The sequence below is a fragment of the Arthrobacter sp. ok909 genome (assembly GCF_900104405.1).
In the GTDB taxonomy this organism is placed as follows: domain Bacteria; phylum Actinomycetota; class Actinomycetes; order Actinomycetales; family Micrococcaceae; genus Arthrobacter; species Arthrobacter humicola.
In genome coordinates, this window is the sequence record NZ_FNJS01000030.1 from 1 (window position 1) to 54,698 (window position 54,698).

Genomic DNA, 54,698 nt, shown 5'->3' on the forward strand with positions numbered 1-54,698 from the left:
AAGGCCAACCCGTTCGACCTCGTCTTCCACGGCGGCTCCGGCTCCTCCGAGAAGGAAATCGCCGACGCCGTCTCCTACGGCGTGATCAAGATGAACATCGACACCGACACCCAGTACGCCTACACCCGCCCCGTGGTAGACCACATGTTCCGCAACTACGACGGCGTCCTGAAGGTCGACGGCGAGGTCGGCAACAAGAAGCTCTACGACCCCCGCGTCTGGGGCGCCTCCGCCGAGGCCGGTCTGGCCGCCCGCGTGGTCGAGGCCGCCCAGCAGCTGGGCTCCACCGGCAAGACCTTCTAGTCATGTCCGACGAGTTCCGCAAGAACCTGATGGGTCCCGAGCCCACGCTCCTGCCTGCCGAGACTGAGATCTACCAGCACCTCGCGCTCGGCCAGGAAGCCCTGGACCTCGTGGCGAAGTACCCCACCTCCTCGCTCCTGTGGGCCATCCTGGCCGAGGAGGCGTGGACAGAAGGCCGCACCATCGATTCCTACGCGTACTCGCGGGTCGGCTACCACCGCGGCCTGGATTCGCTGCGCCGCAACGGCTGGCGCGGCGTCGGACCGATCCCGTGGGAGCACGAACCCAACCGCGGCTTCCTGCGCGCCCTCTACTCGCTGGGCCGCGCGTCCGCCGCGATCGGCGAGGCCGAAGAGCCGGAGCGGATCGAAAAGTTCCTCAACGATTCCGATCCCGGCGCCAAGGCGGCCATGGAAGCCCAGGGCTGAGACGGCGCCAAACGACGCAACGCGGGGTGACCTGCCGCCCGTTCCCGTGACCGGGACGGGCGGTAAGTGACCCCGCGTTGCGGTTTAACCGAAGGATTAATGTCTGACGGCGGGCCCCCACCGTGAGGTGAGGACCCGCCGTCGGCGGATCAGCTGGCCTTGGCCAGACCCGTCCGGGCCATGGCATCCGTGTAGGCCGTGTGCATTTCCGCCAGGTACTCCTCCTGGCGGACCGGGGTCCCGGCGAAGGCGCGGCCGCTGAGCGAGCGGACCTTGTAGGTCTTGAGGCCGCGGCGCCAGATCATGGGCACTTCGGTCTTGAGCAGCAGGTTGGCCAGGCGGTTGGCTTCGGTGCCGTGGGCCACGATCACCGAGGCGCGGGGCACGAGGGCCAGGAACTTCAGCAGCGGCTTGAGGCCGGCGGAAATCTGGTCCGGCGTGAACTTGCCGTTGGCCTCGCCGGGAACGTACCAGGGGTGGACGTTCCACGGCATGACGAATTCGGGGCGCAGGCCCAGCTTCCACTGGATGCCGAGCATGCGGGTGGCCGCCTCGTCGTCGCCGGCGGTGATGAAACCCGACGCGTCCGCGGTGCCGATGTTGGAGTAGAGGCTGATGATGCGGCACTCATCGACATCGTGCATGGGGTCCACGTAGGGGACAGAGGTGCCAGCCTTGGCTGCCTGGAGAGCGTCACAGAGCTCATTGACGGGGGCGACGTTAGGTTCGTACCGGCGGCTCAGGAGCTCTTCGCGGAAATTTTCAGTGGCCAGGGCTGTCATATGTTGCTGGGTCTCCTGCGGGATTGGCAAAGCTGCCACACCGGACGCGGGCACGCCGAATACAGGGCATGAAGAGCATTGGTGTGGTTTGAAAATGTGGTGTGGACCGATTCGGGACCGATCCTTATCAGTCTATCAAGCCCCGCGAAATGCAGCACCGGCCCGTGCTCCGGCAGCCCGGCCGCTGCCTTGGCGACGGCGTCACGATGGCCCGGCCAGTGCCTTGGCGGCGTCCGGGCGCTGCTACCAGAGGCGCTTGGTGGCGCGGCGGGCGCCCTCGCCGAGGGCCTCCAGCTTGGCGTAGGCAATTTGCGGATGCACCCTGCCGCCCAGCCCGCAGTCGGTGGATGCGATCACGTTCTCTCGTCCCACGAGCTCCGCGAAGCGCACGATCCGGTCCGCCACGAGGTCCGGGTGTTCCACGACGTTCGTGGCGTGGGAGACGACACCGGGGATGATCACCTTGCCCTCGGGGAGCGTGGTGTCCTCCCACACCCGCCACTCGTGCTCGTGCCGGACATTGGCCGCTTCGAAGGAGTAGCCGCCGGCGTTGACCTGCAGGACCGAGCCGACGATGTCCGCGAAGGGGATGTCCGTGGTGTGCGGGCCGTGCCAGGAACCCCAGCAGACATGCAACCGGATCTTGTCCTGCGGGAGGTCGCGCAGCGCCCAGTTGGTGGCTTCGACCCGGAGCTGAATGAACTTCAGGTAGTCCTCGAGGCTCGGCTCGGGGTTGATCTGGTCCCAGCTCTCGGCCAGCGACGGGTCATCGAGCTGGACCGTCAGGCCGGCGTCGATGATGGCTTTGTATTCCTCGCGCATCGCGTCGGCGCAGGCATAGAGGAGTTCCTCGTCGCTCTTGTAGTACTCGTTGGCCACGCGGGCGCACGAACCGGGGGAGAGCGACGCGACGAATCCCTCGGTGAGGCCGGCCGCGGCCAGGCCCGTCTTGAGGTTGGCGACGTCCGAGGCCACGAGTGCCTGGCCGGTGTACGTCAGCGGCCCCGCGATCTTCGGCTGCGTCACGGCACGGCGGTGCGCCAGGATCCCCGAGGACGGGTCGTTGTAGGCGTCATTGAACTTCTGCCGGTCCCGGCGGTCGGGGAACGAGGTCAGGACGATCTTGCCCGGCGAGGAACGGTGCACCTTCGCGTCGGCCCAGCGGTCCACGTCGGTCGGTTCCAGGCCGCCGAGGCGCGAGAAGGAATAGTTCCACCAGGCGCCGTAGTCCACGGAGCTGGACATCGTGTGCCCGTACTCGCCGTCGTTGGCGATGTCGATGCCGAGATCCTTCTGGCGCTGGACGACGTCAACCACCGAGGTTTTCAGCAGGTCCAGGAACTCGGGCGTGATGCCGTCGGCCTCTTTGGCCTCGTTCGCGGCGATCAGCTCGGGCGTCCGGGGCAAAGAGCCGGCGTGGGTGACGCGGATGTGGTCGATGTTCCGGGAAGTCTTGTTCTGGGGCTCGGTCTTTTCGGACATGGCGCGGTTTCCTTTCCATCGGTCCTGGCGGTAGCACCGGTGCCGGCCACGGCGGCCGCGGTTGGGCAGGCTGTGTCCGGGAGGGTTGCTGCGGCGTCAACGGTCCAGGTCCCTCGGCCGCTCGGGATGGTCACTCTCACTCAATTCCACCCCGGCCCGTCCCGCAAGTCGCGCCCACTATGTGTCGGGCATGGCCCGGTGGATGGTGCAGTTGGCGTTCACCGCAGCCTAGCTGCCGGTCCACGCGAGGACCCAAAGCGATGCCGGTCACCGTTTTCGGCTAAACTTGGGTGGTAAGAGCCCCGGAACTCTGGCGTTGGGTAAGAGCACAGCGGTAGATTCGGGGCATTCTCATGAACGGCGCTGAGCTGCGGTGGCCACCTGGTCAATCGCACGCAGTTTGGCCCGAACGAATGGGGGAGGATCCCATGCCAGCAATCGTGATCGTCGGAGCCCAGTGGGGCGACGAAGGCAAAGGAAAGGCCACCGACCTGCTCGGCGGCCGGGTTGACTACGTCGTCAAGCCCAATGGCGGCAACAACGCCGGGCACACCGTCGTCGTAGGCGGTGAGAAGTATGAGCTCAAGCTCCTTCCTGCCGGCATCCTGAGCCCGAACGCGGTTCCGATCATCGGCAACGGCTGCGTGGTGAACCTGGAAGCCCTGTTCCAGGAAATCGACGGCCTCGAGGCCCGCGGCGCGGACACGTCCCGGCTGCGCGTCTCCGCCAATGCCCACCTCGTGGCGCCGTACCACCAGGTTCTGGACAAGGTCACCGAACGTTTCCTCGGCAGCCGCGCCATCGGCACCACCGGCCGCGGCATCGGCCCGGCGTACATGGACAAGGTGGCCCGACTCGGCATCCGCGTCCAGGACGTCTTCGACGCCTCGATCCTGCGCCAGAAGGTCGAAGGATCGCTGCGCCAGAAGAACGAGCTCCTGGTCAAGGTCTACAACCGCCGCGACATCGAGGTGGACGAGATCGTGGAGTACTTCCTGTCCTTCGCCGAACGCCTTCGCCCGCTGGTCATTGACAGCACTTTCGTCCTGAACACCGCCCTGGATGAGGGCAAGGTGGTCCTCATGGAGGGCGGCCAGGCCACTTTCCTGGACGTCGACCACGGCACCTACCCGTTCGTCACGTCCTCCAACCCGACCGCCGGCGGCGCCTCCGTGGGCTCCGGCATCGGTCCCACCCGCATCTCGCGCTCCATCGGCATCATCAAGGCGTACACCACGCGCGTCGGCGCCGGGCCGTTCCCCACGGAACTGTTCGACGAGATGGGCATGTACCTGCAGAAGACCGGCGGTGAGTTCGGTGTCAACACCGGCCGTCCCCGCCGCTGCGGCTGGTACGACGCAGTCCTGGCCCGCCACGCCTCCCGCGTCAACGGCTTCACGGACTACTTCGTCACGAAGCTGGACGTGCTCACGGGTATCGAGCAGATCCCGGTCTGCGTGGCCTACGATGTCGACGGCGTGCGGCACGACGAAATGCCCATGACCCAGACCGAGTTCCACCACGCCAAGCCGATCTTCGAGTACTTCGAAGGCTGGACCGAGGACATCACCGGCGCCCGAACCCTGGAAGACCTGCCGGAAAACGCCCGGAACTACGTCTTGGCGCTGGAGAAGCTCTCCGGTACCCGGTTCTCCGCGATCGGCGTCGGACCGGACCGCGACCAGACGATCGTCGTCAACGACCTGATCAACGACTAACACTTTAGAAACTGACGCTCGACGGCGGCGGGTCACCCTGGCAGGGGCGGCCCGCCGCCGTCGCTGTTAAGGTCCTTGTTAGGGGGCCGTGCTGAGGCTCGCGCTGAGTCGCGGCTAAGACGGGCTTGCTGCGCGGGCCTACTGCGAGGACGTGAAGCGCAGCGAAAGCCAGTTTTCCCGGCATGCCCTGGCGGTGGCTTCGGCGTCGCGGAGGCCGGCGAGCCGGATGATTTCGGTGTGCTGGGCCACGGATCCCCGGGCGGCAAAGGAGCCGAAGCGCATCCGCTCCACCCGGCGCAGGACCGGGGTGGTTTGTTCCAGGAGGTCCCGGAGCACCGGGTTGCCGCTGACGGCGACAAAGACCGCGTGGAAATCGTCGTCGGCCTTCAGCGCCGACTCGACATCCGCGTTTTGCAGGGCCTGATCGAAGCGCGAGTTGGCCTCGGCCATGGCGGAAATGTGCTCCTCCGTCAGGAGCGGGACGGCCAGGCGTGCGGCCAGCTCGTGAAGCCCGGCCACCACCTGCTGCGTGCTCTCGGTCGAGGCCTGGTCGTAGGGGGCCACGATGGTCGCCTTGCCCGGCAGTGCAATGACCAGGCCGGCGTGTTCCAGCCGGAGCAGCGCCTCCCGGATGGGGGTCCGGCTGACGCCCAGCCACGCTTCCAGTTCCGTGTCCTTCAGCCGTTCGCCGGGCTCGAAAGTGCCGTCGACGATCGCGCTCCGGATCGAGTCGAAGACGTTGTCCCGGAGCAGCGGCCGCTTGTGGACTCCGGAGAGCGAGGGGACGGGCATGCAACATATCGTATATCCCTCTTGTCCTCCCGGAGCCGGTACCGGACAATACAATATATTGCATGTTGGATGTTCGAGATGCCGTTTCCACCGCGAGCGAAGGACCGTCGATGGCCATCACCGATTTTGAGCGCTACCCACTGATGTTTGGACCGAGTCCCATTCATCTGTTGCCACGGCTCACCGCCCATCTGGGCGGTGCCCGGATCTGGGCGAAACGGGAGGACGTCAACAGCGGCCTCGCGTTTGGCGGCAACAAGACCCGCAAGCTGGAATACTTCGTCCCGGAGGCCCTGGCGCAGGGCGCGGACACCTTGGTGTCGATTGGCGGCTACCAGTCCAACCACACCCGCCAGGTCGCGGCGGTGGCAGCGAAACTCGGCCTCAAGGCCCGCCTGGTCCAGGAAAACTGGGTCGACTGGCCGGATCCGTTGTCCGACCGTGTGGGCAACATCCTGCTGTCGCGCATCATGGGGGCAGATGTCCGGCTGGACAGTGCGGGCTTTGACATCGGCATCCGCAGCAGCTGGGAAAACGCCATCGAAGAGGTCAAAGCCGCAGGCGGCAAGCCGTACGCCATCCCGGCCGGCGGGTCCGACCACAGGCTGGGCGGACTGGGCTTCGCCAACTGGGCTTACGAGGTGGAACAGCAAGAGCGCGAGCTCGGCGTCTTCTTCGACACCATCGTCGTCTGCACGGTCACGGGCTCCACTCACGCCGGGATGATCGCGGGCTTTGCCGGCCAGGACAAACCGCGCCGGGTGATCGGCATCGATGCCTCGGCGACCCTGCAGAAGACCCGCGACCAGGTGGAACGCATCGCCCGGAACACCGCCGAGCTGATCGGCCTGGGCCGGGACCTCCGCGACGACGAAATCACCGTCATGGAAGGCTGGGCCGGGGATCTCTATGGCATTCCGGTCGACTCCACCTTGGAGGCCATCCGCCTTGGCGCCTCGCTCGAGGCCATGATCACCGACCCCGTGTACGAGGGCAAGTCCCTTGCCGGGCTGATCGACCTCGTGAAAAGCCGCGAGATTCCGGCCGGAAGCAATGTCCTTTACGCCCACCTGGGCGGGCAGATCGCCCTCAACGCCTACAGCGGGCTCTTCCGGTCCTGAGCCGGCGGCGCCGTCCGGCACAACTGGGCCGCGGCGCTGACGACGACGGCGGGTCCCCTGGCGACGGGACCCGCCGTCGTCGTCATTCCGCCGCTAAAATCCCCGGCTGCGCCCGGTCCGAAAAAAGAAATAATGATTTTCCGATTGGTGCGTAACCTTTCGGGTCACCCCGACGATTACTCCTTTGTAAGCGCCGCCGGAGCCAGGACCCCCATCGGGCACCGGACGGCCTTCCACCGTAAGCGCCGGCCGGCGCCTTCCCCCCATCTGGTCTCCGGTCGGCCCTTTACCGAAAGCGCTTGTCGGCGCCTGCCCCCCAACGGGCGCCGGCAAGCCTTCCACGGCGAGAGCGGGCTGTCGACGGCCCACGAGGCCTCAGCCCGCCTTCCACCAAAAAACAAAGGATGTATGTCTGTTATGAAGAGTGTTAGCAACACCACCAAGATTGCTGTCGGCGCCGCCATCCTCGCAGTCGGAGGATTCTCCGGCATCGGGCTCGCCAACGCGGCCCAGATGTCCAGCACCCAGCAGTCTGAAGTGACCCACGCTACGCCCGCCACCCCGGCGACCCCTGCGGTCCCGGCTACCCCGACCCTCCCGGCAAAGCCTGCCGTCCCGGCCACCCCCGCAGTTCCCGCGGCACCGTCGGCCGATGGCTCGGCCCAAGGCCACACCGCCGCCGACGCCGACGTCAAGGGCACCGAGGGTGCAGGCGAAGGCTCCGTCGACGCCGACCAGGACGGCGCCACCGTCAAGGGCGACGCCAGCGTGACGGGTGCTGGCGCTGAGGCGCGCGCCAACGCCAACGTCAAGGCCGCGGTCCCCGCTGTTCCTGCTGTCCCCGGAGCCAACGGCGTTCCGGCCACCCCGGCCGTTCCCGCCACTCCGTCCGTCGAGCTGCCCCAGCACGACAAGTAATCTCCGGCTCTTGAGCCTGGACCCCGGTGGGGTCCGCAAGCAGGAACCTCTCGCTTTGAGGGGCCCGGGGGTGCGGCCGCTAGACTTTTTGGGGCCGCACCCCAGCAGTAACGGAAGGACAGCCTCTTGGCACAGCAGCTAAGCGACGACGACTTGTCAGCCGCTTTAGCTGGCGACCCATCAGGCTTCAGCGCGGTGTACGTGGCAATTTCCCCCGCCGTGCTGGGATATTTCCGGGCCAGGGGAGTGGACGACGCCGAGGCCCTGACCCAAGATGTGTTCGTGGACGTCCTGCCAAAACTGGCCGGCGTCACGGGCGGCCACACGGGTCTGCGGACGTTTATTTTCTCCGTGGCCCACGCCCGGCTGGTGGACTACCGGCGGCGCGAGCAACGCACGCCGCATCTGGCCGAATACGACCCCCTGAACGACGCGCGGTCCTCGGCATCGGCCGAAGACGAGGCGCTCGGCTCTTTGGGCGGTATCTCTGACACTCTCGCGAGGCTCAACGAGGAGCAGCGGGAAGTTCTGGTCCTGCGCATCGTCGCGGACCTTTCCATCGAACAGGTGGCCGGCATCATGGACAAGACACCGGGTGCCATCAAACAGCTTCAGCGGCGCGGGCTCAGTGCCCTGCGCGAACTCGTAACCGAAAAGGACCACGCAGCATCATGACGGGCACCCGCGACCCCCAGCAGGATGGCAGCATCCACGCGATGCTGAGCGACTCCGGCCTCGAAACCGCCGCCGAACTCCGGAGCGCGCTCGAACAGCTCCACGCCCTGGTCCCGGAGGCGGCGCCCAAACCCCGCGCCGACCTCGTGGCAATGCTCACGTCCGGAACAGCCAGGGCAGCCGGGCCGGACGCCGTCGTCGTCAATCTTGCTGATCGACGCAGGGCAGGGAACCGCCGCCTCGCGATCGTGGGCGGCGCCGTGATCGGTGCCATGAGCCTGGGCGCGGGGGCCGTGGCGGCTTCCAGCGAGGATTTCCGGCACAGCGTCAGCCAAACCGTCGGTGTCATCTTCCAGCCCTCGGGCCACGCGACTCAGGCCCCGGAACATGTCCAGCCGTCGCCGGCTTCTGTCCCGGCCTTCCCCGCGCCTGCCGGCACTGCCCCTGCCGGCACTTCGGGCACTGCACTGCCGTCCAGCGGCGCACCCGCCGGCGCGGCACGGGACGACGGCAAGGAGGCGGCCGAGCAGGCCGGACACACGCCTCCCGTCTCGCCCCCCGCCGTCGGCCGGGACGGCATCCTGCCGGCTCCGGGCCACGGGCCGCAAGCGCCGGGCCTACCCACGATGCCCGGCAATCCCGGTGGTTCCGGCGGCGAGGACCTGCCCCGCGTCCCCGGCTACATCACGCCAACCCTGCCCGCGATTGTTCCGACGAAGGCTCCTGACCACTCCTAAACCGTTAAAGCAGTTGCGCTATCACTTCGGGTCGTTCTCAGCGCTGAGAACGACCCGAAGTGATAGCGCAACGGTGGGGTGGCGGCGGGACGGTGGCTAGGCCAGGATCTGCCGCTTGGCGGAAATGACGCCGGTGTCGAAGCCGGCCAGGTGCAGGCCGCCATGGAAACGGGCATGCTCAATTTTCACGCAGCGGTCCATCACGACGTCGAGCCCGGCGGCCTCGGCCTCCTTCGCTACGTCCTCGTGCCACGAACCCAGCTGCAACCACAGCGTCTTGGCGCCGGCCGCGATGGCCTCCTCCAGGACACCCGGCAGGTCATCGTGCTTGCGGAACACATCCACGATGTCCGGACTCACCGGAAGATCCGCGAGCGAGGGGTACGTCGGCTCGCCCAGGATTTCCTTCACCACGGGGTTCACGAAATAGACCTTGTACCGGGTGGAGGACTGCAGGTAGGTCGCCACGAAATAGCTCGCCCGGGACGGCTTGTCCGAGGCCCCCACAATTGCGATGGATTTCGCCTGCCGCAGCAGCTTCAGGCGTTCCGGCGCCGAGGGCCCGGTCCAGGTTCTGGTTTCTTCCGTGCTCATGCGTTTGCTCCGATCGTGCAGCTGTCCGCCGGCAGGACGTCCGGGGCGGATTGTTCGGACTGTTCCGATGCCGCCGTCAGCGCCTGGTCGAGGTCCCACAGGATGTCCTCGAGATCCTCCAGGCCCACCGAGATGCGGACCAGGTCCTCGGGGACGCCGGCGGCTTCCAGCTGTTCCGGGCTCAACTGCTGGTGCGTGGTGGACCCCGGGTGGATGACGAGGGTCCGGGAATCGCCCACATTGGCCAGGTGCGAGGCCAGCTGCAGGGCCTCGATGAACTTCTGGCCTGCCGCGCGTCCGCCCTTCACCCCGAAGGAGAACACTGAGCCGGGACCCAGCGGCAGGTACTTCCTGGCCCGCTCGAAGTGCGGGTGCGAGGGCAGCCCGGAGAAGTTCACGTAGGCCACGCGCTCGTCGGCCTCAAGCCATTCGGCCACGGCCTGGGCGTTGCTGAGGTGCTCGTCGAGGCGCTGGGGGAGCGTCTCCACGCCCTGCAGGAGCTGGAACGCCGACTGCGGGGACAGTGCCGGGCCGATGTCGCGCAGCTGCTCGCAGCGCAGCTTGGTAAGGAAGCCGTACTCGCCGAAGTTGCCCCACCACGAGACGTTGCCGTAGGAGGCCACGGGCTCGGTCATCGTGGGGAACTTGCCGTTGCCCCAGTTGAAGCGGCCGCTCTCCACAATCACGCCACCCAGGGTGGTGCCGTGGCCGCCGAGGAACTTCGTGGCGGAGTGGATGACGATGTCCGCCCCGTGCTCGATCGGCCGCACGAGATACGGCGTGCTCAAGGTGGCGTCGACGACGAGTGGGATGCCGGCGTCGTGCGCCACCTTCGCCAGGGCCGCAAGGTCCTGGACTTCCGAGGACGGGTTGGCCACCACCTCGACGAAGATCGCCTTGGTGTTCTTCCGGATTGCCGCGGCGTAGTCCGCCGGGTCCGTGCCGGGAACGAAGGTGGTGTCCACGCCGAAGCGGCGCAGGGTGACGTCCAGCTGGGTCACCGTGCCGCCGTAGAGCTGGGAGGCGGCCACGATATGGTCCCCGGCCTGGGTCAGCGCGGCGAAGGTGATGAACTCCGCGGCCATGCCCGAGGACGTGGCCACTGCGCCGATCCCGCCTTCGAGGGACGCGATGCGTTCCTCGAAGGCGGCCACGGTGGGGTTGCCGATCCGCGAGTAGATGTTGCCGTACTTTTGCAGGGCGAAGAGGTTCGCGGCGTCCTGGGTGTCCTTGAAGACGAAGGACGTGGTCTGGTAGATCGGCACGGCGCGGGCGCCGTGCTCGGCGTCGGGAGTGCCGCCGGCGTGCAGGGCGCGGGTGCGGAAGCCGAAGCTGCGCTCCGCCACTACGCGGCCACCTCAACCTGTGCCACGGGCGTGCCGGACAGGTCCAGTTCCGTGCCGTGCTTGCGGGCGAGGTCGGCCTCGAGTTCGCGGACGATCGGCAGGATGTCCTGACCGAACGCGGCCACCTCTTCCTGGAAGTGCAGGTAGCCGGTGAGGAACAGGTTCACGCCGATCTTCTTGTACTCCACGATCCGCTCGGCGATCTGCTCCGGGGTGCCGATCAGCTGGGTCTTGAAGCCGTCGTTGTACTGGACCAGGTCCTCGAAGCTCGAGTCGGCCCACATGCCCTTGCCATCCTTGGTGGACGGTCCGGCTTCCTGGACGGCGTCGCGGAAGCCCTGGACGGCGGGCTTGTGCGCCTTTTCGACGATCTCGCGGAGGGTGTCCCGGGCCTCCTTCTCGGAGTCGCGGGCGATGACGAAGCCGTTGAGGCCGAACTTCGGAGAAGGCAGCCGGCCCTCGGTGCCGCGGCGGGTCTCGCCGGACGCAGCGACCACTCCGGCGATGTTCTCCTTGAACCCCTCAAGGTCCTTGCCGTTGGAGAAGTACCAGTCCGTCACACGGCCGGCGGTGGCCTGCGCGGCAGTCGAATTGCCGCCGAAGAAGATCTCGGGGTGGGCCCGGCCCGGCACGTCCACCGGTGCCGGCTGCAGGGTGAAATCGGTGATGTTGTAGTACTTGCCGGACTGGCTGAAGTTCTTTTCGGTCAGCAGGCCGCGGAGCACGCGGATGAATTCCTCGGTGCGGACGTAGCGCTCGTCGTGTTCGAGCCATTCGAGGCCGAAGTTCTCAAACTCCGCCTTGAGCCAGCCGGAGACGATGTTGACGGCGGCCCGGCCGTTGGAGATGTGGTCCGCGGTGATGAGGTACTTCGCCAGCACGCCGGGGTGCCATATGCCGGGGTGGACGGCGGCGATCACCTTGAGCCGCTCCGTGGCGGCCAGCAGGGCGAGACTGAACGAGGTGGCCTCGTGCTGCTTGTCGGCGCCGTAGGAGGCGGCGTAGCGGGTCTGGGTCAGGGCGTATTCGAAGCCGGAGTTCTCGGCGATCCGGGCCAGCTTCTTGTTGTACTCGAAGTCCCAGCCGGTGCGTTGTTCGATCGTGGAGACCACGAGACCGCCGGAGACGTTCGGGACCCAGTAGGCGAATTTCAGGGGTTCGGAAAGACGGGCGACGCTGCTGATGTCAGTCATGGGGTTTCCTTTACTTCTGGGTGGGGATGGCTGCTACGGGGACGGCCGCGGCGCGTTCGCGCAGCACGTCCTGGATGCCGGCGACGGCCGGCTCGTTCTGGAGGGAGGTGGTGTCGCCCAGCGTGGTTCCTTCGAAGAGCTGGGTCAGCAGCCGGCGCATGATCTTGCCGCTGCGGGTCTTCGGCACATCGGGGATGACGACGACGTCGCGCGGCTTGGCGATCGGGCCGATCGCCTTCGCGACGTGCGCTTTCAGGGCGCCGTGGATGTCGGCGGTGGCCGCCGAATCCTTCAGCACCACGAACGCGATGATCGCGTGTCCGGTCTTCGGGTCCGCGACGGGGCATACCCCGGCCTCCACCACGTCCGGGTGGGAGACGAGGGCCGATTCGATTTCGATGGTGGAGAGCAGGTGGCCGGAGACGTTGAGCGTGTCGTCCACCCGCCCGAGGATCCAGATGTCGCCGTCGTCGTCATATTTGGCGCCGTCACCGGCGAGGAACCAGCCCTGCGCCGCGTACTGGCGCCAGTACGAATCGAAGTAGCGGCGCGGGTTGCCCCAGACCGTCCGCGCGATGGCGGGACCGGGCGCGTCGACCACGATGAAGCCCTGGACGCCCGGCGGCACGGTGGTGCCGGCGTCGTCCACGATCCGGGTGCTGACGCCCGGCAGCGGCCGGGCGGCGCAGCCGGGCTTGAACTCGGTGTCGGTCGGGGCGGGGGAGAGGATGGTGGCGCCGGTTTCGGACTGCCACCAGGTGTCCACCATCGGGGCAGTGCCGGCGCCGAGGTTGGCCCGCAGCCAGCGCCAGGCCTCGGGGTTGACGGCCTCGCCGACGGTGCCGAGGAGCCGGATGGAGGAGAGGTCGTACGTGTCCGGTACGCCGTCCGGGAACCAGCCCATCAGGGAGCGGACCAGGGTGGGCGCGGTGTAGTACTGCGTGACGCCGTAGCGTTCGATGATCTCGAAGTGCCGGCCCGGGTGCGGGGTGTCGGGGGTGCCCTCGAAGATCACCTGGGTGGCGCCGTTGGAGAGCGGGCCGTAGAGCTCGTAGGTGTGCGCGGTGACCCAGGCGAGGTCGGCTGTGCACCAGTGGACGTCCTGGTCCCGCAGCGCGGGGTCCGGGTTGCTGAAGAGGTGCTCGAAACTCCAGGAGGCCTGCGTGAGGTAGCCGCCGGAGGTGTGGACCAGGCCCTTGGGCTTACCGGTGGTGCCGGAGGTGTACATGATGAACAGCGGCGTCTCGGCGTCGAACGCCTCGGCTTCGTGGATCTCGGAGGCGGTCCCGACGGCGTCGTGCCACCAGAGGTCGCGGCCTGCGGTCATCGGGACGGTGTCCAGCAGTTCCGGCGCCGTGGTCCGGTTGACCACCAGGACGTGCTCGATCGCGTTCTTGCCGGCGACGGCGGCATCCGCATTGTCCTTGACCGGCACGGGCACGCCGCGGCGGAACTGGCCGTCCGTGGTGACCAGCAGCTTGGCGCCGGTGTCCTCGACCCGGAAGCGGAGCGCCTCGGCGGAGAACCCGCCGAAAACGAGGGAATGAATGGCTCCGATCCGGGCCGCGGCGAGGGTGATGACCACGGTCTCCGGGATGACCGGAAGGTAGATCACCACACGGTCGCCCTTGGTGATGCCGAGATCCAGCAGGGCATTGGCGGCCTTGGAGACCTCGCGCTGCAGCTCCGCGTACGTGATGGTGCGGCGGTCGCCCGGTTCGCCCTCGAAGTGGAGGGCCACCTTGTCCCCGCGTCCCGCGGCCACGTGGCGGTCCACGCAGTTGTGGGCGACGTTGAGTTTGCCGCCGTCGAACCAGCTGATCTGCGGGCCGAGACCGGCTTCGACGTCGGCAGGAATCATACGGTGGGCCGTGTGCCAGGGCTTGCCGCCGGAGGCATCGCCGCTGGAGGCGTCACCGGCAGGGCCGGCGGCGAAGTCGCCGGAAAGGTCCGCCCAGTCGAGCCGGAGGGCGGCTTCCTCCCAGAAGGCGATCCGCTCCGCCTCGGACATGAGGGCGGGCGTCGTGGTCTCGGGCGTGGACACGGAATTGACAGTCATAGGTGTGCTCCATCGGTCCTGGCGGTAGCACCCTGCTGATGGCCAGGGTTGCTGCGGCTGCATCGATCCAGGTCTCTTGGCCGCTCGGGATGGTTGTACTTCACACTAAAGGGATGCGCGTCCCGATCGTGAAATTGCCGTCTTGTGCCACGTAATATTCGGCTCTGCAGAATTTTGTGGCCTTTCGGCGGTCATTTCTTCGACGCCGGCGCCGCGGCTGCCAGCCGTCCGGTGCGCTCGCGGGTACTGCGCGTAGGCTGTGCTCATGCCCCATGTCAACGATCCTGCAGTCCTCGAACGGCTGATGCGCACCAAGGGGCGGTGGGCCATCGTCGGCCTCTCCACCAACGAATGGCGCGCCGCCTTCGACACCTCTCTGTTCATCCGCGACCGGCTGGGCATGGAGATCATTCCGGTGAACCTGCCGGGCGATCCGGTGCACGGCGAAACGGGTTATGCCAGGCTCGCCGACATCCCGGACAGCAAACGGCCCATCGACGTCGTGGACTGCTTCGTGAATTCGCAGAAGGTGGGCGCCGTCGTGGACCAGGCAATCGCCGTCGGCGCCAAGGCCGTCTGGATGCAACTGGGCGTCATTGACGAGGTGGCCGCCGAGCGCGCGAAAGCCGCCGGCCTCGATGTGATCATGAATGCGTGTCCGGCGCAGGACGCCGTGCGCTTCGGCTTGTAGCCCCCGCAACGGAACCTGAAACAGTAGGCTCGAAGCATGGATGCAGTTGCACTTCGGGTCCTTTGCCTCGGTTTCCCCGGGGCCTTCGAGGACTTTCCGTTCGGTCCTGAGACCTCCGTCTTCAAGGTCCGCGCCGCCGTCTCGGGCGAGCTCCGGGCCAAGATGTTCGCGCTGTCAGCGATGGACGAGGCCGACTTTTCCGTCAGCCTGAAATGCGAGCCGGTGCTCGCGCAGCAGCTGCGTGCTGCCCACCCGGAAATCACCGGCGCCTGGCACCTGAACAAGACGCACTGGAACGGCGTCCGGCTGGACGGCTCGTTGCCCGATTCCATGATCCGCGACATGGTGGAGGACTCCTACGACCTCGTGGTCGCTACGCTCAGCCGGCGCCAGCAGGAGCAGCTCGGCTGGGCCCGGCTCGCGGAGGGAGGGCAGGCGTGAACACGCGGATCGCCGGCGGTGCGCTGAACTATGCGGGCATCGGCGCCACGGAACATGGCCCGCCGCCCGAGGGCGTCGAATGCCTTGTCACGCAGGCCCATGTGGGGGAGGGAATGGCGGCCTACCGGCGTGCGGTCCAGGGCATGCTGACGTGGCAGCTCCAGAAACGGTCAGGGCTGCGGGTCCGGGCGGAGTCCGGCGTCGTGGTCCCCGGAACCCGCGTGGTGAGCGGTTTCGGCGTCGGGCCCTTCCGCATCAACGCCCCCTGCGAAGTGGTCTGGGTGCGACGGCCGGTGACGGGCGACGGCCCGCAGTCCGCCGGATTCGGCTACGGCACCCTGCCGGGACATCCGGTCCGCGGCGAAGAGGCGTTCGAGATCTCGATCGATGCGCAGGGGATGGTGACCATCGCGATCACCGCGTTCGGCGCACCGTCCAACTGGTTCTACGCGGCGGGCGGCGTCGTGACCAGGCGGGCACGGCGGCACGTCACTTCCAGATACATTAGGAGTGCCCAAGAACTGGCCGCAGGTGTGAGCTGAGCAGGAGCCAATGGATGCTTGATCAACAGACCCTTGACCGATTGTGGAATTTCGATGAACCGGCGCTCTCCGAAGCCCGCTTCCGCGAGGCACTTGCCGAGCCCGGCTACGACGCCGATGAACGCGCCGAACTCACCACGCAGCTGGGCCGGGCCATCGGGCTGCAGGGCCGCTTCGAGGAAGCCGACGCGCTCCTGGACGCGGTCGACGGCGACGAGCCCACCGTGGCGGTGCGTGTGCTCCTGGAACGCGGCCGGGTGCTCAATACCAGCGGCCATCCCGAGATGGCCGTGCCGCTCTTTGAACAGGCCGCCGAACTCGCGGACCACCTGGGCGAGGAATTCCTGGCCGTGGATGCGCTGCACATGCTCGCCATAGCCGACTCGGCGCACGCCGTGACGTGGACCCGAAGCGCCCTGGAGTACGCGTCCACGGTCCACGATGAGCGGACCAAGCGATGGATCGTCTCCCTCCACAACAACCTCGGCTGGACGCTGCACGACGCCGGCCGCTGCACCGAGGCCATGGTGGAGTTCCAGCTCGCCGAACAGTGGGCCGGGAGGATCGGGACCCCGCGGCAGCAGGAACTGGCCCGCGAGGCCATCAAGGCCTGCTGACGGCCGAACCCGCCACATTTTGCACCAAATTGAGAGGAATTTTCCGTGATATTCATTGTCGTCAAATTCAAGGTCAAGCCCGAATGGTCCGAGCGCTGGCTCGGCCTCGTGGACGATTTCACCCAGTCCACCCGGAAGGAGCCGGGCAACCTCTGGTTCGACTGGTCCCGCAGCGTGGAGGATCCCAACGAGTTCGTCCTGGTCGAGGCCTTCAAGGACGACGCCGCAGGCGACCACGTCAACAGCGAGCACTTCAAGAAGGCTATGGCGGATATGCCCCAGGCGCTCGTGGAGACGCCCCGCATCATCAGCCGCCAGTTCGACGGCGAAGGCTGGGACCGGATGGGCGAACTCACCATCTAGCCACCCGCCCCCGCATCGATTGCTCCACAAACGCCCTTTTGAAGCCTCAGAATGGCGTTGGGCCCACGCCGGCCGGGTTCCCTGGCCGAGCTTGCGAGGCGAGGGGGCCGTTGGGGAGCAATCGATGGGAAAATTGGGGCATGTGGATCGGCTGGATTGAATTCGACCTCCTCCTCGGCGACGTCCACAGCCTGAAGGAGAAACGCTCCGTGGTGCGGCCGGTACTTGCCGAGCTGAAGCGGCGCTTCGATGTCTCCGTGACCGAGGCGGACCTGCACGACCAGCACCGGCGCACCGTGATTGGCGTGGGCCTCGTCGCGGCCGACCGGGCCCATCTCGTGGAGGTGCTGGCCGGCGTCGAACGCTTCATGGCCGCCCGGCCGGAGATGGAGCTGCTCAGCGCCCGGCAGCGGGAGCTCCGAAGCGACGACTAAACCCTTATCGTTTGCTCCGCAAACGTCCTTTTGAGGCTCCATAACGGCACTTATGGAGCAATCGATTGGACGGTGTGGATAACTTCTGCGGCGTCGACGCGGTTCTGGTCTCATGAACCCATGAAGACCGCTCGCCCGTTGCCAGGCAATTTCCAGGGACGCCCCTTCACCGTTGTCGAAGCAGCGAATGCCGGGGTGTCGCCCAAAAGGCTCCGCCACCGCTCATTGGCCGTGCTGGGCAGGGGGATTCGTACCCTGGGCCCGACGCCGGGGCTTCCCCTGAGCGTGCGAGTGCGGCCCTTCATTGAGGTCAATGAGCGATGCGCCGCGTCGCACCTCACCGCGGCGGAGCTCGGTGGGCTTCCGGCGCGGCAACCAAAGGAGGGACCGGAGATGTACCACGTGATCAGGCCCGAGGGCGCGGCCCACCTCAACCGGCCGCACGTCATCGTTCACCGGATGAAGCTCTACGACGACGAGATCACGCTTCTGGACGGGATTCCCATCACCACCCCGGAGCGAACCTGGCTGGATTTGGCCGAAATGCTGACCGTAGACGAACTCGTTGTGGCCGGCGACAGCTGCGTCCGGATGCCTCGGCCGGAATTCGAGGCCAGGGACGTGCCGCTGTGCACGCCAGGCGATCTGCAGCGGATGATCGACCGCCACAAGGGAAAGCGCGGGATCCGCAAGGCGGGGGAAGCTATTGCGCTCATTCGGGTGGGCTCGGATTCGCCGCAGGAGTCTTTGTTGAGGCTGGCGATTGTGCGGGCCGGTCTGCCCGAACCCGAGCTGAACGTGCCGATCATCGACGACGCAGGAACGCGGCATCATGAACCTGACTTGTCTTACAGAAGATACCGGATCGGCATCGAGTATGAGGGCGAACTCCACGGTGCCGAAGGGCAGATTGTCCGGGACATCGCCCGTTCCGAGCGTTACACGGCCCTCGGCTGGACAGAGGTCCGGATCTCCAAGCGGCATATGGCATATGATGCGAAAGCCGCGGTTGCCAAGGTCCGGACCGCGCTCGTGCAGGCCGGCTGGCGTCCGGGCCGATGAACCAAAACGACTGCTCCGCAACTGCCCTTCTGAGGGTTCAAAAGGGCGGTTGCGGAGCAGTCGATGGAGGGTGGCGGTGGGTGGCGGTGGGGACTAGCCGAAGTACTTCGGCAGGGTCGCCTCGTGGGCTTCGCGGAGCGCGTCAAGGCTCATGGGTTCGACGCCGTTGATCTCCAGCGTGCCGCCCTCGGCGTCCACCACACCGATCCGGAGGTGCGCAAAGCCGCGGGCGGTGCACATGTCCGTGAAGCGGATTTCCTCCGAGCGGGGCACCGAGACGATGGCGCGGCCCTGGGTTTCGGAGAAGAGCGCAGTGAACAGGTCCACGCCGTCGCGGTCCAGGACGTCCTGCAGCGCGATCCGGGCACCCACGCCGTAGCGCAGGGACGATTCCACGAGGGCCGCCGCGAGGCCGCCTTCGGAGAGGTCGTGGGCGGCGTCCACCATGCCGTCGCGGGAGGCGTTGATCAGGATCTCGCCCAGTGCGCGTTCGGCGTCGAGGTCAACCTTGGGCGGCAGGCCGCCGAGGTGTCCGCGCAGGTTGGACCATTCGGAACCGTCCAGCTCGGCAGCCGTCGTGCCCAGCAGGTAGATGGCCTGGCCGTCTTCCTTCCAGCCCGACGGCGTGCGGCGCGCGACGTCGTCGAACTTGCCCAGCACAGCCACCACGGGGGAGGGGTGGATGGGGGTGGTGCCGGTCTGGTTGTACAGCGAGACGTTGCCGCCGGTGACCGGGATGCCGAGCACCATGCAGGCGTCGGACAGGCCGCGGATGGCTTCGGCCAGCTGCCACATGACGTCGGGGTCCTCGGGGGAGCCGAAGTTCAGGCAGTCGCTGACGGCCATCGGCACGGCGCCGGAGGTTGCCACGTTCCGGTACGCCTCGGCCAGGGCCAGCTGCGCGCCGTGGTACGGATCGAGGTAGGTGTAGCGGCCGTTGGCGTCGGTGGCCAGGGCGACGCCCAGACCGGTTTCCTCGTCCACCCGGACCACGCCGGCGTCGTCCGGGAACGCCATGGCAGTGTTGCCGCCGACGTAGCGGTCGTACTGCTTGGTGATCCAGGACTTGTCGCACATGTTCGGCGAGGCCACGAGCTCGGTGATCGCGGCGGCCAGGTCCGCAGGGGCGGAGGGGCGGCCGGCGTCCTGCACGGACCCGGTGAAGGAGTCGGCCTGGACGGCGTCCTGCCATTCGGGGCGGGCATACGGGCGGTCGTAGACCGGGCCGTCGTGCGCGACGGTGCGCGGGTCGACGTCGACGATCACTTCGCCTTCCCACGTGATGATCAGGCGGCCGGTGTCTGTCACCTCGCCCAGCCAGGAGTATTCCACGGCCCACTTGTCCATGACCGCTTCAAACGCGGCGATGTTCTCCGGGGTGACCACGGCCATCATGCGTTCCTGCGACTCGGACATCAGGATTTCGCCCGGGGTCAGGGTGGGATCGCGCAGCAGGACGGAGGTCAGTTCGACTTCCATGCCGCCGTCGCCGTTGGAGGCGAGCTCGGACGTGGCGCAGGAAATGCCCGCGGCGCCCAGGTCCTGGATGCCCTCCACCAGGGAACCCTTGAACAACTCCAGGCAGCACTCGATCAGGACCTTCTCGGCGAAGGGGTCGCCCACCTGGACGGCGGGACGCTTGGACGGCTTGGTGTCGTCGAAGGACTCCGAGGCCAGCACCGAGGCGCCGCCGATGCCGTCACCGCCGGTGCGTGCACCGAATAGGACCACCTTGTTGCCCTTGCCGGAGGCATTGGCGAGGCGGATGTCCTCGTGGCGCATGACGCCGACGGCCAGCGCGTTGACCAGCGGGTTGCCCTGGTACACGGAGTCGAAGACCATTTCGCCGCCGATGTTGGGCAGGCCCAGCGAGTTGCCGTAGCCGCCGATGCCGGCCACGGCGCCGTGCATGACGCGGGCCGTGTCCGGGTGGTCGATGGCGCCAAAGCGCAGCGGATCCATCACGGCCACCGGGCGCGCGCCCATGGAGATGATGTCGCGGACAATGCCGCCGATGCCGGTGGCCGCGCCCTGGTAGGGCTCCACGAACGACGGCGAGTTGTGCGACTCGATCTTGAACGTCACGGCCCAGCCGTCGCCCAGGTTGGTGACACCGGCGTTTTCGCCGATGCCCACGAGCATGTCCTTCTTCATCTCCTCGGTGACCTTTTCGCCGAACTGGCGCAGGTGGTTCTTCGAGGACTTGTAGGAGCAGTGCTCGCTCCACATCACGGAGTACATGGCGAGCTCGGCGCCGGTGGGGCGGCGGCCCAGGACCTTGACGACCTCGTCGAACTCGTTCTGCTTCAGGCCCAGTTCGGCCCAGGGCAGTTCGGTGTCCGGAGTCTTCGCCGCGTTCTCCACGGTGTCGATGTTGAACTTCCGGGTGGTCTCCGCGGGCGCCGCCACTGCGGGTGTCTCCGTCATTTGTTGCCTCCCACGATTTGGTTCAGGACAGAGGTGAAGAAGCCGAGGCCTTCGGTGCCGGAGCCTTCCTCCGGGCCGAAGCCGGCCTCCACGGCGTGCTCGGGGTGCGGCATGAGGCCCACCACGTTGCCTGCGGCGTTGGAGATCCCGGCGATGTCGCGGCGGGAACCGTTCGGGTTGAACCCGACGTAGCGGAACACGACGCGGCCGTCGGCCTCCAGCGCGTCCAGGGTCTTCTCGTCGGCGATGTACTGTCCGTCCTGGTTCTTCAGCGGCACGGTGATTTCCTGGCCGACCGCGTAGTCGCCGGTCCACGCCGTGGAGTTGTTCTCCACGCGGAGGACCTGGTCGCGGCACATGAATTTCAGGTGGTCGTTCTTGATCATGGAGCCGGGCAGCAGGTGCGACTCGGTCAGGATCTGGAAACCGTTGCAGATGCCGAGGACCGGCAGTTTGGCCTCCGCGTTGGCGGCGTCGATGATCTTGGACATCAGCGGCGCGAAACGGGCGATCGCGCCGGCGCGGAGGTAGTCACCGTAAGAGAAACCGCCGGGAATCACGACGGCGTCGACGTCACCCAAGGTGGTGTCGGCATGCCAGAGTTCCACCGGGGTGGCGCCTGCCAGGCGGACCGCACGGGCGGCGTCGCGGTCATCCAGGGTGCCGGGGAAGGTCACGACGCCGATCCGCGCCCCCGCGAGCTGTGGGTTAGCGGCGACGGCAACAGCCTCGCCGATCAGGGGGAGTTCAGTCATCTCAGGCCTCAACGACCTCGACGTTGACGACGTCCTCGATGACCGGGTTGGACAGCAGGGTTTCCGCGGCGTCGCGGGCCTGGGCCAGGATCTCCTCGGTCACCTCGCCGTCGACCGTGAGTTCGAAGCGCTTGCCCTGGCGGACAGAGCTAAAAGCGGTGAAACCCAGCCGGGGCAGCGCACCGACGATGGCCTTCCCCTGCGGGTCCAGAATCTCGGGCTTGGGCATGACGTCGACAACGATCCGGGGCATCCGGTAACTCCTGTGCGTGAGCATTGGGTAAGGGCGCAGCGGAGTGGTGCCGTCTCACGCCGGTCCGCTGTGTGTTGAGGGCAACGTGAAAGGGCGCTCCGCGAGCTTGCATGCCCATTCTACCGGCCGCGGTGCGTCCGGCCGCATTCGGGCGGGCAGTGTGAACATGGCCTCCCCGGGAGGTCCTTGAACTGGACAAACGCCGCCGCGCGACGCGCTTCGGCCTATGGTCCCGCGCGCCCGCGGGTCAGTAGGATGTGCGCATGGCTCCGAAACCGAAATCCGTGCTGTTGCCCGTCGTCGCCGCCGCCGTGTTCGCCGGCCTGGGCCGGATGGTCCTGCAGAAGATCAGGGCCGATCGTGCAGCGAAGCAGACCAAGGTGGCCGGACCGCTGGACGAGAAGACCCGGGCATGGATCAGCGAGGTCGTCCGGACTCCGCGCCAGTAGGCCACCCCGCCCGGGCGGCACATTCCTCTCCACTTCCTATCGACCTCACTATCGACGCAGCTCAGACGCTTCGTCGACTCATCGTGTCGTACTGCGTGACAAATTTTAAATAGCTTCTTGTGGTCTATGTCATATCCGGCTCTCAGTCTGTACTGTATGAATCGGCTGGTATCCGTCGGGGCAGGCCGGGCAATCGCCCGGTGCGGCCCCGCCAGTCTGCTGGGCCCGGTATAGAAGCCGGGCCGTTCCTTTACGAAAGGTTCATCACTCGTGACATCACCAGGAAAGAGCTTCCTTCGAAGCGGGGGACTACGGAGGGTCGCGGCGCTGACCCTGGGATTGCCGGTACTTCTGTCCACCATCGGGATCGCACCTGCCAACGCGGCCCCGGCACAGGGGCCGGCCGCGGCCGGTGTCGCGCAGAAGAATGTTGATCCGAACAACTACAAGGACGGCCGCTACATTGTGGTCCTGGCGGAAAAGCCGTCCGCAACCTACAGCGGCGGGACGCCCGGGCTGCCGGCCACGAAGCCCGCCTCCGGCAAGAAGCTGGATGCCGACAAGGCTGAAGTCAAGCAGTACCGGGCGCACCTGGAACAGAAGCAGGCCCAGGTCGCCGGCCAGCAGGGCGTCAAGATCCAGCGCCAGTTCACGGCAGCCCTCAACGGCTTCAGCGCCAAGCTGACGGCGGACCAGGCCATCAAGCTGGCCAGGGACCCCTCCGTCCTGGTGGTCGCGCCGGACACGGAGAACGCTCCGGACTACTCCAGCACCGACTTCCTCAAGCTCAGCGGGCCCCACGGCACCTGGAACACCCAGTTCGGCGGCCAGGACGGGGCCGGCAAGGGCGTTGTGGTCGGGGTCATCGACACCGGGTACACCCCGTCCAGCGCCTATTTTGCCGGCGACGCGGTTAAACCACTCACGGGAAATCCCGTCGTCGGCGTGCCCTACCGCAGCGCGGACGGCAAGATCGAGATGCTCAAAGCCGACGGCGAGCTCTTCAAGGGCGACTGCCAGGCCGGCACTGACTTCGACGGCACCGCCTGCAACTCCAAGGTCCTGAGCGCCCGCTACTTCGGCGACGAGTTCGCAAGCTATGTCCCGCAGGCGGACTGGGCGCCGGGCGAGCGGCTGTCGCCGGTCGACGCTGCCAGCCACGGAACCCACACGGCCAGCACGGCCGCAGGCAACGCCAATGTCGAAGCCATGGTTGACGGCCGGAGCTTCGGCCAGACCAGCGGCATCGCGCCGGCCGCGAAGCTGTCCATCTACAAGGTCTGCTGGGAAGACACCGATCCCAACACCGGCGGCTGCTATTCGTCGTCGGCCATCGAGGCCATCAACCAGGCCATCGAGGACGGCGTGGACGTCCTGAACTACTCCATCTCGGGCGCCACGGACACCACCACCGACCCCGTGTCCCTGGCCTTCCTGTCGGCTGCCTCGGCCGGGATCTTCGTGGCGGCCTCCGCCGGCAACTCCGGCCCGGCCGCCAGCACCGTCAACCACGGCGCGCCGTGGATGACGACGGTCGCCGCCAGCAGCTTTTCGCAGGAGCTGCAGGGCACGGTCGAGTTCTCCGACGGCAGCAAGTACCGCGGCGCCAGCATCATGAACAGCCGGGTCTCCAACGCCGGCGTCGTGTTGGCAGCCAACGCGGGCGCCGCCGGGAGTACCAACCCGGCCCTGTGCGGCGACGGCTCGCTCGACCCGGCCAAGATCGCCGGCAAGGTTGTGGTCTGTGACCGCGGCGTTGTGGACCGCGTCGCAAAGAGCGCCGAGGTCAAGCGCGGCGGCGGCGTCGGCATGATCCTGGTCAACCTGAGCGTCTCCTCGCTGGACACGGACAAGCACTCGGTCCCCACCGTCCACGTGAACCCGCCCGCCACCGAGGCCATCAAGGGCAAGGTCGCCGCCAATCCGGCGATCACGGTGTCCCTGGTCAACAAGGACACCACGGGTCTGCCCCTTGAGGCGCAGCCGCAGATCGCCGGATTCTCCGCCCGCGGTCCGCTGCTGGCCGCCGGCTCCGATCTCCTCAAGCCGGACGTCGCCGCGCCCGGCGTGGCCGTGCTGGCCGGCGTCTCGCCGATCGGCACCGGCGGGGACAACTTCGGGTTCCTGTCCGGCACTTCCATGGCGTCCCCGCACGTGGCCGGCTTCGCGGCGCTGATCCTGGCCAAGAACCCCTCCTGGTCTCCGGCGGCCGTCAAGTCCGCGATGATGACCACCACGAGCGACGTCAAGAATGCCGACGGGTCGAAAAACACCGATGTCTTCGCCACCGGTGCGGGCGAGGTGGACCCGGCACGTGTGCTGGACCCGGGCCTCGTCTACGACGCCTCCACGGAGGACTACCTGGCATTCATCCAGGGCACGGGCATTAACCTCGGGATTCCGGGCCTCGGCACCACCAAGCCGCGGGACATGAACCTGCCCTCCTTCGCCCTGGGCAACCTGGCCGGGAGGATCGAGGTCACACGCACGGTGACCGCGCTGACACCGGGGGTCTACACGGCCAAGTTTGATGTTCCCGGCATCAAGGTCAGCGTGACCCCGGCCGCCCTGAACTTCAAGGCTGCCGGAGAGAAGCAGACCTTCAAGGTCTCCTTCGAAAACCAGGGAGCGCCGCTGGGCAAGTTCGCCACGGGTTCGCTGACGTGGCAGGGCGCCAACAAGACCGTCACCTCCCCGGTCGCGGTCCGTCCACAGTCGGCAGTGGCTTTGTCCGACGTCGCCTTCACCTCCCAGAGCGGGACGGGATCCGGCGCGATCAAGGTGGTTTCGGGCACGAATGCGCCGATCAGCATGACCCTCGACGGCCTCTCGAAGGCGGATTCCACCGCTGTGCAGCTGGTCCCGGGGCCGTTCACGGGTGACACGAATGCCTCGAACCTCGTCAAGACGGTCACGGTCCCCGCAGGAGCCCCGCTGGCCAAGTTCTCGGTGATTTCCGCCGACCCGAACGCCGACTTCGACATGTACGTCATGACCCCGGCGGGCCCGCTGACGGTCGCGACGTCGTCCGCCAGTGAATCGGTATCCATCCCTAACCCCGCCCCGGGCGAGTACACGATCTACGCGAACCTGTACGCCAGCCCGAACAGCCAGCCCACCAAGGCCTCCGTGGACGCCGCGGTGCTGGGCGCGAACGTCGGCAACGCTTCGCTGACCCCGAACCCGCTGCGTCTGCCCAGCGGCAGGGCTGGCAGCGTCACGATGAACTGGAAGGGCCTGTCCGAAGGCTCTTACATCGGACGCGTCACCTTCGCCGGTGCCAGCGAGCCGACGTTCGTCTCCGTCCTGGTGACTCCGGCCGGGGCCGTCGCGGTACCGCCGACCGCGGAAGACCAGGGCAGCAACCCCGGTCCGGGCGATAGCGCTGACGGCGGCAATGACAAGGGCAGGACGGTACAGCAGGAGAAGGGCAAGATCCAGAACAGCGATCCGTCCTTCGCCCCGGATAACGCCATCTAGGCGCATAACGGCACCAAGGAACGGCGACGGCCGGCGGTTCGCACCGCCGGCCGTCGCTGTTTAAACCGCCGGGTCAGGAATCAGGAGTCGGGCAGCGGACCGCCGGAGGCAGGAGCCCGTCCGCCGGAGGCAGGAGCCCGTCCGCCGGAGGCAGGGGCCGGATTCCTGCCGGGTCAGACGGCGCCCGTGGAACCTGCGCTGCCGCCGAGCAGCGCCGCCATGGCGCGCCAGCGCGCGATCTCGCAGCCGTCAGTCCGGCTGAACCGGCTATTGACCTGCCGTCCCAGATACCAGCCGGTCACGACGGCGGTCTGCGGGCCGCCGTACTGCTGCGTGCACAACTGCGGGGGCCCCGGCTTGGGGAAGAAGATGGCCTCGCCGTGGCGCCGGACCGCCTCAAGTGCGGCGGCCGGAGCGGGGAGGGTCGACGTGGCGGAGGGTTCGCCGTCGGCGGCTTCGAGCCGGAAGGTGTATTCCGGCGCGCCGGGTGCCTCGCTCAGGCGGATGGTCAGATCGATGTCGTGCTGCGGGGTGGCCGTGCCTGTCATGTCGGTCCTTTCAGACTCTTGTCCGGAGCCGGAGCCGGAGCCGGGGCCGCGTGCCGGCCTCCGCTTCCGGGGCGGTCCTGGCCTCGGTGTTGCGCCGCGGCATCGAGCAGGGGCGTCAGCTCCTGCAGCAGCCGCTGCCGGAGTTGTTGCGACTCGGCCGCGAACGTCCGCTGATGGTCAACGTATTCTGCCTTGCCTTCCGGCGTCTCGATGGGAATGGCCGGATAACCCCAGCCGGCGAGATCGTACGGCGAGGCCTGCATGTCCATGGCCCGTATCCGCCATGACAGTTCAAAGCAGTCCATGACGAGCTCGCTGGGCAGCAGCGGGGAGAGTTTGTAGGCCCACTTGTAGAGGTCCATGTTGGCGTGCAGGCAGCCGGGCTGCTCCATGGTCCGCTGGTTCTCCCTGCTGGGAACCAGGCTGTTCAGCGGAACGGCGTCCGGAGTGTAGAAACGGAAGGCGTCGAAGTGCGAGCACCGGATCCGGTTCTCCTCCACCACCTCGTCGGTGCGCCCGGACCCCAGCCGCATCGTCAGGTACTCGTGCCGGACGTCGAACTTGTCCTGCCGGTAGACCATGGCCCACTCGTGCAGTCCGAAGCAGCCGAACTGGGCGGGCCGCGCAGCAGTCCCGGCGAGAATGATTCCGGCGAACTGCAGCGCCTCCCGCCGATCCCGGAGGAAGGCGTCGACGTCGACGGTCACGGCCGGCGAGTCCGCCGGCAGCCCGGCGGCGGCGAGTTCGGCGCCGTCGGCCGCGCGGTAATACTTCCAGCCGGTCCGCGCCGCCGCCTCGGGGCCGGAGAGCACGACGCCGGCGCCCGGGTGCCAGCGCAGCAGCTGGCCGGGTTTTTGGGTGTAATAGGTAAAGAGGAAATCCTCCACGGGGTGCTTCCGGCCCGCGGAACGCCGCTCAAGGTAAGGATCGGCATAGCGGCGGACGCGCTGCTGGTGGGCCGCCTGCCGGGGCAGCCACTCTTCCTGCTCGAGGTGCAAAGGCTCAGCTCGCCCCGCCGGATGAGCCCAGAACGTCCTTGGCGGCGTTCCAGGCAGCGATTTCACAGCCGTCCTTCATGCTGAACGTCACCTGAACCTGCCGGCCGTCCACGACGCCGGTGACGGTCGCCGTTTGCGGCCCGCCGTACTGCTGGGTGCAGGCTTGGACCTTGCCGATAACGGGGCTGAGGATGGACGGGTTGTTCTTGATGGCGATGCACGCTGCCGCGGCGTTGGGGTGCTGGCTCTCGGCCGCCGGAACCCCGTTCTGGCACACGAGCGTGTAGTTGGTCGGGGCGGCGGTTTCGGACGGCTTGATCATGATGGCGAGCTCGGCGTTTCCTTGTCCCGGGCCGGACGGCAGCGGGGCCGCGGAGGGCGAGGGGGCCGGGGAAGTCGTCTCAGTGTCCGGCGACGGGGAGCCGGTCGGGGAGCTGGAGGGCGGTCCCGCCGTCGTGCTGGCTGAGGGAGACGGTGCGGGGCCGCTGTTCGGCGTGCACGCGGCCAGTCCGGCCGCGGCCATCAGGGCGGCCACCAGAACAAGTGCCGGGCGGCCCGATTGAGTGCGCATCAGCAGTCCTCCTCAGTTTTGCCCAGTCTACCGCCGGGGTGCGTCTTCCGGGTCGGGCCGGGTGGCGGCGATCAGGTCCATCATGGACGCGTGCAGCTGTCTCACCTGCTCGCGCGTCAGCCCCAGCCGCGCCATCATGATGCCCGGAACTTCGGTGGCCTGCTCCCGGAGTGACGCCCCGCGGGGCGTCAGGCGGACATCCAGCGTGCGCTCGTTGCCTTCCATCCGCTGGCGGGTGATGAACCCTGCGGTTTCGAGCCGGCGCAGCAGCGGCGAGATAGTGGCCGGCTCCTGGGCCAGGGCGTCGCTGATGTCCCGGACGGACCGGGGGCTGGCCTCCCAGAGGCACAACATGACGAGATACTGCGGGTGGGTCAGGCCGAGCTTGTCCAACACGGGTTTGTAGGCGCCCACCACACTCCGGGAGGCCACCGTTAGGGCGAAGCAGAGCTGTTGTTCCAGGAGGAGGTCATCCTGCGCCGCTTGGGAGTCCGCCGTGCCCTGCGTGACCTGGGCTGCCTGGTTTGCTGGGGTTCCTTCGGTCACACCGACTCCTTCAAATGATTAGTGCACTAATGATTAGCGTACACTGGGAGCATTGTCTTGTTCCCAGGAAAGGATAGCCATGGCCAAGGAAAACGGCGCCCAGAGGTTCATGCGGGCAACCGGAAAGCTTCGGATGATTTTCGGGCCGGCCAACCGCAGTTCCCTCGGCCATGAGATGACCGAGCAGAACAGGCAGCTGTTGGCGATGCGGGAGGCCGAGACCGCGCAGTGGGAGACCATGCACCGGCCCGACGGCAGCACCTATGTGGTGCCCCGCAACCCGGAGGACAAGTCCCTTCGCTAGGCGTGTTTTCCCGGTATCCCACCGGGGCCTTTTGCCGCCGTCGGGCGTAAAATGAGGACACTGACACACCGCTGTGCAGCATCCTGAACCACCCGCGACGAAGAAAGGGGGTGGGACTAGTGACACGTGCGGTCAAAGCTTTTATGGACAAGACCGACAAGCTGAGGCTCCTGTTCGGACCCGCCAACCGGGGCGACACTGCGGCGCCTGTCGTTCACCATCATGATGACTACGAGCACGCCTCGGAAGAAGACCTGGCAGGCTTCGAGGTCGAGACCGACTCGCATGGACACCACTACGCTGTCCGGAAGACGGATCTCTGGAAAGAAGAGGTCTGAGAGCCCGGTCCGGCATCCGTGCGGCCGTGGCCGCCGGGATGCCGGACAGAGGGGTGCGGGAAATGAGGAAGGGAGCGGCGCTGGCCGCTCCCTTCCTCATGCACATGCGGGCAGGAATCCCGCTCCCGGCCACGCAGACGGCTTGTGGTGTCCCTTGGTTGCCGGTTAGCGGCCGGTGCCGCCGTACACCGTGGCTTCGTCCTCGCTGTCGAGGTCAAACGCCCTGTGGATGGCGCGGACGGCGTCGTCGAGCAGGTCCGCGTGGGTGACCACCGAGATACGGATCTCGGAGGTGGAGATCATGTTGATGTTGATTCCGGCCTCGGAGAGGGCCGCGAAGAAGCGCGCGGAGACCCCCGGGTGGGAGCGCATGCCGGCGCCGATCAGCGAAAGCTTGCCGATCTTCTCGTTGTATTCGATGCTCTCGAAGCCGATCCGGTCCTGTGCGGCGTGCAACGCGGCAAGGGCCTCGGCGCCCTCGACGATCGGGAGGGTGAAGGAGATGTCGGTCCGGCCCGTGCCGTGGGTGGAGACGTTCTGGACGATCATGTCGATGTTGGAGTGGGCGTCCGCGATGACCTGGAAGATCGCGGCGGCCTTGCCGGGAATGTCAGGTACGCCGACAACCGTGACTTTGGCTTCGGAACGATCGTGTGCAACACCGGAGATGATTGGCTGCTCCAAGGCAACTCCCTCTTGGGTCGTGATCTTGTCGTCGGCGCCGGGCAGGACCCAGGTGCCTTCGTTCTGGCTGAATGAGGAACGGACGTGCAAGGGTACCCCGAAGCGGCGGGCATATTCGACGCAACGCAGGTGCAGGATCTTGGCGCCCGAGGCGGCCAGCTCCAGCATCTCCTCGCTGGAGATGCGGTCGATCTTGCGGGCCGACGGGACGACGCGCGGGTCGGCCGTGTAGACGCCGTCGACATCGGTGAAGATCTCGCAGACGTCGGCGTCGAGCGCCGCGGCGAGGGCCACCGCCGTCGTGTCGGAACCGCCGCGGCCGAGCGTGGTGATCTCGTTGGTGGTGCGGCTCATGCCCTGGAAGCCGGCAACGATCGCGATGTGCCCCTTGTCCAGGGCGGTGCGGATGCGGTGCGGGTCGACGTCGATGATCCGGGCCTTGCCGTGGATGCCGTCGGTGATCATGCCGGCCTGCGAGCCGGTGAAGGACTGGGCCGAGGCGCCGAACTTGTTGATGGCCATGGCCAGCAGCGCCATGGAGATGCGTTCCCCGGCGGAAAGGAGCATGTCCATTTCGCGGGCCGGGGCGGAATCGGTCACCTGTCCGGCGAGGTCAAGGAGCTCATCGGTGGTGTCTCCCATGGCGGAGACCACGACGACGACCTCGTCGCCGGCGTTGTGGGCGTCCACGACCCGACGGGCGACGCGCTTGATGCCCTCCGCGTCCGCCACCGACGAACCGCCGAACTTCTTCACGACAAGGTGCTTGGTGGTGGCGGCCGAGACGGGCAGCGTCTGCGGCTGCGATCCGGGCTGGACTTCGGTAGTGGGCAAACTCATTCGCGCACCCTCACTGGATCATCGGGGTTCTGGGCCAGGCAACCAAACGGCGCGACGGCGTAACTTCTCCTCCCAGTTTATCGCCGCGCGCCCTGCGCCGCTGAATTGTGACCGAATAGTAGACAACCGGGCCTTTCCGCGGGAGCGATTCCGCCGGACATGCTCAGCGCTGCGGAGCGCAGAGGTGGGCATGCTCTCCGGTCCCCGGGGGACATGCTCATTCTTCGCGGCCAGCGGTGGGCATAAGGGCATTGTGTCCATGTGCAGGAGTGGGCGCGGGACATGTCCGGTGGCCGGGGAGGGGCAGAGCGCCATCGGGAAAGCGAGAGAGAGATTTGCCGGGCCTTCACCGGACATGCTCATTCTTCGCGGCCGGGGGTGGGCATAGGTGCATTGTGCCCATGCCCGGTCCGGCCCGCCGGACACGTCCTGCGGGCCGGGATTGGATATCTAGCTCAGCGCGTTCCGGCGTCCCTCGAAGGCCCTGCCGAGCGTGACTTCGTCGGCGTATTCGAGGTCCCCGCCCACGGGCAGGCCGGACGCAAGCCGGGTGACGGCGATCCCGATCGATTTGAGCATCCGGGCAAGGTATGTCGCCGTGGCCTCGCCCTCAAGGTTGGGGTCGGTGGCGATGATGATTTCCTGGATGGCGCCGTCGTTGAGCCGGGTGAGCAGCTCACGGATCCGGAGCTGTTCCGGGCCGATCCCGGCGATCGGATTTATCGCCCCGCCCAGCACGTGGTACCTGCCGCGGAACGACCGCGTGCGCTCCACCGCCAGGACATCCTTGGACTCTTCGACGACGCAGATCACCGAGGGATCCCGGCGCGGGTCGCGGCAGATATTGCACAGTTCCTGCTCCGTCACGTTCCCGCAGACCGTGCAGAACTTGACCCGTTCCTTCACCGTGGTGATGGCGTCGACAAGCCGCTTCATGTCCTGCGGATCCGCCTCGAGGATGTGAAAGGCCAGCCGCTGGGCAGACTTGGGCCCGACTCCGGGAAGGCGTCCGAGCTCATCGATCAGCTCTTGAACTGCACCTTCGTACACAATGTCCTCGTTCGTTTGGAATGGGGCCGGGGCCAGCCGGCAGGGGGTCTGCTAGAAGCGCGGCGGCAGCGGGCTTCCGTCCAGAGAGCGTTCTTCCACCAGTTTCCCGCCCAGAATACGCTCGACGGCGGCCCGGCCGAAGACGCCGGATTCCTCGATCGTTTCATCGTCGGCGCTCGGAATGTCCTGCACGTACACGGTTGTTTCGGCGGCCGCACGGGCGGGGGCTTTCGCCCTGCCGGCTTCGGCCTCCGGGCTGTTCGACAGCCTCTGGTACAGGCTCTGCCGGCCCGTCGTAGCGGCAGCTTCGGAAACCGCGGCGGTCACCGCAACGGCCGGAGCTCCGGGGGCCGCGACGGCCGCGGATGGCGCGGCAGCCTGAGAGCCGGCCGATGCCGGGACGGGCGCAACTGCAGAAAATTGTTCCGAGGTCAGTCCGGACGGTCCGGACACGACGCCCGCATATTCCGGGATCTGTGCCGCCGCCGGCTCGTAGTACACCGGCGCCGGTGCCGGCTCCGGTGCCGAGGGCTCGGGATCCGGCGTCGCGTGCCGGCCTACGTTGGACTCCGTGCCGATCGCCCAGATGCCGGGCGACTGCTCGACGGCGCGGGCCCACGGGTCGGCCGACTGGTCGGCCGAGGTGTCCGGGGCTCCCGGCATGGCCCCGGCCGCCGTGCCGGCGGCACGGGGCGGCGCCGGGGATTTCCGGACCGGAGCTGGAGCTGGGGACTGGGCGGCACGGGGCGGCGCGGCGGCGGGGGAAGGGTCCCAGTCCATGGGGGGTTCTTCGTCCAGCGGCGGGGCGTCTTCATCCCGGGGCGGTCCCCAGTCGTCGTCAGGGTGGGCATAGGATCCGGAAGGCTCCGAAGGGCCGTCTAGTGCGACGGCTTCGTCGGCGGCGCGAGTCCCAGTCCGGACTGCCGGCGCGGGCGTCCGCGCTTCCGGTGCCGGAGCGGGGCGGCCGGCCGCCGGGGCCGGGGCAGGTTCCGCAGCCGGCGTGGAGGCGGCCGGAACACGTACCGGCGCCGCCGCGGGGACGGCTTCGGCGGACGCCTCGGACGGTGACGCTGACGCAGGGAACTGGGGGGCCGGGCTCAGCCCCCAGGCGACGTCGGCCGATGTCGCCGGGGCCTCCGGGCTAGCGGGCGCTTTTGGGTTTGGCTCAGAGCTCGCTGGGCTGTTGCTGCCGCCGGCGACGGCCCGGATCTGGCAGTCGATACCGATCGTCTTGTGGATCGCCTGCCGGAGGTTCTCGGCGTGGTCGGCGCGGCCGAAGGCGCCTGCCAGCCCCGGCGTGGTGAACGCGAGAGTCAGGACGTGGTCCTCGAAATGGCCGACCTGGGCATTGGGCTCCACCAGCGCCCAGGTGCTGCGCTTGATCTTGGTGAGGGTCTGCAGGATGTCGGGCCAGGCACGGCGCAAGACCTCGACGTCGGCGCCCGGGCCGGACACGGGGCGGCCAACCGCGGCAGGTGCCGCGGCGACCTCGGACCGTGCAGGGGCGGACGGTGCTGCTGCCGCTTCCGGAGCAGCAGCCGCCGGGGCAGCAGCAGGCGCCGGGGCGGGCTCGACGGGCGGGGCTGCAGGCGACGGCGCGGCATGTGACGGGGCCGCAGGCGACGGCGTTGGGGCGGACGCGAGCCGGCTGGCAGCCGCGGGCTCGTCTACGGGCCAGTTGCTGGTGCTGACCCGCGGTGCCGTCAGCGGTTCCCGGACAGGTTCGTCCCACCGGGCCGGCGCGGCGTCGGGGCCAGCGGCCGGCGCCTGTGCGGCATGTGGCTGGCCAACGGGCGCTTGGTCGACTGTTGGCGCGACGGCAGCAGTGGTGGCGGCCGCGTCAGCAGGCGCCCCGGGAGACTGGGCAACGGGCACCTGGGGAGCGGACTGCTGGGAGACCGGGGGCCGCTCAGCCTGCGCAGGCGGGGCCGACGCAACGGCGGGGGCACTGGCGAGGGGAGCCCCGACGTCGTTCCCGGCGTAGTTCAAACGGCGCTCGACGCGGTCGATCCGGGCCGCGATGCCGCGTTCGGTCTGTTCGGAGCTGGGAAGCAGGATGCGGGCGCACAGCAGTTCCAGATGCAGGCGCGGCGAGGTGGCCCCGGTCATGTCCGTCAGCGCCGTGTTGGTGACGTCCGCGGCACGGGAGAGCTCCGCGGCCCCGAGATTATGCGCCTGGTTCTGCATCCGGGCGATCTGGTCCGCCGGTATGCCGCGGAGGATCGACTGGGCGCTTTCGGGCATCGCCTGGACGATGATGAGGTCGCGGAAGCGCTCGAGCAGGTCTTCGACGAAGCGGCGGGGATCGTGACCGGTCTGGATGACCCGGTCCACCGCGCGGAACACCGTGGCGGAGTCGGACGCTGCGACGGCCTCGACGACGTCGTCCAGCAGCGAGGCGTGCGTGTAGCCCAGGAGGGCGACCGCGAGCTCGTAGTCAAGGCCGTTTGGTCCGGCGCCGGCCATGAGTTGGTCCAGCACGGACAGGGAGTCACGGACGGAACCGCCGCCGGCGCGGATAACGAGCGAGAGCACCCCGGGCGCCACGGGGACGTTCTCCTGGGTGCAGAGCAGCTCCAGGTACGCCATGAGGGGCTCCGGGGGTACCAGCCGGAAGGGGTAGTGGTGGGTGCGGGAACGGATGGTGCCGATCACCTTGTCCGGCTCCGTGGTGGCGAAGATGAACTTGATATGTTCCGGCGGCTCTTCGACGATCTTGAGCAGGGCGTTGAAGCCGGCCGAGGTGACCATGTGGGCTTCGTCGATGATGAAGATCTTGTAGCGGTCCCGGACCGGGGCGTACGTGGCCCGCTCGCGGAGGTCGCGGGCGTCGTCGACGCCGCCGTGGCTGGCGGCATCGATCTCGATGACATCCAGGGAGCCGGAGCCGCCGCGGGCGAGCTCGACACAGCTGGGGCACTTGCCGCAGGGGGTGTCCGTGGGGCCTTCGGCGCAGTTCAGGCAACGGGCGAGGATGCGGGCCGAGGTGGTTTTGCCGCAGCCGCGGGGGCCGGAAAAGAGGTAGGCGTGGTTGACGCGGTTCTTGCGCAGGGCCGTCATCAGCGGCTCGGTGACGTGTTCCTGACCGATGACGTCCGCGAATGAATCGGGGCGGTATCGACGGTAGAGCGCGGTAGTAACAGTCACAGATTTAACCCTACCAATCGGCGCAGACATAAAAGACCCCTCATGCACCCGCCAGAGCCCATTTACCCTTGCTACCTTCCGGTCCTGGGGGAGTTCAACAGGATGACGCCACATGAGGGGCCGTCAGCAAGTTTACCTGACGATTGAGTGTGCCCCGAATTGAACTGTTTTCACCCCGTTTTCCCCCGGTATCTCCGGCGGGACATGCTCATTTTTTGCCGGGGGGACTGGGCTGTTTGGCATTCTGCCCAGCCCTTGGCAGGACCGTGGGGCATGTCCTGCGCTGACGGCGTGGACCGTGGGGCATGTCCATATCGTTGCGCGCGGGCCGGAGGGTGGGAGGGGGTGAGCAGGACAGTGCAACTCAGGAGCGGAGGGCTGCGGGCCGGGGTCGATGCGGGGAGGATTACGTCCAGTCATCGCGCTCAGTGCGGGGCATGTCCCTTGGGCGAGGCATGCAGTTCGGGACATGCGCATTTTTCGCGGGGAAAACTGGGCTGTTTGGCATTATGTCCAGCCCTTGGCAGGACCGTGGGGCATGTCCGGCGGTGAGGGCGTGGACCGTGGGACATGTCCCGCGGAAGCGCCCCCGGCCGGGCGGGGGAGGGCTCAATTGGGCGATGCCGGAAAGTTCAGGTATTCTAGTATCTGCTTTTGATTCAGAAGCAACTGGAGAATTCGCCTAGCGGCCTATGGCGCACGCCTGGAACGCGTGTTGGGTTAACGCCCTCGGGGGTTCAAATCCCCCATTCTCCGCGGTTGGCCCCGGTCCATTGGACCGGGGCCTTTTTGCGTCCACAGGCTTGGCTCCTCGTGAGGTCGGGGGCCAGCGGCTTCGTCGGCGGGATTGGGCGCCCGCGCCAGCGGCGACACATCTTCGTCCGTCTCAGGCCGGGTAGCCCAGCCGGCGCAGACGGGTCCGGGCGGCTTGTTCACTCGGGCCCATCCGGCCCAGGGCAAGGTGCACCACGCCCAGGGTGACCCGCGTGGCCAGTTTCACCGGCAGCGGGATCGGGCCCAGCCGCTCGGTCCGGAGGCCCAGCATCTCGCGGTATTTGGGTTCGAGGCTGGCCACGGCGGCCGCGAACAGGACCCGGTAGCCGGGCCTGAGCACCGGGTGGAGGGGCGGATCACGGATGAAGGCCGCCGTCTCGGCGACCCTTTCATCACTGCGGAGCTCGCCGTCGTCGTACCAACGGTCCAGTTGCCGCCGCATTTCCGCCTCGCTCAGAGGCGGGGCCTCCACGCCCATGAGCCTGCCGGCCTGGGCCCACTCACGGACATACGCGTCAGGTCCGCCCGGAATCGGCCGTCCCCACAGCTTGTGGGCCGAGAGGAAGGCGTCGGTGAAGGCAATGTGGACCCAGCGGAGCAGCTCGGGATCGTTGGCCGCGTACGAGCGCCTGACGCCGTGGCCGTCCACGAATTCCCCCCGGACCGTCTGATGGAGCCGGAGCACCCAGTCCGAGGCCGCTCGGGCCGCGCCCGTGGAGCCGTAGGAAACGGTGAAGATCCAGCGGATGGTGCCCGCCAGCCGGCCCAGGGGGTCTTCGCGGAAGCGGGAGTGATCATGGACCCCGGCCAGCGCACCGGGATGGAGGGCCTGCATCAGCAGGGCCCGGATTCCCGCGACGATGGTTGGCATGTCCCCGTGCACGGTCCAGACCGCCGAGCCTGGCAGGTGATAGCCGGCGTCGTCTCCCTCGGCAAGCCGGGGCACCCATTCAGGCACGGTGTCGCGCGTCCCGGTGAACGTTTGTTTGAGTTCCGCCTGCCATTCCCTGAGGACATTGCGCATCCTCCATTCTTACCCGGCTCCGGGGTCCTCGGCACCTGTAACTCCGCGGCGGACTACTGGGCCGCCGTCGGCCCGCTACTCGGGACAGACCCGGTTCCCCGGGTGCGGCCGCAAAAGGGGCCCGCCGACGGTTCACAGACCCGGCGGTCTGTGGTCACATAGTGGGGTAAGTCCGTGAAGATTGGGGTCTGGCGGGCATATAGCGGGAGTCACATCGTGGGAAAACACTGGGGAAACTCATCGAGTGAGCAATCAACCAGGGCACGGACCATTGCCGTGCGCTGCGTTTCCGGAGGCCTCTGCCTGTCCCTGGCCGTTCTGGCATTCGGCGGCTTTCAGGGACTGGGCGCCAGCGTGTCCTACGTTGCGCCCGCCGACGTGCCGGCCGCCGGCGCCGTGGGACCTGAAACGCTCGACCCGGCTACCCAGCGCGCCGCGACCGCGTCATCGGCGACTCCTGGTGCTGTGACCGCGGACCCCCAGGCGCTCGTGGCCTTCAGCAGAAGCACGGTGGAAACGGCGACCAAGGAGGGGGTTGGCGGCGAGCTCAATGTCGCCTCGGCGGGCCTGAGCCGGCCCGCGGCCGGGTTCCTCATGGCCCCCCTGGAAACGCTGGTGCCGACCTCCCCGTACGGACTGCGCACCAGCCCCCTGACGGGGGTTGCCGGCGAATTCCACTGGGGCCAGGACTTCGCCGCCGCCTGCGGAACGCGGGTTTACTCGGCCGACGCCGGTGTGGTGAGGGCCGTCGGGTGGCACCCGTGGGGCGGCGGTAACCGGGTGGAAATTGACCATGGCAACGGTCTTATCACGACGTACAACCACCTCCAGGGGATTGCTGTCAAGAAGGGCGACTCCGTGCGGGTGGGGGAGGTCATTGCCCTGGTCGGCACTACCGGCTCCTCAACCGGCTGCCACCTCCATTTCGAAACCATCCTTAACGGCGCTCACACCGACCCGATGGGCTGGAAGTTCATCCCCATCAAGCAGGTGGACCAGCTCGGCCCGATCGAACTGACCAGTTACGCGCCCGACGCCGGCAATCCAGCCAACGCAGGGCTTGGCTGGGCGATTCCCGTCCGGGAGGACCTGACCCACGTGGTGGCCGGCGGCCTTCAAGAACAGCCCGTCGCTGTGGCGGCCAAGCCGTCCACGAGTCCCCCGACGGCACCCACGGAAGCCGCCACCGGCACGCCGACGGCGAAGCCCTCCGCCACCCCGACGCCCACGAAGACCCCGACGCCCACGAAGACGCCGACGCCGACGCCGACGCCGACGCCGACGAAGACCGCCTCCGCGACGCCGACTCCCACGCCTACCCCGACGCCGACGAAAACCGCCTCCGCAGTACCGTCTGCACCGGCCCCGTCGTCTGTGGCCCCGACAACCGCGTCGGCTTCTCCCAGCGCGACCGAGGCCGCCGCCACGACGTCGGCCCCGCCAGCCAAACCCCTGGCGCCGGCACCGGTCACCGCGCCCACGGGGGACCCTGCGCCGGCCACCACCACGCAGCCCGCCACGACAACCGCCACGACAAAAACCACCACGAAAACCACCGCAACGCCCACGGCAACGCCGACCCGCTAGCCGCCAGCGGGACTTTCCCGGAACACGCCTCCGGGTTCGGGGCAGGCCGCCCGCTTCGGCCCCGGACCTGCGCCCGGGATGCAGACCCATACCCGCACGCTTCGGCTACGAATCGCTGGAGGGACCAGTTCCGGGCCCTGCTTCGGACCACCGACACCGCGAGGACGCACCCATGACCGCTCTGCACTCCATTCCCCTGACCCTCATCGACGGCACCGAGACCGACTTCGGCCGCTTCAAGGGAGAGGTGGTGCTGGTGGTGAACGTGGCATCCCAGTGCGGCTTCACGCCTCAATACGCGGGGCTCGAGGCGCTGCACAACAAGTTCCGCGACCAGGGGTTTCAGGTCCTCGGCGTCCCGTGCAACCAGTTCGCGGGGCAGGAGCCCGGGGCCGACGCCGAGATCGCCGAATTCTGCCAGCGCAACTTCGGCGTGACCTTCCCGCTGACCGCCAAAGCCAACGTCCGGGGCAAGAACCAGCACCCGCTCTACGCCGAGCTCACCAAGTTCAAGAACGGCATTCTGCCGGGCCTGGTGAAGTGGAACTTCGAGAAGTTCCTGGTGAACCGCGACGGCGACATCCTCGCTCGCTTCGCACCCACCGTGGAGCCGGACGCGCCGGAAATCATCGAGGCTGTCCAGTCGGCCCTCGGCTGAATCGAACGGCCCGGATTACAGAGGAAACCGACCTCTATCGCTAAGCATGCTTGGCGCCTAGACTGGCCAGACCCTCCAACATTCCGGGCACCCCCGCGGCACAGTCATCCCTGGCAGCAGCCCGTCGGCAGTGCGGTCACGGTGCCCCTGTGGAGGGCGCATCAAAGAACTTCGTGAATCACACCAGGGCGTCCAGACCGGGGCTCGTGAAAGCAGGAGGAAAATAGATGACAGGGAACAAAGCCGTTGCCTACAAGGGGCCGGGCAAGGTCGAACTGATCGACATTGACTACCCCACCTTTGAACTCAAGGACGGTCCGGGGGTCAACCCCGCCAACGTGGGCCGTTCGGTGCGCCATGGCGTAATCCTCAAAACCGTTGCCACGAATATTTGCGGCTCAGACCAGCACATGGTCCGGGGGCGCACCACAGCTCCCCCCGACCTGGTGCTGGGCCACGAGATCACCGGCGAGGTGGTCGAAGTGGGGCCCGATGTTGAATTCATCAAAGTGGGGGACATCTGTTCCGTCCCCTTCAACATCGCCTGCGGGCGCTGCCGGAACTGCAAAGAGCGCAAGACCGGCATCTGCCTGAACGTCAACCCGGACCGTCCGGGCAGCGCCTACGGCTACGTGGACATGGGCGGCTGGGTAGGCGGCCAGGCCAACTACGTCCTTGTGCCGTATGCCGACTGGAACCTGTTGAAGTTCCCGGACAAGGATCAGGCCCTCGAAAAGATGATGGACCTGACCATGCTCTCGGACATCTTCCCGACCGGATTCCATGGCGCGGTCACCGCAGGCGTCGGCGTCGGGTCCACCGTATACGTGGCCGGCGCAGGGCCTGTGGGACTCGCTGCGGCGACCAGTGCCCAACTCCTGGGTGCCGCCGTCGTGATTGTGGGTGACATGAACGCGGACCGCCTGGCGCAGGCACGCAGCTTCGGCTGCGAGACCATCGACTTGAGCAAGGGCGGCCCGGCCGAGCAAATCGAGCAGCTTCTGGGCGTCCCGGAAGTCGATTGTGGCGTGGACGCGGTGGGATTTGAGGCCAAGGGGCACGGGGCCGGAGCGCACGAGGCCCCCGCTACCGTCCTGAACTCGCTGATGGAAGTGACGGCCGCCGGCGGCGCCCTGGGCATTCCGGGGCTCTACGTCACCGGTGATCCGGGCGGCGTGGACGAGGCCGCGAAGAAGGGCTCGCTTTCGCTCAGCCTCGGAACGGGCTGGGCAAAGTCGCTCAGTTTCACCACGGGACAGTGCCCGGTCATGAAGTACAACCGGCAGCTGATGATGGCCATCCTGCATGACAAGGTGCACATCGCCAAGAACGTCAACGCGAAGGCGATTGCCCTGGAGGATGCTCCGAAGGGTTACGCCGAATTCGATGCCGGCGCGGCGACGAAGTTCGTGCTCAACCCCAACGGGTATCTGAGCTAGCAGGCCCGGAACCCGGCGACACCGCCGTTGCCCCTCTGAGCTGGGGCTTCGGTGTGTCGCCGGGCCGCCGCCCCCTAATATGCCGTCTGGAGCATGTGAGGGGCGGCCATCTGTTAACCTGCGATTTTTGAATATGCGTGACCAAGTTTTTACATTGTTTGCCCAATGTCTGGTTGGATAGTCCTTACTGAGAGGGACACTGGAGGCACCGCTTCCACCCAACCAAGAAGGTAGCAATGGAGCGCATCGAGGCCGAGCACCCCCGGCCACGTCATTTCCTACTTCATCTGAGCGACCCCCACCTGCTGGGGGGTCCGCAACCCCTGTACGGCGTCGTTGACAGCGAAGCCCTGCTCCAGCAACTCTTCGACGAGGTCCACGCCTCAGGTGCACGCCCCGAAGCCGTGATCTTCACCGGCGACCTCGCCGACCTCGGCGAACCGGAAGCCTACGCCAAGCTCCGCGCCATCGTGGAGCCTGCGTGCAGGGCAATGGGAGCGAAGGTCATCTGGGCGATGGGCAATCACGACGACCGGGCTAATTTCCGGGCCGGGCTCCTGGACCAGGCGGACAACGACGCCCCTGTGGATCACAGCTACTTCGTCAACGGGCTGCGCATCATCACCCTGGACACCTCCGTGCCCGGCTTCCACCATGGCGAATTGAGCCAGGACCAGCTGGACTGGCTCGCCGCCGAACTCGCGACCCCGGCCCCGGACGGGACCATCCTCGCCCTGCACCACCCGCCGGTACCGTCCGTGCTGGACCTTGCCGTGCTGGTGGAACTCCGGGGACAGTCGGCGCTTGCCGGAATCCTGCGCAACTCCGATGTCCGTGCCATCCTGGGCGGTCACCTGCACTACTCGACCACCGCAACGTTCGCCGGCATCCCCGTGTCCGTGGCATCAGCGACGTGCTACACACAGGACCTGAACGTTGCTGTGGGCGGCACACGCGGGCGCGACGGCGGGCAGGCGTTCAACCTGGTCCACGTCTACGAGCACACGATTGTGCACTCCGTGGTGCTGCTCGGCGACACCCCGTCAGTCGGTGAACTCGTCTCTCCGGCGGAAGTCCAGCGCCGGCTCGCAGCCGCAGGGATCACCATTCCGGAGCAGGCCCAGCTCGAAGCGCCGTCCCGGACGCCGGCACACCGCAGGTACACCACCCTGAACTGATTCACCGCCCTACTGGTTCACCCGGCACGGGTCACTGGTCGCCGGTTCACCGCCCTACGGGCGTAGCCCGCAACTCTTGCCCGGCGGCTTCGCCCCGGGCCGCTGCTCCCTTGGCTACTTTTCCCAGGGCGCCTTGATGGGGTAGTACTTCTCCAGGAAATCCGTGACCAGTTCGGCGCGCTCTTCCGCCGGGACCTCCGGGAAGCTACCGTCGTTGAGGCAGAAGAAGTCCATGTTCCGCTTAGCCAGGAGCTTGGGCAGGTAGTTCAGTCCGGCCCGGGCCGTGGTATCCACATACTTCACCTTGGCAGCCGTCTGGGTCACGGCGCGGCCCGTGAGCAGGGCGTAGTAATGGTAGAACGAGTTGGTCACGGAGATGTTGTCCGCGGCCCGGAACGTGCTCGCGGCGGTCTTGGCGAACTCTGCCGGGAACTCCTGTTCCATTTGCTCCACTACGCTCCGCCGCAGGGGGGCCGCCGTGTGCTCCAGGTGCCGGGTGGTGATGCGGCCGAAGCGGTCCCAGAGCAGCTTGCGGTTCACCCGGGCGGCGTTCTCAAAGCCGCTGCGTTCGGCGTCGTTATCGCCCAGCCCGATCCGCGTCTCGGCCTCAATGAACTTCGTAATCCCGCCCGGGGTGAAGAACATGTCCGGTCCCACGGCCCGGCCAAAGAACATGTCGTCATTGGAATACAGGAAGTGCTCGGAGAGCCCCTCGATGTGGTGCAGCTGGCACTCCACGGCCTGCGAATTGTGCGTCGGGAGGACCGAGGGGTCGGCGAAAAACTCTTCGCTGCGGACAATCGTGACGCTCGGGTGGTCCGCCAGCCATGCCGGTGCGGGGGAGTCGGTGGCGATGAAGATCCTGCGGATCCACGGCGCAAACATGTAGACCGAGCGCAGGGCGTACTTGAGCTCGTCGATCTGGCGGAAGCGGGCCTCGTGGTCATCGCCTTCGCCCACGACGACGCCGGCCATCCGGGCCCGGCGGGCCGCGATGTACTCGGGGGAACTTCCGTCCACCCAGGAGAACACGAGGTCGATGTCGAAGCTGATGTCGCTGGCGTGGTCCGCGAACATGTTCTCGATGGTTGGCCATGTGTGGCCGTAGCGTTCCACTGTGCCGCGCACGGCGTCCTGGGCGAGCAGGGTGCGGCGCGTCAGGGAGTTCTCGATCGGGAGGATCAGCTGGTCGCCTTCGAAGCTCCAGAGCTCCAGCTGGACGCCGGCGGAAGCGCCGAACTCGAAGCCGCCCTCCGGTTCCACCCGGGGGCGGTACAGCCGGAAGATCCGGGCCTGGCGGTTCGGCGAGAGCTCGCCGTCGGCCACCAGCACGGAAGACTTCTTCTTTGCGTCCACGCTCATGGAGTAGAAGGGCTCGTCGCGGCACGCTTCGACAAGGGCGTCGCGCAACACCTTGCGGTCCTTCCAGTCGACGGCGATCACCGGGCGGTGGTTGTTGCCGCGGACCAGCAGGTAGCCGAGGCCTGCGCCGGCCAGAACTGACCGCAGGAACATGAGGTCTTCGACCATGGCCTGGTACGGGGTGCGGTTCTCGTTGATCAGCGCATAGCGGCCGCGGTGGCGGACGACGTCGGAGCGGGTCCGGAATCTGGCGACTGCGGCCGCCGACGTGACCTCGGCGTGGGCGTCCTCGGATGCCTGGCTGCCATAGTAAATCTCGTCTTGGATCGCTGCGTCGGTGATGTCGGATCTCCCGTTTCTTTGAGTGCGTTGATATCTACTTGCATGATAACGCGGCCCTCAAAATTGCCGCGGAATCCCGCACGCACCGGGCGCGTGTGTGACCGCACAGAAAGCGGCGGCAGCGGACCTCAGCCGGTGACGACGGCCAGCCAGTGGCGCAGGAAGGCGGCACCGGCGTCGTCGTGGATCACGTCTTCGCCGAGCCCGAGGTCGGCAGCGGTGAGCACCTCGTAGGGTTTGACGGGGATGCCGTCCGCCGGCCGGACGTCCACATGCTTGACGGCGTGGTCGTTGTGGTGCAGCCAGTCGGCCATGGCGTAGTCCGTGCGGGAGTCACCCACCGTGCGCCAGGCCTGCGGCGTGATGCCCTGCGCGGCCAGGAACTCCACCGCCCGGCTCGCGCCCAGATCCTTGCCCAGCCGCACCGACTCGATATCGGTGGAGATGATGGTCGGGTCGACGCGGAAGTCGATCTGGTCATCCGAATCGGGGACGTGGTGGTCCAGCCGCACCACGCCGAGCCCGTGCCGGGCCATGAGGTTCATGGCGTCGGCGTCGAAGAGTTCCTGCTCTGCCCGGTAGTCCGGGTTGGCGACGGCGATATGCTGCTCCACGGAGACCATGGCGCGCTTGGTTTCGTCGTAGAACATGTGGGCGGAGTAGTCCTCGGCGACCAGGCGGCGGACGTCGTCGCCGAAGGCCTGCGGGATGGCGAGCTCGCGGTCGACGTGGACGGCGCCGGGCCCTTCGGCGGTGTAGCTGAACCAGACGGCGCCCTTTTCGCAAATGGCGTGGATGACGGTGCCGGCGGGCATGCCGGCGGCGATCATCGGTTCCATGACCTGCTCGCGGATGAACGTGTCCGATCGGCCGGTGTTGAAGATGACCGGCACGCCGGCGGCGGCAAGGGCCAGCAGGTCCGCAATGATTCCGGGCTGCACATCGCGGGTGACCGGGCTCGCGATCGGACCGTCGACGTCGAGCAGCAGCGCCAGCACAGGGGAAGTCTCGGGTGAAGTCATACCGCTATTCTGTCAGCCGTCGGGAACCTTTACGTGAAGTCTGGAGAAGATCGACGGCCGCGCGCCGGATGTGACATTCGCCGGCGCGGCCTGTGACAAATGGTTACCGTTTGGCCACAACCTCACGCCGGTCCGGGACTTTCATTCCTTTGCGCGTACAAGTTCCTTAGGCTGGCATGGTGATATTCAAAGCTGTGGGCGAGGGACGCCCGTACCCCGACCATGGTTACAACACGCCCAAGGACTGGGCGGCCCTGCCGCCGCGTCCGGTCCGGCTTGATGAGCTGGTGACCACCAAGCGCACGCTGGACCTTGAAGCCCTGCTGGCCGAGGACTCCACTTTCTTCGGTGACCTTTTTCCGCACGTCGTGGAGTACCGCGGCGTCCTTTACCTTGAAGACGGCCTGCACCGGGCAGTCCGCACCGCCTTGCACCAGCGCACCGCCATCCATGCGCGGGTCCTCGTGATAAATGGCTAGGAAACGGGCCGACTCCACGGTCCTGCACGGGCACCGCGTCGTCAGTGGCTCCGAGCTGCGGGCCACGTTCGTGGAGGAGGAGGGTGTGGAGCACCATCCTGTCCGGCTGCGCCGCAGGATCCTGCACGGCGTCGTGCTGGTGATGCTGGTCGGCGTGATCGTGGCGGCGATCATGGTGGCGCTCGCCATCATGAACGGCCAGATCAAGATTCCCACGGCGGAACGGAGCAAGGCGGCAGTGTCGGTGTGCCCGGCGGCCACCTTCGACTACACGCCGCCGGAGAAGATCAACCTCAACATTTACAACTCCACGAGCCGGCCCGGACTGGCGCGGAGCGTCGCCGACCAGTTTGCCGCCCGGAAGTTCATCGTGGGCGCCGTGGGGAACACGACGTCGAGCTACCGCGGCGTGGCGCTGATCGTCTCCGGCGCCGCGGGCCAGTCAGCCGCCTTCAGCGTCCAGCGCAACCTGCCGGGCTCGGACTATTTCCAGGACAGCCGCACGGATCCCAGCGTGGATGTCATCCTGACCGGCGACTTCAAGGAACTGGCCAAGCCGGAACTCGTGGACCAGACGCCGGGCCAGCTCAGTTGCCCCCGCGAGGACCGGCGTATCGTGGATGAGACCACCTGGCCGATTGCGCCGACTGCGACGCCGACGGCCGGGTAGGCGCCCCCGTTTAGCTGCTGAGGCGGACCGGCCGGCCGGCGTCGTCGAATCTGGCCCCCGCGCCGAGCTGGATGAACCGCACCGTCCGCGCGAGCCGGGCCTCGGCCTCGGCGTCCTGGCCGGCACCGTCGCCCCGGGCCGCGCTCGAGGAGAGCGTGCCGTGGATGAGCTGGGCCAGCTGGGCGATGTCCGACTCGGGCAGGTAGCGCTGGGCCATGCCGTCGCGCAGGATGCCTTGCAGGAGCACGCTGAGCTCGCCCACGTGGTCGGCGAGTTTGGCGAACGACGACGGCGAGAGCACCGCCGCCATGGCCGGCCCCGGCGGCAGGTGGCGCCGGCTCAGGTCCTCCACCTGGGCCCGGACATAAACAGCCAGCCGCTCCACCGGGTTCTCCAGCGAATCCAGCGACTCGCGCAGGTCGACCAGGAACCGCTCGGTCTCGTCCAGGGCGTACGCGATGAGAAGCTCTTCGATGTCCGCGTAGTAGTTGTAGACGGCCGTCCGGCCGATCCGGGCGTGGCGCGCGACATCGGTCATGGTCAGGCCGGGCAGCCCGTGCGTGAATAGGAGTTCCCCGAATGCGGTCAGGATGCGGCGCTGGGTCTCGGCACGTTGGGCGGCGTTGCTCGCGGCCGAAATCCTAGGCATACGGACACTTTAGCGCGATCTGTCACCAAATCGGGCGGGCGGGTGGCTGCGACACGGCCGGCCACGCTCCGTTCCGCGGAAGTCATCCCGGCCGGCGCACCATTCACGGAGCAGCCAGACGCAAAGTCAGGGGCGAGACTTGCCGGCGGCCGAGCGACGTGCTCACCACCCGGCCGTGCCCGGCCCGCCCTTGAACGGGCCAACGATCTGCCTGGTGATCCAACCGCCGTAGAAGTCACCCTCCTGGAAGGTCACCTGCTCGCCGTCGACCTCGCAGGAGTCCATGCGCTCCGGGTAGAGCGCCACCCGGGTACTGAGCGCCTCGAACCCCCGGGTGGGTGCCGGATAGGTCCACCCGGCACGGGGAACGACGACTCCGCCGGCAACGACGTCGAAGTAGTGCGCTTCTCCCTTGAACTCGCAGAAGCTGGTGCCCTCGACCGGGACGAGAACGCCGGCAGGGAATGAGTCCAACGGCAAGTAGTAGACGGGGGGATGACTCGTCTCCAGGACGCGCGCTGCATCGGTGGTGTCGGCAATCACCTGCCCGCCAAGCCGCACGATGACCCGTTCCGATCGAGGCTCGACCCTTGGTGGCCGCGGATAGTCCCACACCGATTCTTGACCGGCGTTGGGCTTGATGGGCTGGGGACGCCGGAAGAAGCCGGAGAATCCGCGAGCAGAAGTCATGTCCCCATGGTGCCATCTAATGTGGCCGGCGTACGCGGTGGAGGACGAGTAGCCGGACGGGTAGACCTTCGCACTCACCGAGCCAGTGTCCTCCGTTGAGCACGAAAACGCCAACTTGCCCGCGAACGATCAGCGTCGGGCGGTACGCCGAACGCTTCACTCGTAGATGGTCGGGATGGCCGGTTCGCCGGGCTGCAGCCGGTCCACGACCCGGGGCAGCTCCGCCATGGATGCCGTGTGCCGCTCCCGCGCCCGCCCCACTGCGTCCGGCCCGGTCCAGCCGGGCAGGAGTTCGCCGTCCTTCATGAACTGCTGCAGGAGCGGTCGGCCGTTCTTGCCGTCCGCCGGCGGATGACCCACGCCGAGGACCTCATGGGTGGCCGTGCCGCGGTCATCCAGGCGGCGCAGCGCGAACTTGCGGCCGCCCACGTTGATCTTGTCCTTCGAAGTCTTCGCGACGGCAACGAGCCCGCCGGAGTCGCCGGCCCGGCTCACCAGTTTGTAGACCATGCCGGCCGTGGGCGCCCCCGAACCGGTCACCAGCGATGTGCCGATCCCGTAAGAATCGGCCGGCGCTGCCCGGAGCGCGGCGACGGAGAACTCGTCCAGGTCCGAGGTCACCACGATCCTTGTGTGCACATTGCCGAGGCTGTCCAGAAGTTCGCGGACCCAGCGTGCCTGGGCCACGAGGTCCCCAGAGTCCAGCCGGATTGCCCCGAGCTTGTCTCCGGCGAGGTCGACGGCGGTGCGGACCGCCGCTTCGACGTCGTACGTATCCACGAGCAGTGTGGTGCCTGCCCCCAGCGAGGCAAGCTGCGCCGCGAAGGCGTCGCGCTCGGAGTCGTGGACGAGCGTGAAGGAATGGGCCGCGGTGCCGACGGTCCGGAGGCCGTAGCGCCGGCCGGCGGCCAGGTTGGACGTGCCGGAAAAGCCCGCGATCACGGCCGCGCGGGCCGCCGCCGCGGCGGCTTCCTCATGCGTGCGGCGGGATCCCATCTCGATGCAGGGCCTGCCGCCGGCGGCACTGGTCATCCGGGAAGCGGCCGAGGCGATGGCGCTGTCGTGGTTCAGCACCGACAGGACGTAGGTCTCCAGGACGCAGGCCTCAGCGAAGGTCGATTCCACGATCAGCACGGGGGAGTGCGGGAAGTAGGCCTCGCCTTCCGGGTAGCCCCAGATGTCGCCGGAGAACCGGAAGGCGGACAGGTGCTCCAGCGTGTCCTCATTAACCACCCCGGTGCCGGCCAGGAAATCGAGGTCGTCCTGGTTGAAGCGGAAGTCCGCGATGCCTTCAAGGAGCCGGCCGGTGCCGGCCACTATCCCGTACCGGCGCCCGGCCGGGAGCCCGCGGGCAAAGGCCTGGAAGACGGACCGGCGGTGTGCCGCCCCGGAGTGGAGCGCCGCCTGGAACATGGTCAGCTCGTAGTGATCGGTAAACAGGGAGGTCCGGGGTCCGTCCGGTCCGGCCGAAGTGTCCATGGTTCACTCTAGGCCGGGGATCGCAGTGACGGCCTCGAATTCGCCGGAATCCTGCGGGGTCGCCGGAAACTTCCCGCGAACTCGGACGTTTCCGGCGAATTCGGCTTCTGCGCTCAGGCAGGCGCCGGACTTAGACGCTGCAGCCCTCGGGGCCGCAGGCGCCGGACTCCGCAGAAGCATCGCCGTCGGGGGCATCCGCGGCGGCTGCGCCGGCGGCGCCCACCATGACCAGCGGGTGGCTGTCCTGCCAGGCCTGCTCGAGGGCGGCCGTGAATGTGTCCGCAGGCTGGGCGCCGGAGAGCCCGAACTTCCGGTCGATCACGAAGAACGGGACGCCGCTAACGCCCAGTGCCCGGGCCTCCGCGATGTCGTTCCGGACGTCGTCGGCGTAGGCGTCTGTGCTGAACAGTTCCGCGAGGTCACCGGCTCCGAGTCCGACGTCCAGTCCCAGTCCCGTCAGGTACTCCTGGCTGCCGATGTCCTTGCCGTGCTCGAAGTGGTCGCTGAGCAGGCGTTCCTTCGCGGCGTCCTGCTTGCCGTGGGCGGCGGCGAGGTGGAGCAGCCGGTGTGCCGTGAAGCTGTTAGCCACCACGACGGCGTCGAACCGGTAGTTCAATCCCTCGTCCTTGGCCTGGGCCGCCACGTGCTCGAACATCTGCGAGACCTGCGCCGGGGCCATGCCCTTGCGCGTGCTCAGGTAGTCCAGTTCGGTGCCGTCGTAGTGTTCCGGGAGCGTGGGGTCCAGCTGGTAGCTGCGCCACTGCACCTCCACGGAATCGCGGTGCGGGAAGGCCGCGAGGGCGGTTTCGAACCGGCGTTTGCCGATGTAGCACCAGGGGCAGGCAACGTCGGACCAGATTTCAATCTTCATGTCGGCAACAACTCCGGCAGGGGCAGGTCAATTCCCCGGTGGCGTGTCGGCTTCGTCACGGACAGGCCGGCATGAGTACGGCGCCGGCCGTCCCCGCGGTCATGGCGTCACCGGGCGCTCCATGACGAAGTCGTGCTCCACGGTGTCGCCCAGCTGGAAGGACTTGGTGCCGACCTTGCGGAAGCCGGACTTCTCGTAGAACCGGATGGCCCGGGCGTTCTGGCTGTTCACGCCGAGCCACAGTCCGCGGGCGCCGGCACCCGCGGCCGCGGCGATGCTGGCGTGCATCAATTCGGCGGCGGCGCCGAGTCCATGGTGGTCCGGGTGGACGTAGCACTTGCTGAGTTCGGTGCACGGCAGCTCGGCCAGGACCGCGGCCACCTCCGGGTCCCGGGCGGGGCGGGCCACCAGCAGGCTGTAGCCGCGGAGCTCGCCGCCGGCGTCAATCACCAGCACCGTGACCGCCGGATCGGCCAGATAGGCCCGGAAATTGGTCTCGCTCAGGGTGTTGGCCAGGTGGGCCGCGATGTCCTCCGGCCGGGATTCCGGCGGGCACGCGAGCGGGAAAGTGACGGCTGCAAGCGCCGCCAGCCGCCCGGCGTCGTCCGCGGTTGCTGTCCGGATCTGGTGCGTCATAGCTAAAACCCTAGTCCGCGGCGGGGCCCGGGCATCAATGACGACTGGCGTGGTTTGCCGGGCAGAGCTACATATCAGATGGCGTAGCGAAGGATTCCGACGGCCTCCACATTTTCCGGCAGATCGGAGCGGCGCACGGCCAGGACCCGGGCGCCCGCGCCGAGGGCCCGGCGAGCGATTTCCTCGACCACGTCCTGCCCGGTGTCTCCGTCGAGGGTGAGCGCACCGTCGTCTCCGACAGCACCGTTGACTTGTGCATCCATGTCCACGGCGAGCGTCGCAATGGCGCCGAAGGCGGCGGCCCGAGCGAGGTCGCTGAGGTCGCTCGTGCCACGGCCGTTGGAACGACGCTCCTCAAACGTCGTTTGCAGAGCAACAAGATCGGCCGCGTAGATCCGGTCGAGGACACCACGCGCCGCTTCCGCCAGTTGGGCCGGTGTCAGTTCATCGGGGTTTCCCTCGATGACTTCGGACGCAAGGTGTGCGTAGCCTGTGAGGTTGCGGTAGATGCTGGTGAGTGGTTCCGTCGCAGCGATCACCAGCGGGAGGGAATTCCCGTTTAGAAGTGGGCGAAGCGCGTGGTCGACGGAACGGGCATACTGGGTCAGCCGTACCTTTCGTCCCTCGTCGCCCTGCAGCCGGCCAGATGCGGAGCGGCCGCCTATCGATTCGAGCCCGACGGCACTCGCTGCATCCCGGGGCATGCCCGGTACCGTGACCTCCTCTGCCGGCCGGTCCGCCGTGACCTCAATGAGCCGCGCCCCGTTCTGTGAGATTGCGAGCACGAGCGCCGCGTTCGGGAAGGTGAGGGCGCGAAGCAGCGGGGTGATGGCGAATCGGTCGGACACGCTCACGTGGTCCTCGAGATCATTAGGCAAACGGAATTCAAGAATTGATGTCGGGGTCACGAAGATGGCCACGCTCCGCCCCATGTCAAACCAGAACTCCGGGGACCCCAGCAGCTCGTCGAGGAAGGTTTCTATCGCGGCCACTGCGTCATTGTTTCCCCCTTGGCGGAGTTGTTCGACGGCGGAACTGAACAAGGACCGGGCTCTGGACTGGTTGTCCTCCGAATGGGCCGGGACGCTGCTCGTCGAAAGATACACGGTGACGCTGTGTGGATCGCGCGCGGCAGCCAGCCGTTCCACGTCGTCCCGGGTCGGCATATCGATGTGCATGGGGATGCTCCTTTTTGCTATCTCTCCGCTGGGTCGCACGAGGAGGGGGATTTTCCTGCACCCACTCAATGCGCAAAGCCGCACCGAGGGTCAGCAATACCGGATCAGCTCAGCATCGGACCCCGCGGAGTCCCGTGTCAACAGCCGGCGGAACTTGCAGTACGGACGTGTTCAGTGTCGGTAGCCAGTTCGGCCAGCACCCTTGGTGGACCGCAGCGGTGCGGATTGTCTTAGTCACGTGGCACTCCGGGAGTGCGTGCAGGTGGTGGCTGGGGCACATATCTCAGGCCAACACATGGACAGCATTTTCTTGGCCGGCGGCCGCCTGGAGATGACGCCTGATGGCCTCGACCACCAGCCGGTGGTCGTCGTCGGACGAAAGCCCGGACGCCGTCACGGCCGCGACGACGCCGGCGTTCCGAACCCGCACGGGGAAGGATCCGCCTGCCAGCGTGTAGTCCTCCGCGGCGAGCCACCCTCCTTGCGTTGGATCGAAATCTTTGACCGCGAACTCCTCCGAGAGCAGGGCCGTGCTGTGCTCGAAGCGCAAGGTGGTAGCCGACTTGCGGCGGATCCATTCCTCCTGGTCGGCGGTGGCTCCGGGCAGGACACAGCGGAAGAGGATCAGGTTGTGCCGCCGGATGTCGATGGCGATCGCGTGCCCTTCGGCGAGTGCCCGGTTGGCGATGAGCGAGCCGAGGCGCCAGGCATCGTGGTGGTCAAACTGCGGGAAGACCAGTTCTTCCTCGTGCCAGCGCAGTTCGGCGATCCGCGGTGAGTCGGTGTCAGTCATGGAAAGTCTCGTCCGGTGTGGAGTCGGCGTCGTAGCTGAGACCGATCTGGCGTCGGATTTCGTCCATTGCTGCCATGACGGCCACTGATTCGCGGGGCGGCAGGATGGTGCCGGCGGTTACGCCTTCCCTGACCAGTCGTTCCAGTTCGGCGGCCTGGTATTGCATACCGCGGCTGTTGACAGGCTGCTCATAGCGTTCAACAACGCTGCCATCCATGGCATGAACTGTGAAGGGCGTGGGGTTGTACCAAGTGGATTCGATATCGATCCACCCTTCGGTCCCGATGACCATAGCCCGGTTGGCGCTGGCGGCGTCCAGTTCGCAGTCCACAATGGCCTGCTGACCGCCAACATATTCAAAGATGGCTGCAGTCTGCCGGTCTACCCCGGTAGCGGTCATGGACGCACTGGCGCGAATGGTCTCCGGGGTGCCCAGGATGTCGAACGCAAAGGAGACAGGGTAGATGCCGAGGTCCAGCAGCGCTCCGCCGCCCAGTGCAGGATCGTTCAGCCGGTGGGCAGGGTCCTTGGGCAGGCTCTGGTTGTGGCTGGCGACCACCTTCCGGACCTCGCCGATGGTGCCTTCCTCGATGATTGCGCGGATGCGGATCATGTGCGGGAGGAATCGCGACCACATCGCTTCCAGCGCCACGAGCCCTTTGGATTCCGCGAAGTCGACAATGTCCTGGGCTTCGCGGGCGTTCATAGTGAACGACTTCTCCACCAGCACATGCTTGCCGGCATTCAAGGCCAACAAGGCATTGGCGTGGTGGAACGGGTGCGGCGTGGCGATGTAGACCACGTCAACCAGCGGGTCGGCCACCAAGTCCTCGTAGCTGCCATGCGCGGTTGCCACATCGTACTCTTCAGCGAAGGCCTTGCTCGATTCCTGCGTCCGGGAGCCGACGGCCTGGACGGTGAAGCCGTTCTCGATCAGGTCCTGCGTTTGCAGCCCCGCGATGAATCCGGTGCCGAGGATTCCCCAGCGGATGCGGCCGTCAGAGGTGCCGGTGGGTTGATTAGTCACGTGCTTGGTCCTTTGGTGAGTCGGTGGTGGCCAGCGGGTAAGCCACAAACGCAAAGCGCCTGGAATCCGGCGACCAACTATTAACGTTGAGGGTTCCTTGGCCGCCGAAGAGGGGCCAGGTGTGAAGCGGTGCGGTCCAGTCGCTGGTGGAGACCAGCACGACGTCGACCGGCAGGTCCGCGGGGTGGCCCTCCGTGCCTGCGGGGAAACGGATGTAGCCGGCCAGTTGGCCATCGGGGGAGAGATGGGGGAACCAGTCGACGGTTTCGCTCTCCAGGAGGCGCTCGAAATCGCTTCCGTCAACCTGCACTCGGGCAAGCTGGGCGTGGCCGGGGAGAGCGCTGAAGGACTCCGTGTTCAGGTAGAGCCACTTTCCGTCGGGCGAGTATTCCGGTCCGTCGCAATGGCCGGGGCCGACATCGACGCCGGCGGTAGCGCCGCCGTCGGACGGTATGGTCCTGAGACGGCCCGGCTGCGTAAAGTCTCCGGCCTCGATGCCGACGTATGCCAGCTGGGATCCATCCGGGCTGACGCCGTGCAGGAAGTGGAAGGAGCCGTCGGCGTCGGTGATCCGCTCCGCCGGACCTCCACTCAACGCTGCCCGGTAGATGTGGCCGTCGTTCGCCGAGAGGAAGATGCCGGTGCCGTCGGGCGCCAGGACGTGGTCGTTGTTGAGGTCGGGGATGCCGGTCAGCGGGACCTGGCTGATGGCCCGGCCGGGCAACTCAAACCGCCACAGCTTCCCGTCCCCGTTGAGGATGAGGGCCGAGCCGTCAAGGGTCCAGTTGGGCGCTTCGAGGAGGATCTCGTCGGTGCTGTAGACAAGTTCGGATTCGCCTGTGACGGACGCTATCCAGACCTCGCAGCGCTGGCCGGGCTGAAGGGTACGCAGCATGCTCAGAGTTCCTTGATCCGGATGTTCCGCCACCGGCACTGCGCGCCCGTGCCCCAGCGGGCCTCGCCGAACATGGAGTCGTTGTCGTGGACTTCCAAGGCGATGTGCCCGCGCTCTCCGAGAACACCCAGGACATCCGCCGGGTTGTAGTTCGGCGAGTCCAGCGTAGCGGTGTCCAGTTCGGCGATCTTGAGACCGTTGACCCAGGTGGTGATGACCGGCAGGGCGCCGACGCAGCGGATGCGGAGTTGGTTCCAGCCGTTCCAGCGCCAGACGTTGAGGAAGTCCTCGACGTCGGCGGCGTGCTTCAGGCGGGCACGCTTTTCTTCCGTGACAGGCTCCACCGACGTGGCCGGGTTGTCCGCAATCAAACCCGTGGGTCGCCCGTCAGCGTCCATGGCCACGTTGACGGCGAAGGGTACGGCGGAGAAGCTCGCCAGCCCGTTGCCGAAGAACCCGCCGATACCGCCGGAGGGACGGTGGTCCACCAAGACCTGGAAGCCTTCCCACGTATCCGGCCGGCGCCGGATCATCACGCCGGTGTCTGCCGGCCAGTCGGGGCGCATTTCCAGCACGAGTTCGAAGTCGCCGAATGCCTGCTCGCTGACCAGGTAGCCGCCGTAGCCGCTGCCGGGGGAGTCCTGCTCGCCGACCAGGACGCCGTCTTCCACGAACCAGCGGGCCGGGTGCATCTCGGGTTCCACGGGCGGGGTCAAACCCAGGGCGGCAAAGCGTTCCGAGAGGGCCGGACCGCCCGGATACTCGGTGCCATAGACGCGGGGTACCGATCGCCAGCCAGCCAAGGTGGTGCCGTCGAACAGCGGGACAAAACGGTCGCCGCCGTCGGGCGTTTCAATGCCTGACATGAACTTGCCCTTACTGTTTGAAGGCGGCGTCGAAGGAGGTGTTCGAGGCCGGGAAGTCGTATTTCTTGAGTGCGGCGAGGGCTTCGGGGGCGCCGTGGAGGCGGTCCATGCCGGCGTCTTCCCATTCGATGGAGATGGGGCCGTCGTAGCCGATCGCGGTGAGGGCGCGGAACGAGGACTCCCAGGGCACGTCGCCACGACCGGCGGAGACGAAGTCCCAGCCGCGGCGCGGGTCGCCCCAGGGCAGGTGCGAGCCCATCACGGTGTTCCGGCCGGTGGGCCGCAGCTTGGTGTCCTTGCAGTCCACGTGGTAGATCCGGTCCTTGAAGTCCCAGATGAAGGAGACCGGGTCGATGCCCTGCCACATGAAGTGGGACGGGTCCCAGTTCAG

55 protein-coding genes, 1 tRNA gene and 1 other RNA gene are annotated in these 54,698 nt (G+C 67.3%); 25 read left to right on the forward strand and 32 right to left on the reverse strand.

What is annotated here, in order from left to right; translation table 11 throughout:
• Positions 1 to 303 (forward strand): class II fructose-bisphosphate aldolase (locus BLR03_RS18805; RefSeq protein ID WP_175460616.1); only part of this gene is annotated, 303 nt, incomplete at its 5' end.
• Between the two features lie 2 nt (positions 304 to 305).
• On the forward strand, positions 306 to 731 hold the full coding sequence (locus BLR03_RS18810; protein ID WP_091255582.1) for a DUF3151 domain-containing protein: 426 nt from the start codon (positions 306 to 308) through the stop codon (positions 729 to 731).
• A gap of 149 nt (positions 732 to 880) precedes the next feature.
• Here the strand turns inward: BLR03_RS18810 and BLR03_RS18815 are convergent, their stop codons facing one another.
• Both BLR03_RS18815 and BLR03_RS18820 read right to left on the reverse strand, forming a co-directional pair.
• Complete coding sequence (locus BLR03_RS18815) at positions 881 to 1,513, reverse strand: uracil-DNA glycosylase family protein (RefSeq protein WP_091255584.1); 633 nt, start codon at positions 1,511 to 1,513, stop codon at positions 881 to 883.
• Positions 1,514 to 1,756: 243 nt separating this feature from the next.
• Positions 1,757 to 2,995, reverse strand: coding sequence for a cobalamin-independent methionine synthase II family protein (locus tag BLR03_RS18820; protein WP_091255585.1), 1,239 nt, complete (start codon positions 2,993 to 2,995; stop codon positions 1,757 to 1,759).
• Positions 2,996 to 3,423: 428 nt separating this feature from the next.
• Between BLR03_RS18820 and BLR03_RS18825 the strand changes: the two genes are divergently transcribed.
• Positions 3,424 to 4,713: an adenylosuccinate synthase gene (locus BLR03_RS18825; protein ID WP_091255587.1), complete on the forward strand. Its 1,290-nt coding sequence runs from the start codon at positions 3,424 to 3,426 to the stop codon at positions 4,711 to 4,713.
• 138 nt (positions 4,714 to 4,851) lie between these two features.
• On the opposite strand, the gene BLR03_RS18830 is transcribed toward BLR03_RS18825, so the two are convergent.
• Complete coding sequence (locus BLR03_RS18830) at positions 4,852 to 5,505, reverse strand: GntR family transcriptional regulator (protein WP_091255588.1); 654 nt, start codon at positions 5,503 to 5,505, stop codon at positions 4,852 to 4,854.
• 110 nt (positions 5,506 to 5,615) lie between these two features.
• Here BLR03_RS18830 and BLR03_RS18835 point away from each other — a divergent pair, with 110 nt between their 5' ends.
• The 4 genes from BLR03_RS18835 (at position 5,616) to BLR03_RS18850 (ending at position 8,956) form a co-directional block, all read left to right on the forward strand.
• Complete coding sequence (locus BLR03_RS18835; RefSeq protein WP_091255590.1) at positions 5,616 to 6,626, forward strand: 1-aminocyclopropane-1-carboxylate deaminase; 1,011 nt, start codon at positions 5,616 to 5,618, stop codon at positions 6,624 to 6,626.
• Between the two features lie 417 nt (positions 6,627 to 7,043).
• On the forward strand, positions 7,044 to 7,544 hold the full coding sequence (locus BLR03_RS24515; protein ID WP_091255592.1) for a hypothetical protein: 501 nt from the start codon (positions 7,044 to 7,046) through the stop codon (positions 7,542 to 7,544).
• Between the two features lie 126 nt (positions 7,545 to 7,670).
• Complete coding sequence (locus BLR03_RS18845; RefSeq protein ID WP_091255593.1) at positions 7,671 to 8,219, forward strand: RNA polymerase sigma factor; 549 nt, start codon at positions 7,671 to 7,673, stop codon at positions 8,217 to 8,219.
• Positions 8,216 to 8,956 carry a hypothetical protein gene (locus BLR03_RS18850; RefSeq protein ID WP_091255595.1) on the forward strand — a complete coding sequence of 247 codons (741 nt, stop codon included), beginning with the start codon at positions 8,216 to 8,218 and terminating at the stop codon, positions 8,954 to 8,956. The genes BLR03_RS18845 and BLR03_RS18850 overlap by 4 nt, the downstream gene beginning before the upstream one ends.
• 96 nt (positions 8,957 to 9,052) lie before the next feature.
• Here the strand turns inward: BLR03_RS18850 and BLR03_RS18855 are convergent, their stop codons facing one another.
• The 4 genes from BLR03_RS18855 to acs are packed head-to-tail and all read right to left on the reverse strand — an operon-like array spanning position 9,053 to position 14,148.
• Positions 9,053 to 9,550 (reverse strand): CoA-binding protein, encoded by a 498-nt coding sequence (locus BLR03_RS18855; RefSeq protein ID WP_091255596.1) that lies wholly within the window; start codon positions 9,548 to 9,550, stop codon positions 9,053 to 9,055.
• Positions 9,547 to 10,896: an O-acetylhomoserine aminocarboxypropyltransferase/cysteine synthase family protein gene (locus tag BLR03_RS18860; RefSeq protein ID WP_091255598.1), complete on the reverse strand. Its 1,350-nt coding sequence runs from the start codon at positions 10,894 to 10,896 to the stop codon at positions 9,547 to 9,549. The genes BLR03_RS18855 and BLR03_RS18860 overlap by 4 nt, the downstream gene beginning before the upstream one ends.
• Positions 10,896 to 12,089, reverse strand: a complete 1,194-nt coding sequence (sfnG, locus tag BLR03_RS18865) for a dimethylsulfone monooxygenase SfnG (RefSeq protein WP_091255600.1) — start codon at positions 12,087 to 12,089, stop codon at positions 10,896 to 10,898. The genes BLR03_RS18860 and sfnG overlap by 1 nt, the downstream gene beginning before the upstream one ends.
• Before the next feature lie 10 nt (positions 12,090 to 12,099).
• On the reverse strand, positions 12,100 to 14,148 hold the full coding sequence (gene acs, locus BLR03_RS18870; protein WP_091255601.1) for an acetate--CoA ligase: 2,049 nt from the start codon (positions 14,146 to 14,148) through the stop codon (positions 12,100 to 12,102).
• A 265-nt stretch (positions 14,149 to 14,413) separates the two neighbouring features.
• On the opposite strand from acs, the gene BLR03_RS18875 reads away from it, so the two are divergent.
• The 7 genes from BLR03_RS18875 to BLR03_RS18905 all read left to right on the forward strand — a co-directional run bounded on the left by BLR03_RS18875 (position 14,414) and on the right by BLR03_RS18905 (position 18,298).
• Entirely contained in the window at positions 14,414 to 14,839 is a 426-nt protein-coding gene (locus tag BLR03_RS18875) for a CoA-binding protein (RefSeq protein WP_091255603.1), read from the forward strand.
• Positions 14,840 to 14,875: 36 nt separating this feature from the next.
• Positions 14,876 to 15,280, forward strand: coding sequence for an MmcQ/YjbR family DNA-binding protein (locus BLR03_RS18880; RefSeq protein WP_091255605.1), 405 nt, complete (start codon positions 14,876 to 14,878; stop codon positions 15,278 to 15,280).
• Positions 15,277 to 15,822 carry a DUF1990 family protein gene (locus BLR03_RS18885; protein WP_091255607.1) on the forward strand — a complete coding sequence of 182 codons (546 nt, stop codon included), beginning with the start codon at positions 15,277 to 15,279 and terminating at the stop codon, positions 15,820 to 15,822. Before BLR03_RS18880 ends, BLR03_RS18885 begins: the two co-directional genes overlap by 4 nt.
• Positions 15,823 to 15,836: 14 nt before the next feature.
• A complete protein-coding gene (locus tag BLR03_RS18890; protein ID WP_091255609.1) occupies positions 15,837 to 16,439 on the forward strand; it encodes a tetratricopeptide repeat protein in 603 nt (200 codons plus the stop codon).
• A 45-nt stretch (positions 16,440 to 16,484) separates the two neighbouring features.
• Complete coding sequence (locus tag BLR03_RS18895; RefSeq protein ID WP_091255614.1) at positions 16,485 to 16,802, forward strand: putative quinol monooxygenase; 318 nt, start codon at positions 16,485 to 16,487, stop codon at positions 16,800 to 16,802.
• Positions 16,803 to 16,942: 140 nt separating this feature from the next.
• Positions 16,943 to 17,236, forward strand: a complete 294-nt coding sequence (locus tag BLR03_RS18900) for a DUF503 domain-containing protein (RefSeq protein ID WP_091255616.1) — start codon at positions 16,943 to 16,945, stop codon at positions 17,234 to 17,236.
• 393 nt (positions 17,237 to 17,629) lie between these two features.
• Positions 17,630 to 18,298 (forward strand): hypothetical protein, encoded by a 669-nt coding sequence (locus tag BLR03_RS18905; protein WP_091255618.1) that lies wholly within the window; start codon positions 17,630 to 17,632, stop codon positions 18,296 to 18,298.
• Between the two features lie 93 nt (positions 18,299 to 18,391).
• On the opposite strand, the gene purL is transcribed toward BLR03_RS18905, so the two are convergent.
• The 3 genes from purL to purS are packed head-to-tail and all read right to left on the reverse strand — an operon-like array spanning position 18,392 to position 21,733.
• Entirely contained in the window at positions 18,392 to 20,725 is a 2,334-nt protein-coding gene (gene purL, locus BLR03_RS18910; protein ID WP_091255620.1) for a phosphoribosylformylglycinamidine synthase subunit PurL, read from the reverse strand.
• On the reverse strand, positions 20,722 to 21,480 hold the full coding sequence (gene purQ, locus BLR03_RS18915) for a phosphoribosylformylglycinamidine synthase subunit PurQ (RefSeq protein ID WP_091255622.1): 759 nt from the start codon (positions 21,478 to 21,480) through the stop codon (positions 20,722 to 20,724). Before purQ ends, purL begins: the two co-directional genes overlap by 4 nt.
• A gap of 1 nt (position 21,481) precedes the next feature.
• The gene (purS, locus tag BLR03_RS18920) at positions 21,482 to 21,733 is read right to left on the reverse strand and encodes a phosphoribosylformylglycinamidine synthase subunit PurS (protein ID WP_018776110.1); all 252 of its coding nucleotides are present in this window, start codon (positions 21,731 to 21,733) and stop codon (positions 21,482 to 21,484) included.
• Between the two features lie 263 nt (positions 21,734 to 21,996).
• Here purS and BLR03_RS18925 point away from each other — a divergent pair, with 263 nt between their 5' ends.
• Positions 21,997 to 22,182 (forward strand): hypothetical protein, encoded by a 186-nt coding sequence (locus BLR03_RS18925; protein WP_091255625.1) that lies wholly within the window; start codon positions 21,997 to 21,999, stop codon positions 22,180 to 22,182.
• A gap of 270 nt (positions 22,183 to 22,452) precedes the next feature.
• A complete protein-coding gene (locus BLR03_RS18930; RefSeq protein ID WP_254788592.1) occupies positions 22,453 to 25,662 on the forward strand; it encodes a S8 family serine peptidase in 3,210 nt (1,069 codons plus the stop codon).
• 173 nt (positions 25,663 to 25,835) lie between these two features.
• Here the strand turns inward: BLR03_RS18930 and BLR03_RS18935 are convergent, their stop codons facing one another.
• The 4 genes from BLR03_RS18935 to BLR03_RS18950 are packed head-to-tail and all read right to left on the reverse strand — an operon-like array spanning position 25,836 to position 28,241.
• Positions 25,836 to 26,210, reverse strand: coding sequence for a serine protease inhibitor (locus BLR03_RS18935; RefSeq protein ID WP_091255627.1), 375 nt, complete (start codon positions 26,208 to 26,210; stop codon positions 25,836 to 25,838).
• Positions 26,207 to 27,208: a 3-methyladenine DNA glycosylase gene (locus BLR03_RS18940; protein WP_254788593.1), complete on the reverse strand. Its 1,002-nt coding sequence runs from the start codon at positions 27,206 to 27,208 to the stop codon at positions 26,207 to 26,209. Before BLR03_RS18940 ends, BLR03_RS18935 begins: the two co-directional genes overlap by 4 nt.
• 4 nt (positions 27,209 to 27,212) lie before the next feature.
• On the reverse strand, positions 27,213 to 27,779 hold the full coding sequence (locus tag BLR03_RS18945; RefSeq protein WP_091255629.1) for an SSI family serine proteinase inhibitor: 567 nt from the start codon (positions 27,777 to 27,779) through the stop codon (positions 27,213 to 27,215).
• A 27-nt stretch (positions 27,780 to 27,806) separates the two neighbouring features.
• Positions 27,807 to 28,241, reverse strand: coding sequence for a MarR family winged helix-turn-helix transcriptional regulator (locus tag BLR03_RS18950; protein ID WP_254788595.1), 435 nt, complete (start codon positions 28,239 to 28,241; stop codon positions 27,807 to 27,809).
• Between the two features lie 163 nt (positions 28,242 to 28,404).
• Between BLR03_RS18950 and BLR03_RS18955 the strand changes: the two genes are divergently transcribed.
• On the forward strand, positions 28,405 to 28,629 hold the full coding sequence (locus tag BLR03_RS18955; protein ID WP_091255633.1) for a hypothetical protein: 225 nt from the start codon (positions 28,405 to 28,407) through the stop codon (positions 28,627 to 28,629).
• Positions 28,630 to 28,772: 143 nt separating this feature from the next.
• Positions 28,773 to 28,967, forward strand: a complete 195-nt coding sequence (locus BLR03_RS18960; protein ID WP_091255667.1) for a hypothetical protein — start codon at positions 28,773 to 28,775, stop codon at positions 28,965 to 28,967.
• A 165-nt stretch (positions 28,968 to 29,132) separates the two neighbouring features.
• On the opposite strand, the gene BLR03_RS18965 is transcribed toward BLR03_RS18960, so the two are convergent.
• The 4 genes from BLR03_RS18965 to ffs form a co-directional block, all read right to left on the reverse strand.
• The gene (locus tag BLR03_RS18965) at positions 29,133 to 30,491 is read right to left on the reverse strand and encodes an aspartate kinase (RefSeq protein ID WP_091255635.1); all 1,359 of its coding nucleotides are present in this window, start codon (positions 30,489 to 30,491) and stop codon (positions 29,133 to 29,135) included.
• Positions 30,492 to 30,941: 450 nt separating this feature from the next.
• The gene (gene recR / locus BLR03_RS18970; protein WP_090579574.1) at positions 30,942 to 31,541 is read right to left on the reverse strand and encodes a recombination mediator RecR; all 600 of its coding nucleotides are present in this window, start codon (positions 31,539 to 31,541) and stop codon (positions 30,942 to 30,944) included.
• Positions 31,542 to 31,592: 51 nt separating this feature from the next.
• On the reverse strand, positions 31,593 to 34,688 hold the full coding sequence (locus BLR03_RS18975) for a DNA polymerase III subunit gamma and tau (RefSeq protein WP_254788594.1): 3,096 nt from the start codon (positions 34,686 to 34,688) through the stop codon (positions 31,593 to 31,595).
• Between the two features lie 28 nt (positions 34,689 to 34,716).
• Positions 34,717 to 34,813: signal recognition particle sRNA small type (gene ffs, locus BLR03_RS18980), an RNA gene on the reverse strand.
• A gap of 546 nt (positions 34,814 to 35,359) precedes the next feature.
• On the opposite strand from ffs, the gene BLR03_RS18985 reads away from it, so the two are divergent.
• A tRNA-Ser gene (locus BLR03_RS18985) sits at positions 35,360 to 35,444 on the forward strand.
• Positions 35,445 to 35,574: 130 nt separating this feature from the next.
• On the opposite strand, the gene BLR03_RS18990 is transcribed toward BLR03_RS18985, so the two are convergent.
• Complete coding sequence (locus BLR03_RS18990) at positions 35,575 to 36,486, reverse strand: oxygenase MpaB family protein (protein WP_091255639.1); 912 nt, start codon at positions 36,484 to 36,486, stop codon at positions 35,575 to 35,577.
• 276 nt (positions 36,487 to 36,762) lie between these two features.
• On the opposite strand from BLR03_RS18990, the gene BLR03_RS18995 reads away from it, so the two are divergent.
• From BLR03_RS18995 to BLR03_RS19010, 4 genes are all read left to right on the forward strand, one after another.
• The gene (locus tag BLR03_RS18995) at positions 36,763 to 38,073 is read left to right on the forward strand and encodes a M23 family metallopeptidase (RefSeq protein ID WP_091255640.1); all 1,311 of its coding nucleotides are present in this window, start codon (positions 36,763 to 36,765) and stop codon (positions 38,071 to 38,073) included.
• 172 nt (positions 38,074 to 38,245) lie between these two features.
• Positions 38,246 to 38,731: a glutathione peroxidase gene (locus BLR03_RS19000; protein WP_091255642.1), complete on the forward strand. Its 486-nt coding sequence runs from the start codon at positions 38,246 to 38,248 to the stop codon at positions 38,729 to 38,731.
• Positions 38,732 to 38,958: 227 nt separating this feature from the next.
• Positions 38,959 to 40,170, forward strand: a complete 1,212-nt coding sequence (gene fdhA, locus BLR03_RS19005; protein WP_091255643.1) for a formaldehyde dehydrogenase, glutathione-independent — start codon at positions 38,959 to 38,961, stop codon at positions 40,168 to 40,170.
• A gap of 236 nt (positions 40,171 to 40,406) precedes the next feature.
• Positions 40,407 to 41,348 (forward strand): phosphodiesterase, encoded by a 942-nt coding sequence (locus BLR03_RS19010; RefSeq protein ID WP_091255645.1) that lies wholly within the window; start codon positions 40,407 to 40,409, stop codon positions 41,346 to 41,348.
• A 114-nt stretch (positions 41,349 to 41,462) separates the two neighbouring features.
• Here the strand turns inward: BLR03_RS19010 and BLR03_RS19015 are convergent, their stop codons facing one another.
• Together BLR03_RS19015 and BLR03_RS19020 are read right to left on the reverse strand one after the other, a co-directional pair.
• Positions 41,463 to 43,037 carry a stealth family protein gene (locus BLR03_RS19015; RefSeq protein WP_237563433.1) on the reverse strand — a complete coding sequence of 525 codons (1,575 nt, stop codon included), beginning with the start codon at positions 43,035 to 43,037 and terminating at the stop codon, positions 41,463 to 41,465.
• Between the two features lie 143 nt (positions 43,038 to 43,180).
• Complete coding sequence (locus BLR03_RS19020; protein ID WP_091255648.1) at positions 43,181 to 44,074, reverse strand: hypothetical protein; 894 nt, start codon at positions 44,072 to 44,074, stop codon at positions 43,181 to 43,183.
• Positions 44,075 to 44,253: 179 nt separating this feature from the next.
• Between BLR03_RS19020 and BLR03_RS19025 the strand changes: the two genes are divergently transcribed.
• Together BLR03_RS19025 and BLR03_RS19030 are read left to right on the forward strand one after the other, a co-directional pair.
• Positions 44,254 to 44,553, forward strand: coding sequence for a type II toxin-antitoxin system VapB family antitoxin (locus BLR03_RS19025; protein WP_120954228.1), 300 nt, complete (start codon positions 44,254 to 44,256; stop codon positions 44,551 to 44,553).
• Positions 44,546 to 45,223 (forward strand): LytR C-terminal domain-containing protein, encoded by a 678-nt coding sequence (locus BLR03_RS19030; protein ID WP_091255650.1) that lies wholly within the window; start codon positions 44,546 to 44,548, stop codon positions 45,221 to 45,223. Before BLR03_RS19025 ends, BLR03_RS19030 begins: the two co-directional genes overlap by 8 nt.
• Positions 45,224 to 45,233: 10 nt before the next feature.
• Here the strand turns inward: BLR03_RS19030 and BLR03_RS19035 are convergent, their stop codons facing one another.
• The 11 genes from BLR03_RS19035 to BLR03_RS19085 form a co-directional block, all read right to left on the reverse strand.
• Complete coding sequence (locus BLR03_RS19035; protein ID WP_091255651.1) at positions 45,234 to 45,872, reverse strand: TetR/AcrR family transcriptional regulator; 639 nt, start codon at positions 45,870 to 45,872, stop codon at positions 45,234 to 45,236.
• A gap of 162 nt (positions 45,873 to 46,034) precedes the next feature.
• Entirely contained in the window at positions 46,035 to 46,562 is a 528-nt protein-coding gene (locus BLR03_RS19040) for a DUF427 domain-containing protein (RefSeq protein WP_175460617.1), read from the reverse strand.
• Positions 46,563 to 46,718: 156 nt separating this feature from the next.
• Positions 46,719 to 48,041 (reverse strand): nicotinate phosphoribosyltransferase, encoded by a 1,323-nt coding sequence (locus BLR03_RS19045; protein ID WP_091255653.1) that lies wholly within the window; start codon positions 48,039 to 48,041, stop codon positions 46,719 to 46,721.
• A 130-nt stretch (positions 48,042 to 48,171) separates the two neighbouring features.
• A complete protein-coding gene (locus BLR03_RS19050) occupies positions 48,172 to 48,912 on the reverse strand; it encodes a DsbA family oxidoreductase (protein WP_091255654.1) in 741 nt (246 codons plus the stop codon).
• Between the two features lie 99 nt (positions 48,913 to 49,011).
• Entirely contained in the window at positions 49,012 to 49,548 is a 537-nt protein-coding gene (locus BLR03_RS19055; RefSeq protein WP_091255656.1) for a GNAT family N-acetyltransferase, read from the reverse strand.
• A gap of 74 nt (positions 49,549 to 49,622) precedes the next feature.
• Positions 49,623 to 50,726, reverse strand: a complete 1,104-nt coding sequence (locus BLR03_RS19060) for a baeRF11 domain-containing protein (protein WP_091255658.1) — start codon at positions 50,724 to 50,726, stop codon at positions 49,623 to 49,625.
• 283 nt (positions 50,727 to 51,009) lie between these two features.
• Positions 51,010 to 51,519 (reverse strand): heme-degrading domain-containing protein, encoded by a 510-nt coding sequence (locus tag BLR03_RS19065; RefSeq protein ID WP_091255659.1) that lies wholly within the window; start codon positions 51,517 to 51,519, stop codon positions 51,010 to 51,012.
• Positions 51,512 to 52,546 carry a Gfo/Idh/MocA family protein gene (locus BLR03_RS19070; protein ID WP_091255661.1) on the reverse strand — a complete coding sequence of 345 codons (1,035 nt, stop codon included), beginning with the start codon at positions 52,544 to 52,546 and terminating at the stop codon, positions 51,512 to 51,514. The genes BLR03_RS19065 and BLR03_RS19070 overlap by 8 nt, the downstream gene beginning before the upstream one ends.
• On the reverse strand, positions 52,539 to 53,441 hold the full coding sequence (locus BLR03_RS19075) for a TolB family protein (protein ID WP_091255663.1): 903 nt from the start codon (positions 53,439 to 53,441) through the stop codon (positions 52,539 to 52,541). Before BLR03_RS19075 ends, BLR03_RS19070 begins: the two co-directional genes overlap by 8 nt.
• A gap of 2 nt (positions 53,442 to 53,443) precedes the next feature.
• Positions 53,444 to 54,307, reverse strand: coding sequence for a 3-keto-disaccharide hydrolase (locus tag BLR03_RS19080; protein WP_091255664.1), 864 nt, complete (start codon positions 54,305 to 54,307; stop codon positions 53,444 to 53,446).
• A 10-nt stretch (positions 54,308 to 54,317) separates the two neighbouring features.
• Positions 54,318 to 54,698: sugar phosphate isomerase/epimerase family protein (locus BLR03_RS19085; RefSeq protein WP_139184600.1), on the reverse strand; the 381-nt coding region annotated here is incomplete at its 5' end.

What these genes read in the sequence shown, in the direction of transcription:
- BLR03_RS18810 (WP_091255582.1), top strand. Translation starts at nt 306, where the DNA reads ATGTCCGACGAGTTCCGCAAGAACCTGATGGGTCCCGAGCCCACGCTC.
- BLR03_RS18815 (WP_091255584.1), bottom strand. Translation starts at nt 1,513, where the DNA reads ATGACAGCCCTGGCCACTGAAAATTTCCGCGAAGAGCTCCTGAGCCGC.
- BLR03_RS18820 (WP_091255585.1), bottom strand. Translation starts at nt 2,995, where the DNA reads ATGTCCGAAAAGACCGAGCCCCAGAACAAGACTTCCCGGAACATCGAC.
- BLR03_RS18825 (WP_091255587.1), top strand. Translation starts at nt 3,424, where the DNA reads ATGCCAGCAATCGTGATCGTCGGAGCCCAGTGGGGCGACGAAGGCAAA.
- BLR03_RS18830 (WP_091255588.1), bottom strand. Translation starts at nt 5,505, where the DNA reads ATGCCCGTCCCCTCGCTCTCCGGAGTCCACAAGCGGCCGCTGCTCCGG.
- BLR03_RS18835 (WP_091255590.1), top strand. Translation starts at nt 5,616, where the DNA reads ATGGCCATCACCGATTTTGAGCGCTACCCACTGATGTTTGGACCGAGT.
- BLR03_RS24515 (WP_091255592.1), top strand. Translation starts at nt 7,044, where the DNA reads ATGAAGAGTGTTAGCAACACCACCAAGATTGCTGTCGGCGCCGCCATC.
- BLR03_RS18850 (WP_091255595.1), top strand. Translation starts at nt 8,216, where the DNA reads ATGACGGGCACCCGCGACCCCCAGCAGGATGGCAGCATCCACGCGATG.
- BLR03_RS18855 (WP_091255596.1), bottom strand. Translation starts at nt 9,550, where the DNA reads ATGAGCACGGAAGAAACCAGAACCTGGACCGGGCCCTCGGCGCCGGAA.
- sfnG (WP_091255600.1), bottom strand. Translation starts at nt 12,089, where the DNA reads ATGACTGACATCAGCAGCGTCGCCCGTCTTTCCGAACCCCTGAAATTC.
- acs (WP_091255601.1), bottom strand. Translation starts at nt 14,148, where the DNA reads ATGACTGTCAATTCCGTGTCCACGCCCGAGACCACGACGCCCGCCCTC.
- BLR03_RS18875 (WP_091255603.1), top strand. Translation starts at nt 14,414, where the DNA reads ATGCCCCATGTCAACGATCCTGCAGTCCTCGAACGGCTGATGCGCACC.
- BLR03_RS18880 (WP_091255605.1), top strand. Translation starts at nt 14,876, where the DNA reads ATGGATGCAGTTGCACTTCGGGTCCTTTGCCTCGGTTTCCCCGGGGCC.
- BLR03_RS18890 (WP_091255609.1), top strand. Translation starts at nt 15,837, where the DNA reads ATGCTTGATCAACAGACCCTTGACCGATTGTGGAATTTCGATGAACCG.
- BLR03_RS18900 (WP_091255616.1), top strand. Translation starts at nt 16,943, where the DNA reads ATGTGGATCGGCTGGATTGAATTCGACCTCCTCCTCGGCGACGTCCAC.
- BLR03_RS18905 (WP_091255618.1), top strand. Translation starts at nt 17,630, where the DNA reads ATGTACCACGTGATCAGGCCCGAGGGCGCGGCCCACCTCAACCGGCCG.
- purL (WP_091255620.1), bottom strand. Translation starts at nt 20,725, where the DNA reads ATGACGGAGACACCCGCAGTGGCGGCGCCCGCGGAGACCACCCGGAAG.
- purQ (WP_091255622.1), bottom strand. Translation starts at nt 21,480, where the DNA reads ATGACTGAACTCCCCCTGATCGGCGAGGCTGTTGCCGTCGCCGCTAAC.
- purS (WP_018776110.1), bottom strand. Translation starts at nt 21,733, where the DNA reads ATGCCCCGGATCGTTGTCGACGTCATGCCCAAGCCCGAGATTCTGGAC.
- BLR03_RS18925 (WP_091255625.1), top strand. Translation starts at nt 21,997, where the DNA reads ATGGCTCCGAAACCGAAATCCGTGCTGTTGCCCGTCGTCGCCGCCGCC.
- BLR03_RS18935 (WP_091255627.1), bottom strand. Translation starts at nt 26,210, where the DNA reads ATGACAGGCACGGCCACCCCGCAGCACGACATCGATCTGACCATCCGC.
- BLR03_RS18945 (WP_091255629.1), bottom strand. Translation starts at nt 27,779, where the DNA reads ATGCGCACTCAATCGGGCCGCCCGGCACTTGTTCTGGTGGCCGCCCTG.
- BLR03_RS18955 (WP_091255633.1), top strand. Translation starts at nt 28,405, where the DNA reads ATGGCCAAGGAAAACGGCGCCCAGAGGTTCATGCGGGCAACCGGAAAG.
- BLR03_RS18960 (WP_091255667.1), top strand. Translation starts at nt 28,773, where the DNA reads ATGGACAAGACCGACAAGCTGAGGCTCCTGTTCGGACCCGCCAACCGG.
- BLR03_RS18965 (WP_091255635.1), bottom strand. Translation starts at nt 30,491, where the DNA reads ATGAGTTTGCCCACTACCGAAGTCCAGCCCGGATCGCAGCCGCAGACG.
- BLR03_RS18990 (WP_091255639.1), bottom strand. Translation starts at nt 36,486, where the DNA reads ATGCGCAATGTCCTCAGGGAATGGCAGGCGGAACTCAAACAAACGTTC.
- BLR03_RS19000 (WP_091255642.1), top strand. Translation starts at nt 38,246, where the DNA reads ATGACCGCTCTGCACTCCATTCCCCTGACCCTCATCGACGGCACCGAG.
- fdhA (WP_091255643.1), top strand. Translation starts at nt 38,959, where the DNA reads ATGACAGGGAACAAAGCCGTTGCCTACAAGGGGCCGGGCAAGGTCGAA.
- BLR03_RS19010 (WP_091255645.1), top strand. Translation starts at nt 40,407, where the DNA reads ATGGAGCGCATCGAGGCCGAGCACCCCCGGCCACGTCATTTCCTACTT.
- BLR03_RS19020 (WP_091255648.1), bottom strand. Translation starts at nt 44,074, where the DNA reads ATGACTTCACCCGAGACTTCCCCTGTGCTGGCGCTGCTGCTCGACGTC.
- BLR03_RS19030 (WP_091255650.1), top strand. Translation starts at nt 44,546, where the DNA reads ATGGCTAGGAAACGGGCCGACTCCACGGTCCTGCACGGGCACCGCGTC.
- BLR03_RS19035 (WP_091255651.1), bottom strand. Translation starts at nt 45,872, where the DNA reads ATGCCTAGGATTTCGGCCGCGAGCAACGCCGCCCAACGTGCCGAGACC.
- BLR03_RS19040 (WP_175460617.1), bottom strand. Translation starts at nt 46,562, where the DNA reads ATGACTTCTGCTCGCGGATTCTCCGGCTTCTTCCGGCGTCCCCAGCCC.
- BLR03_RS19045 (WP_091255653.1), bottom strand. Translation starts at nt 48,041, where the DNA reads ATGGACACTTCGGCCGGACCGGACGGACCCCGGACCTCCCTGTTTACC.
- BLR03_RS19050 (WP_091255654.1), bottom strand. Translation starts at nt 48,912, where the DNA reads ATGAAGATTGAAATCTGGTCCGACGTTGCCTGCCCCTGGTGCTACATC.
- BLR03_RS19055 (WP_091255656.1), bottom strand. Translation starts at nt 49,548, where the DNA reads ATGACGCACCAGATCCGGACAGCAACCGCGGACGACGCCGGGCGGCTG.
- BLR03_RS19060 (WP_091255658.1), bottom strand. Translation starts at nt 50,726, where the DNA reads ATGCACATCGATATGCCGACCCGGGACGACGTGGAACGGCTGGCTGCC.
- BLR03_RS19065 (WP_091255659.1), bottom strand. Translation starts at nt 51,519, where the DNA reads ATGACTGACACCGACTCACCGCGGATCGCCGAACTGCGCTGGCACGAG.
- BLR03_RS19075 (WP_091255663.1), bottom strand. Translation starts at nt 53,441, where the DNA reads ATGCTGCGTACCCTTCAGCCCGGCCAGCGCTGCGAGGTCTGGATAGCG.
- BLR03_RS19080 (WP_091255664.1), bottom strand. Translation starts at nt 54,307, where the DNA reads ATGTCAGGCATTGAAACGCCCGACGGCGGCGACCGTTTTGTCCCGCTG.